Raw genomic sequence first — 55008 nt, forward strand, 5'->3', positions numbered from 1 at the left:
ATCGACGAAAGCACTGGCGTTGATCGAGAAAAAGCGGCGCGAGAAATCCTCACGCTTCGGGAAGCCGAACTGATCAAGGAGTCGATTCACGGCCCCGCCGCCGTGCGCACCTTCGCCGACGCCGTGAGCAGCTATGTGATGGCGAACGGCGAGGTGACGCACCTGTCGCCGCTCGTTCACCATTTCGGTTCGACCAAGCTGGCGCGCATTGGGCAGGAACAGATCGACGCGGCGGCGCGCAAGCTCGGCGACGGCAAGTCACCTGCTACGATCAACCGTCAAATCTACACGCCAATGGCCGCCGTGCTGAACCACGCCGCGCGTATGAACTGGTGCGCCAAACCGATCATCGCTCGCCCCGAACAGCCCGAAGGTCGAGTGCGATGGATTTCCCACGACGAAGCCGACGCGCTGATCGAAGCCGCCGCTCCGCACCTGCGCGCACTCGTCGTCTTTCTCCTGTCCACGGGCGCACGGTTGGCTGAGGCCCTGTATCTGGACTGGCGTGATGTCGATCTCGACGCCCGTCGCGTCGTGTTCGTCAAAACCAAGAACGGCGAGCGTCGCAGCGTGACGCTTCACGAGCGGGTCGTGCGAGAACTGCGAGCGACATCGCACCGGAGCGGCGCGGTGTTCCGCAAGCCCGATGGATGCGGTTATGCCGACCGTGGTGGCGCGGGTGGCGGTCAGGTGAAGACGGCGTGGAAGACCATGTGCCGTCGCGCCGAAATCACGGATTTCAGCCCCCACGATTGCCGCCACACGTGGGCGACGTGGCACTATCGCGCGAACCGCGACCTGACCGCGCTTCAAACGCTCGGGGGGTGGAAATCCGTGGACATGGTGATGCGATACGCCCACGCGAACCGCGACGAACACGCCGCCGGAATCGACCGTTTGTGGGGAAAAGGCGGGGAGCCTTCCACAATGGCCGCTTAAAGCCCGCCATTACTGGGTTTCACAACCCACCCCATATCCTTGGTAAGGCTGAGGTCGTGGGTTCGATTCCCCCCGGCGGCACCATCTGAGAACTGAAAAGGCCCGGCTTTCGCCGGGCCTTTTTGCTTTCCAGGTCTGTTTTCCGACCGTTTCAGTCGAAGGCCGACATTCGCCTCCGAAGCGGATCGCGCGTATCCGAATCGCGATCCTTGCTCCAGCTGAAGCCCATCGACAGCGATTTGCTGGTCGTGTCCTCGCCGTAGCCGCGCTCCAGCACCCCATAGGGCGAATAGAAGCCCGGCCCCGCCAGTCCATAACGCCCCGGATAGCCGTAGCCGTAACCCCAGGGTTCGTTGCGCGCCTCGCGATAGGCCAGGTCCAGACGGCCGTTTTCGCCGATCGGCATCGAAACAGCCGCGCCATAGGTGCGATAGCCGCCGGTGCCGATGCCCGCCTCGACCATGCCGTGCATCTGGCGATCGTCGCGCGGCCCCGGCGACGACGTCTCTTCGAAGCTGGCGCCCGGCGTGCGGTTCGCGATCCAGTTCTGGATCTGCTGTTCCGTGGTCATGCCGTGGGGCTGGGCATCCTGGGCCGTCGGCACGGCGACGGCGGCTTGAGGCGCGGCGTTCATGGCCTGGGCCAGGGTCGGGGCGTTGGTCGGGGCGGTCGCGACCACCCCGTCCGGGTCCGCGCCCGGCGCCATCAGGGCCATGCCGGCCAAGAAACCTGCGATCAGCATTTCGCCTCTCCCTTCGACATCATCCTAGCACGGCGAATAAGGCGATGGTCAGGCGTTTCCGTCGCCCCGTCCCAACGGGTCCGGCAGGGGCTCGCCCTCCGCCACGAACGACAGGGCCACGGAGTTGATGCAGTAGCGATTTCCGGTCGGCGGCGGGCCGTCGGGAAAGACATGGCCCTGGTGACTGCCGCATCGCGCGCACTGGGTTTCGGTGCGGACCATGCCATAGCTGGTGTCGCGGATTTCATGGACGTGGGCCGCATCGACCGGCTCGGTGAAGCTGGGCCAGCCGGTGCCGCTTTCGAACTTGGTGCGGCTGCGGAACAGCGGCAGGCCGCACTCGCGACAGGAGAATACGCCGGCTCGCTTCTCGCCGAGCAACGTCCCGCAGAACGGCGCCTCGGTGCCGTGCGACAGCAGGACGCGCTTTTCCTCGGGGTTCAGGTCCGCCTCCAGCCGGGCGCGTTCCTCCGCGTCGGGCGGCGTCAGGTCGTAGCCGGAAGACGAGCGTAGGGTTTCGGCGTGGGGGGCGAGATCGGTCATGGTCTGCAAATGGGAAGGGGCGGGCCGAGGTTCCACCCCGGCCCGCCCCCTCGGTTCAGATCACGATGCGACGCTTACTGGAACAGGGTTCCGACCCAGGCGCGCACGGCGGCTTCGTCGGTCGCATCGCCGGTGTAGGCCAGGCCCTGAGCCGGCGTGAAGGGCGCGTCGTTGCCGCGCTGGCGCGTCGTCCAGGCCTTATGGCCATAGCTCAGTTCGGCGTAGTTGGACGGCAGGCGCATCACGGTGGGCTCGATGAAGATCGAATCCTCGGCCGTGACCGATCCGGCCAGACGCACGTTCGGCAGGCGCGTCAGCAGATCCAGCGTGTCCAGGCAGCCGCTGGTGCAGCCGCCGTCCACCAGAACGACCACCGGCCCGGCGACCGGATTGGCGGCGCCCGTGTCCGGCACGGACGGACGGCCCGGCAGGGTGAAGGTCGCCTGATTGGCGGCCAGGGCCGAATCGAAGGCGGCGACGATGGCCTGGGTCTGTTCGATCACCGGGCCGGATTCGGCGACGAAGCGCGGATCGGCCTGCATCCGGGCCAGGGTGTCGACGAACCACTGACGATTCGCCTGGGTGGCGCGATAGGTGATGGAGCCGGCCTCGGGCTGGCGGCTGACGGTGAACTCGGGCGTCCAGATGCGATTGGCCAGGCCATAGCCGCGTCCCGTGGCGTTCAGCGACGCCCCGTTGGCGCCGCGCAGGTCGATGACCAGCCCTTGCGCCCCGCGAAGGGCCGGCAACTGCGCCTCGACGGCGGCGAAGAAGGCGTCCCAGCTGGCGTCGTCGGCCAGGGTGTGGACGTTGATCCAGGGCCGGCCGTTCACCGTCTCGATCGACAGCGGATTGGCGCCGGGCACATAGACGGTGGCGCGATAGGCGGCTTCCAGGCTGGCGGCGTCGGCCGGCTGGGGCTGCATCTGGAAGTCGCGGTCGCGGCGGCCGACCTTGAAGGTGCATTGCGACGGCACGCCGCCGGCGAACGGGTTGTTGCGGTTCCACAGCAGATAGGGGGCGGTGCGGACCCGGCCGGCCTCGGTGGTCAGGTCGCCTTCCCAGCGATCCAGCCGCTCGTCGGCCAGCTGCGCGGCGGTCTTGTCGCCGCACTTCACCAGGGTCGCCCCGACCGGCGGCACATTGCGCACGCCGGGCTTCACATAGGAGACGACATATTCGCCGTTGCGCCACGCCGTGGTCACGCCCGGCCAGCTGGTGGCGAAGAACGGCCCCAGACCTTCATAGGTCGGGCGGATGGCGATGTTCGAATCGCGGAAGCCGTTGGCGTAGTAACGCATCAGATAGGCGTGGCTGTCGCCGCTGTTGACCTGGCCGACCTTGCCCTTGGCCTCGGCCAGGCCCGTGTCGATCCAGCTGCGGAAGGCTTCGCTGGACGCGCCGGGGATCACGGCGGCCGGATGGTTGGCGGCCAGCGCGTCGTGGGCGGCCTGCAGATCCTGCTGGGCCAGAGCGCGGAAGTCCTGGGCTGCGGCGGCGCCGGCGGCGAAGGACAGAACGGCGGCCGATGCGGCGGCGATCATGCGATTCATGGAGTTTCCTGCGGTCTTCTCAAGGGTAAACGCTTGGCCAGCGTTAAACCTCATGCGTCCCGCGCTTGCCAAGCCCGCACGACCCGATTTCGCCGCAATGTCACATGCGCCGCGCCTCAGAAACGCGGCGGCGCCGCCGTCGTCACCGGCCCGAACAGGGCGACGAAACTGCGCCTGAGCGCCGCGTCCGCCTCGTCCAGGGTAGCCAGCACGCCCAGATCGACCAGGCTGGTCACGCCATGCTCCTGAATGCCGCACGGCACGATGCCGCCGAAATGCTCCAGGTCCGGTTCGACGTTCAGGCTGACGCCGTGGAAGCTGACCCATTTGCGGACCTTGACCCCGATGGCGGCGATCTTGTCCTCGCGCGACCAGCCGGGGCCTTTGCGCTCGACCCAGACCCCGACCCGGCCCGGTCGCACATCCGCGACGACGCCGAAGTCGGACAGGGCGCCGATCAGCCACAGCTCCAGCCCCCGCACGAAGCAGCGCACGTCCTTGCCCCGCCGGTTCATGTCCAGCATCACATAGCAGACCCTCTGGCCCGGCCCGTGATAGGTGAACTGCCCCCCGCGTCCCGTGCGGTGAACGGGGAACCGCCCGGCGTCCAGCAGATCCTCGTCCCTGGCCGAGACCCCGGCGGTGTAGAGCGGCGGATGTTCCAGCAACCAGACCATCTCGGCCGCCTCGCCCGCCGCGATGGCGGCGACCCGCGCCTCCATGAAGGCTTCGGCGGCGGCGTAATCGACATACCCCTCCGACACCGCCCATTCGACGGGCCGGCCTTCGTCGAGACGCAGTTTCTGAAGGGACGGACTTAACGGCTCAGCAAGCATGACGCTTCAATGTGGGCGGCAAGGCGTTTCCGCAAGGGACGGCCTCGCCGTGACCGAGAGCTTTTCGTGACCCAGATCAACGCCGTCGATGTCGAAATCTCAGTCGTGCTGGGGCGTTCGGTGCTGCCGATGTCGCAACTGCTGCGCATGGGACGCGGCGCGGTGATTCCCCTGGACGTGGCCGAAGGCGACGAGGTGTGGATTCTGGCCAACAACTATCCGGTGGCGCGCGGCGAGATCGAGATTCGCGACGACCGCATCGCCATCACCGTCACTCGCCAGGCCGATGTGTACGACTTCATGGCCGGGGCGGCCTGATTGGCCAGTGACGAGTGGTCAGTGGCGAGTGGCGAGCGAATGCGCCCCGCCTTTCCACGCAGGGCGTCAGATCGCCGTCGCTGAAATGGTCCGCCCCGCTCGCCACTCATTTCGCCCTTCCCTTTTCCAACGGCTTCGTCTATTCGCCGCCGCTCCGATGCGAGCGGTCGTGGCGGAATTGGTAGACGCGCAGCGTTGAGGTCGCTGTGGGGCAACCCGTGGAAGTTCGAGTCTTCTCGACCGCACCATCTGGCTAAACAGGGCGATTCATCGGCTAACTCCGGCTGGACACACTACCAAGGAAGGCGACAACGTGAGCACCACGGACAACGCCTTCGCGCCAGCCGAAGCGCCTGATACCGAAGACCATGCCGCCCTGGACGAGGACTATGTCCTCACCCCGGCCTTCGTCGAAAAAGTCGTGGACGCCGCCGACGACGGCGACGGCATGCGGCTGCGTTCGTTGCTGGAAGACCTGCACCCCGCCGACGTCGCCGATCTGATGGGCTTCCTGACGGCCGAGCATCGCGCGGTCGTGGTGCTGTGGCTGCCGCCGGAGCTGCTGGCCGAGACCCTGCCCGAGCTGGACGACGGCATCCGCGAGGAGGTGCTGGAGCGCGTGCCGCACGGCACCCTGGCCGAGGCGCTGCAGGAACTGGATTCCGACGACGCCGCCGCCGTCGTGGAGGATCTGGAGGACGACCAGCGCGAGCGCGTTCTGGCCGCCATGCCCGAGGTCGACCGGGCCGCCATCGAAAGCAGCCTGGGCTACGCCGAGGAATCGGCCGGCCGCCTGATGCAGCGCGAGGTGATGGCCGCGCCCCAGTTCTGGAGCGTGGGCGACACCATCGACCACATCCGCAAACAGGGCGACGACCTGCCGGAACTGTTCTTCGACATCTATGTGGTCGATCCGGTCAACCGGCCGGTCGGCGGCGTGGCCATCAGCGCCCTGCTGCGCGCGCCCCGCAGCGCCGCCCTGACCGATCTGATGGAGCCGATCAATGAAATCGCCGTCGATCAGGACCAGGAAGAGGTCGCCTACATCTTCGAGAAATATCACCTGATCTCGGCGCCGGTCGTCGATGCGGGCGGGCGTCTGGTCGGCCAGATCACCGTCGATGACATCGTCAATATCATTCAGGAAGAGAACCGCGAGGACATCCTGCGTCTGGCCGGCGTCGCCGACGAGGACCGGGGTTCGTCCGTCCCCGAGATCGTGCGCGGCCGCGTGCCCTGGCTGGCCATCAACCTGGCGACGGCCGCCGCGGGCGCCAGCGTCATCGGCCTGTTCGAAGCCACCATTCAGCAGATCGTGGCCCTCGCCGTCCTGATGCCCATCGTGTCAGCCATAGGCGGCAACGCCGGCACCCAGGCTCTGACCGTGACCGTGCGGGCGCTGGCGACGCGCGAGCTGAACTCGGCCAACGCCATGCGGACCTTCCTGCGCGAGCTGGTCGTCGGCCTGGCCAACGGCCTGATCCTGGCGCCCCTGATCGGCGTCGCGGCCGGTTTCTGGTTCCGCGACGAGGACTGGAAGATCGGCCTGGTCATCGGCGCGGCCATGATCCTGAACCTGCTGGTCGCGGCCTGCATCGGGGTGCTGACGCCCCTGACCCTGTCCAAGCTGAAGTTCGACCCCGCCGTGTCGTCCGCCGTCTTCGTGACCGCGACCACCGACTTCTTCGGCTTCCTGATCTTCCTTGGTCTGGCCACACTGGTCCTGCTTTAGACCCCAGGCGACCCAGCGTCCGGCGCGGCCCTTGCTGGGGACGGCGCGAACGCCACCCGCCTGTCTTTAATTGGGTCATCTGTGTCCGACGTCCTAGCCAAACCGACCAGGGTCTCCCGCGAGGGGGTCCTTCTGATCAAAAGCTTCGAGGGTTTCCGCCCTCGGGCTGCGCTGCGCGGTGACGGCCGCTGGGTCATCGGCTACGGCCACACCCGATCCGCCCGGGACGGCGCCACGGTGTCCGAGGCCGAGGCCGAACTGCTGATGCAGTACGACCTGCTGCCGGTGGTCAGGGCCGTGATCGATCATGTGCGGGTTCCCCTGAACCAGCATCAGTTCGACGCCCTGGCCAGTTTCGCCTTCTCCATCGGGGCCGAGCGTTTCGCGGCCTCCGACGTGGTCGCCCAACTGAACGCAGGCTCGGCCCGACAGGCCGCCGCCACGATGAGCGCCTGGGCCGACGAGGCCGCCGCCGAAAAGCCCACCCGCCGCCGCTCGGCCGAGCACGCCCTGTTCAACGCCGCGCCGGGCGCCCCCGTGACCCTGGCCGACCTGCTGGCCGCGCCCCTGCCGTCTCCTTTCGAGACGACGCAGGAGGCTCTTCCCGCCGTCGACGGCGCCCTGGACGAGGCCGTCGCCCCCTTCCCCGTCGCCAGCGAAGTCGCCGCGCCCTTGGCCGAGGCGACCTATGCCGCCAAGGCGGTCGGCCCCCTCGCCGATGTCGCGCCCCTGGCGAGCGCGGCGGTCGAGACCGGTCCCATCGTCGCCGCCAACGACGTGCATGATCCGCTGGTCGCAGAACCGACCGCGACCGCCCCGTCCGAGTTCGCGCCCGCCGAGGCCTCCAGCGTCGTCCTGACTGCGCCGGGTCTAGCCGCCGAGACCGTGGCGCCGGCCGCCGCCGATCCCGCCCTGACGGCCCTCGACCCCGACTTCACCCCGCCCGACCAGGCGCTGGGCGTTCGCGACACCCTGGCCCGCGCCAAGGCCACGCGACGCGCGGGTCTGGGCGAACTGATCACCTTCTTCGCTATGGGCGCCCTGGGCATGGTGTCGCTGGGCGTGGCCGCCGCCGCCTTTCAGCGCGCCTCGGCGACGCGAAGCGGCGACACGGCGACGGTGGCCTGGGTTCTGGCCCTGATCGCGGTCGCCTGCATCGGCGTCTCGGCCTACAACCTGTATCGCCGCTGGGGCCGTCCCGACCGCGACTGACGGCGCTTGGCGAAGACCCGTGCGCGATGCTACCCCATGGCGCATGAGCATTCCCTTCGCGCCCCAATCCATGGAATTCGGCCTTGGCGAGAACGCCGACGCCATTCGCGACACGACCGCCCGCTGGGCCGCCGATCGCCTGGCCCCTCTGGCGGCCGAGATCGACGAGAAGAACGAGTTCAGGCGTGAGCTGTGGCCCGAGATGGGCGAGCTTGGCCTGCACGGAATCACTGTCGAGGAAGAGTTCGGCGGCCTGGGCCTGGGCTATCTGGAACACGTCGTGGCGATGGAGGAAGTCTCCAGAGCCTCCGCCTCCATCGGCCTCAGCTACGGCGCCCACTCCAACCTGTGCGTCAATCAGATCCGCCGCTGGGGCACGCCCGAGCAGAAGCAGAAATATCTGCCGAAACTGATCAGCGGCGAACACGTCGGTTCGCTGGCCATGTCAGAGGCCGGCTCGGGCTCGGACGTCATGTCGATGCGCACCCGCGCCGACAGGAAGGGCGACCGTTACGTCCTGAACGGAACCAAATTCTGGATCACCAACGCCCCCCACGCCGACACCTTGGTCGTCTATGCCAAGACCGATCCTGACGCCGGATCAAAGGGTTGCACCGCCTTCCTGATCGAAAAGGGCATGAAGGGATTCAGCGTCTCGAAGAAGCTGGACAAGATGGGGATGCGCGGTTCCGACACCGCCGAACTGGTGTTCGAGGACTGCGAAGTGCCGGAAGAAAACATCATGGGTCCGCTGGGCGGCGGGGCCGGCGTGCTGATGAGCGGCCTCGACTATGAGCGCGCGGTCCTGTCCGCCGGTCCCCTGGGCATCATGCAGGCCGCGCTGGACGTGGTTCTGCCCTACGTCCGCGACCGCAAGCAGTTCGGCAAGCCGATCGGCAGCTTCCAGCTGATGCAGGGCAAGGTGGCCGACATGTATGTCGCCCTGAACAGCGCCCGCGCCTATGTCTATTCGGTCGCACGCGCCTGCGACGCGGGCCTGACCACCCGCTACGACGCCGCCGGCGCCATCCTGCTGGCGTCCGAGAATGCGGTGAAGGTCACGCTGGAGGCCGTCCAGGCCCTGGGCGGCGCCGGCTACACCAGGGAATGGCCGGTCGAGCGTCTGGTCCGCGACGCCAAACTCTACGACATCGGCGCCGGCACCAATGAAATCCGCCGCTTCCTGATCGGCCGGGAACTGCTGGGCGGCTGACGGCTTGTCTCCGTCAGAGGAGACATCCGATGCCCGCCAAATCCGCCGCCCAGCAAAAGGCCGCCGGCGCCGCCCTGTCGGCCAAGCGCGGCGACACGCCCAAATCCAAGCTGAAGGGCGCGTCCCGGTCCATGGTCGAGAGCATGACCGAAGACCAGCTGGAAGACCTGGCGCATACCCGACGCAAGGGAAAGCCGGATCACGTTGCGGAAAAATAGTCGCATTTCGTGATTATTCGACCATCGCCCCCTGCTGTAGGTGGCGTGAAAACCGTTGCGCGCCTAGATGGCTCGAACCTTCAGCCGAGCGCCGTTGTTGATGCCCGTCCCACCGCCTGAAAACGACGACCTGCGGCGGTTTTCCGACGTTCTGGAGGAGATCGGCGAAAGCCCCGATCCGAAGCTGAGGCTTGAGGAGCTGGTCTCCGCCTTCGGCGAGCGCGGCTTCGGAGCCATGATTCTGATTCTGTCGATGCTGGCCCTGCTGCCCTGGCCGCCGGGCGGCAAGGCGGTGTTCGCCGTGCCGATCATACTGATGTCGCTGGAGTTGGCCTTTCAGCGCGACGCGATCTGGCTGCCCCGTTGGGCGCTGAACGCCTCGATCAGCCGCCCGGCCTATCGCGCCGGGGTGTCGCGGATCATGAAGGCGGTGCGCTATGTCGAAAACCTGACCCGGCCGCGCCTGCCCTTCCTGACGGGCGAGATCGCCGACACGGTGACGGGTCTGGTCTGCGTGCTTCTGGCCATGATCATGGCCCTGCCCATCCCGTTCGGGGACGCCCTGCCCGGCATCGCCCTGGTCTTCTTCGCCCTGGGCATGATGCAGCGCGACGGCATCGCCATCCTGATCGGCGCGGTCTTCACCGGGGCCTGCGGCTTCTACCTGTTCCTGATCTGGCGCACGGTGATCGAGGTCGCCCACCATGCGGCGAGCTGGATGGCCCAGATCTTCCACTGATCGGCGCGCGGAGTCGCGGACAAGCAAAAGGGCCGCCGGATCGCTCCGACGGCCCTTCATTGCCTGATCGCTGACGATCAGGCCGCAAAACCAGTCTGAAAGGATCAGACCAGGGCCTTACCGAGGCCCAGGCTCGCGGCCGTCGCTCGCGATTGATGACAATGAGACACTGGATCACCTCCTTTCGACTGTTGAACAGGGAGGTCGAAGGTAAGCGGGGTCAATGCCTTGCGCCAATAGGCTTCGCGCTTTCGTGAAGTCGTCGGCGTCAGGCCGCCTGCGCGGCGCCCGACAGGCCCTGCATCATCATCCGGTTGATGTCGATCAGGTCCTGGAACGTCTCTTCGCCCCGCATCACCGCCGAGGAGTGACGATTGACGAACAGGCTCAGCGAGATGATCTGCGCCCGCAACGGATTGGCCAGCGCATTGGCCGGATCGCTGCAGTCGCCGGCCAGCGCCGACCACAGGCGCCGGTTCCAATCCAGCGCGTCGATACGGCCGCCGATGTCGGAAACATCCAGCGTCGAGGCATGAACCAGCGCGCGCGTGACCTGGCCGAACAGGCGGTATTCCAGATCGCGCGGGCTCTCAGCCCTCGCCGTCGCCGCTTTGTAGGCCTGAAGCGACATTCAGCACTCTCTCTTCGTATTCGACAATCTTACGCGCCGACATCAGGGCCTTGTAATATTCGCGCGCCAGCACGTGGCGCGAGGCGGCGACGCATTCCGCCAGTATGTCGGGGTTCTGCGTCGCGCCCATGAATTCGGTGATCCGCAGCGCCAGCTCGTCATAGAATTTGGCCGCCGCGCTCTCGTCCAGATACATCATCATGATGGGGAAATAGATGCGGCGTCCGGGCGTGGTGACGTCCTCGGCCTGCATGATGTCCTTTTCCCGCAGGACGCTGGCGCGGTTCTGCAGGATCAGCACGCCCCGACGATCGCCGTTCTGGACCACGGCGCCGTTCAGGACGAATTTCTCGCCGGGTTTCAGCGACAGCTTCAGGGCCATTGAGGACCGAACTCCAGGCAGCGTCCCCACGGACAGGCTCGATGCGCGCATCATAGCCCGGAACCAGTTAACCATCCCTTGTCCGCCGCCCGTCTGGGAACAGGTTTCGCCGACGCCGCGTTTGCCTGTGACACAGGAGGCGACCATGCCGGACAACGACTATCAGGACGACCAGGAGCAGTCGGAAACCTTCGACGAAACCCATCTGGACGACGAGGGCGACGGCGACTTCCTGCTGGACGAGGCGGATCAGGTTCTGGACGTCACCCAGGCCGAGGGCGACGCCGACGAGGACGATTTCGATCCCCACGCCGAGATCGATCTGGACGATCAGCTCGCCTTGGATGGCATCGAACGCGAGGCCGACGCCCTTCTCGGCCTCGACGGCGAAAACCGCAGCCAGTTGGACGCCGACGGCGAGCCGACCTCCGCTCCCGACGAGATCGAACTGGTCTATTCCGGCCTGATGGAAAACGAGCGCGGCGCCCAGGCCAGCGCCGCCCATTGGGAAGCCAAACGCCTGTCCGACGACGACATTTCCGACCTGGGTTACGGCCCGGACGGCGATCAGGACAGCCCCGCCTAGCTGAAAGAGGATCACGCCATGGATCACGAAAAAGCCCGCAACGACGCCCTGACCGACGCCCCCCACGCCAGGCGCTCGGATGCCGAGGTCGAAAAACCCGACCAGCTGGACAAGATCGACAAGTCCGAGAGCCGTCAGGAAGCCTTGGTGGACGAAGGTCTGGAGGAAACCTTTCCGGCCAGCGATCCCGTCTCGGCCAAACGCATCACCTGATCGCTGTTCACGACCATTGCGATACGCTACCCACTTCGTGGAAACACGGAGTGGGTTTTTCATGAGCCGTTTCGAAGGCACCGACCGCTATATCGCCACCGACGACCTGAAGGTGGCCGTCAACGCCGCCGTGGCGCTGGAGCGGCCCCTGCTGATCAAGGGCGAACCCGGCACCGGCAAGACCGTCCTGGCCTATGAGATCGCCAAGGCCTTCGACGCCCCCCTGATCACGTGGCACGTCAAATCCACGACCAAGGCTCACAACGGCCTGTATGAATACGACGCGGTTAGCCGCCTGCGCGACAGCCAGCTGGGCGAGCAACGGGTCCACGACGTCCGCAACTATCTGAAGAAGGGCAAGCTGTGGGAGGCCTTCACCGCCCCCGCGCGCCCCGTCCTGCTGATCGACGAGATCGACAAGGCCGACATCGAGTTCCCGAACGACCTGCTTCAGGAACTGGACCGGATGGAGTTCTACGTCCAGGAAACCGACGAGACGATCCGCGCCGAGGTGCGCCCCATCGTCATCATCACGTCCAACAACGAAAAGGAGCTGCCCGACGCCTTCCTGCGCCGCTGCTTCTTCCACTTCATCCGCTTCCCCGACGCCGACACCCTGTCGGCCATCGTCGATGTCCATTTCCCCGGCATCAAGCCGCGCCTGGTGTCCGAGGCGCTGAAGACCTTCTACGAAATCCGCGACACGCCGGGCCTGAAGAAGAAGCCTTCCACCTCCGAACTGCTGGACTGGCTGAAACTGCTGCTGGTCGAGGACATCGACGCCGAGACCCTGCGCGAGAAGACGCCCAACCGCCTGATCCCGCCCCTGCACGGCGCCCTTCTGAAGAACGAGCAGGACGTGCATCTGTTCGAGCGGCTGGCCTTCCTGAACCGCCGAGAAGGCGCGCGTCCCGGCGGCTGAGCCCCGCCTTACCGCGATTTCACTGGAACGCCCGACCACGGCGCGCAGAATAGGGGCCAAGAGAGGTTCGACCATGCGTCACGTCCTGATTTGCCTTGCCCTCGCGACCAGCCTGTCCGCCTGCGACGGCGAGAATTCGGTGCGGATCACCACCACCCAGTCCAGCGACGATCAGGGCGCCGGCGTTCTGAAGGTGGTCGACACCCTGCAATGCCCCGACAGTCTGGGCGTACTGACCCGCAAGGGTCTGGCGGCGGCCGGCGGCGCCAACTGCGTCTATGGCGGGCCCAAGGGATCGGACGTCGTCCTGCATCTGGTTCGCCTGGACGGCCGCCCGGTCGACGATGTCCTGCGCGATTTCGAAGACCGCGTCAGCGCCGAACTGCCCACGACCTCCGCCCGACTGGCCCCCTCGCCCGTCGCCCAGGCCGCGCCGACGGCCGCCGCGAACGGCGAAGAGACCGCCTCGGTCCAGGCGCCGGGCGTCAACATCCAGACCCGGGGCGACGACGCCTCGGTGCGCCTGCCCGGCCTGCGGATCGAGACCCAGGGCGACAACGCCAGCGTCCGCATCGGCGGCATCAACATCCAGTCCAAGGACGGCCAGAACACCCGCACCGAAACCTCGACCGTCAGCGTGGATTCCAACGACAAGTCCACCCGCGTCCGCACCCGCGCGCCCGGCGCGGCGACGCGGATGACCTATATCCTGTCCGACGACCTGCCCGCCGACGCCGGCTGGCGGCGCGTCGGCTTCGAGGCGCGCGGCCCCTCCGGCGGCCCCATCGTCATCGCCGTGGTCCGGTCCAAGGACCGGGGGGACGGCGCGGTCTTCGAGGACGCCCGCGAACTGGTGACGGTGAACGTCGGCCGCTGACGCGGTTTCACGCGCCATAGTCGCTCCGATCGACGCGCCACGCTTGATCCCGGCGCATCTTTGCGCCACCTGACCGTCCCGTAAGCGATCAGGACACGTCCCTTGGCCGAGCGCCCCGCAAAGAAGAACGCCCCCCGCGCCTGGCAGCGGATGCTGTCGGGCCGCCGCCTGGACCTGTTGGACCCCTCCCCCTTCGACATCGAGATCGAGGACATCGCCCACGGTCTGGCCCGCGTCGCGCGCTGGAACGGCCAGACCATCGGCGAACACGCCTTTTCGGTCGCCCAGCACAGCGTCGTGGTCGAGGAGATCGCCGCCCATATCCGGCCGGGGCTGGACCCGAAATGGCGCCTCGCCGCCCTGCTGCACGACGCCTCCGAATATGTGATCGGCGACATGATCTCGCCGTTCAAGGCCGCGCTGGGGTCGGGCTACAAGGATTTCGAGGCCAAGCTGGAGGCCGCCATCCACCTGCGCTACGGCCTGCCGCCCAAGACGCCCCAGACGATCAAGACCCTGATCAAGAAGGCCGACAAGGCCTGCGCCTTCTTCGAGGCGACGCAGCTGGCCGGTTTCACCGAAAAGGAATCGCTCGGCTTCTTCGGCAGTCCGCCGGCGGGCTACAGCCTGGTGATCGAACCCCAGCCCGCCCCGGTCGCCCAGGCCCGCTATCTGGAGCGTTACCGCGTTCTGGCCGGCGCGGTCGGCCTGATCCCCGCCGACGACGCCTGGCATACGGAATAGGCCCATGACGCAGGACGCGCAGGACGGGGTTCGCATCGGTCTGTCGGCCGTCGTCATGACGCTGAAGGCGCATCAGGCCGTCGTCCTGACCACCCCGTCCGACGATGGCGCGCGCGCCCTGCCCTTCGGCCCCTTCGATCCTGCGCGCGACCGCACCTTCGAGCGGGCGCTGCGCGACTTCGTGACGGCCCAGACCGGCTTCCGGCTGGGCTTCGTGGAGCAGCTCTACACCTTCGGTGACGCCGGCCGCGCCTCGCCCCGCGCCACGCCGGGGCCGGGCCGCCATCGCGAGGTCTCGGTCGGCTATCTGGCCCTGACCCCCGACGCCGTCGAAGGCCAGGTTCACGACGCCCGCTGGGACGCCGTCTTCGACTATTTCCCGTGGGAGGACCGCCGCCGTCCCGCCGACCCTGTGCTGGGCCAGCGTCTGACCGACTGGGCGAACGGCGACGAGGCGCGTCTGACCCGCGCGGGCAGCCTCTTCGCCCTGACGCCCGGCCATCGCTGGAACGAGGAGCGCGTGCTGGAGCGCTATGAACTGCTCTACGAGGCCCGCCTGGTCTCCGAATCGTGGCGCGACGCCGGCCAGCCGGCGCCCTTCGCCATCCCCGGCCGCCCGATGGCCTCCGACCACCGCCGCATCCTGGCCACTGCCCTGGGGCGGCTGCGCATCAAGCTGAAATACCGCCCGGTCCTGTTCGACCTGACGCCGGGCCTGTTCACCCTGTCGCAGTTGCAGGCCGGCGCCGAGGCCGTGTCCGGCCTTGGCCTGCACAAGCAGAACTTCCGTCGCGGGGTCGAGCGCACGGGCCTGGTCGAACCCACCGGACAGATGTCCTCCACGACCGGCGGCCGTCCCGCCGAACTGTTTCGATTCAAGGGCGTGGACGACCAGACCGGCGCCGCGCCCGGCCTGTCCCTGCCCGCCCAAAGATAGCGTCGGATTTCTTTCACAGACCGCTTGCGAACCGCGACGGCTCCGACTAGAGAAGCCCCTCGCTCGACCAAGCGATATCGGCGCCGCGGAGAGGTGGCAGAGTGGTCGAATGTACCGCACTCGAAATGCGGCGTGCCTGGAAGGGTACCGTGGGTTCGAATCCCACCCTCTCCGCCATCGTCCTGTGAAGTGACGACGTCTCCATCTCGCCGCCTCTCTCTAAGTCGTCGTCCCGGTGGGATTTGTGGGTTGGCGGGCCAGCATCGTCTTGCGTCGCGGCTTCGGGCTAGACATAAGGGCGACACCGCGAACGCGGGCCGGCTTAGCTCAGTTGGTAGAGCGCCAGTTTTGTAAACTGGATGTCGCGGGTTCGATTCCTGCAGCCGGCACCACCCTCTTTCGATCAACGGGGGCGATGCCCGACACCACCAACAAGCTGGGCCACAAGATCGGCGCGCGCGGCGGCAGAACCCGCCAGGCGATCCTCGACGCGACCCAACGCCTGTTGAACACGCGGCATTACGGCGAAATCCGCGTCGCCGACCTGGCCTCGGCTGCCGGGGTGTCACCGTCGAATTTCTACACCTATTTCAAGACGGTCGAGGAACCTGTTCTAGCGCTGTGCGAGGTCGCGGCGACCGATTTCCAGGGGCTGGCGACGCATTTTCAGGCCGATTGGCCGGGCGACAAGGCCTTCGCCATCGCACGCGCCTTCATCCTGGACGTCATGGCGATCTGGCGCAGCCACGGGCAGGTGCTGCGGGTCGAACATATGCTGGCGGACAATGGCGACGCCGCTTTCGTCGAGAGCCGGGTGCGCCGTCTGCGCCGCCTGCACCTGGCCATCGAGCGTCGCGTGGCCCAGGCCCACGCCAGCGGCCTGCACCCCAAGGACTACAATCCGCGTCTGGCCTCCTACCAGATCGCCTCCATCGCCGAATCGACGGCGGCCAGCTTCGACCTGCTGCGTCGCGCCGACACGCCCGAGGCCATTCTGGACACGGCGGCGATCATCGTCGTCAAGCTGACCACCGGCCGTTAGAGGCCGAGCGGCCCGTAAAGCCAGGTCAGCCAGATTCCGATCGCCAGGAAGACGCCGAACGGCAGCCTGTCCGTCGCGCCGACCGACCGGCGCACCACCAGCATTCCGAACACCAGGCCGAGGCCCACGGCGCAGGCCCACAGCAGCACGCTGGGCAGACCCACCCAGCCGACCCAGGCCCCGGCGCCCGCGAACAGGAAGGGGTCGCCCCCGCCCAGCCCCTGACGCTTTCGCACAGCCTGATAGAGCCAGCCGACCAGCCACAGACCTCCAAACCCGGCCCCCGCCCCGATCAGGCGTGACAGGGCGATGTCCCAGCCGGCGGCCATGGCGACGACCAGGCCGGTGGCGATCAGCGGCAGGGTCAGGATGTCGGGCAGCCAGAAATTCTCGCCGTCGACGATGGCGATCAGAAGCAGCTGCCAGCCCAGAACCGCCGTCGCCGCCATCATGAACGCCGACGCCCCCTGGCCGGACGCCCAGAGCGCCGCCCAGACGCCCATCGCCCCCGCCGCCAGTTCGATCAGCGGATAGCGTCTTGAAATCGGCGTGCGGCACCGCGCGCAGCGTCCACGCAGCGCCAGCCAGCTGAACAGCGGAACCAGCTCCCACGGCCTCAGCGGCAGGTCGCAGCCCCGACACCGCGAGCGCGCCATGACGATGTCCTCGTCACGCGGCAGGCGCACGCTGACGGCGGCGATGAAACTGCCGAAAATCAGGCCCAGCCCGCCCATGACGGCGGCGGCGATCACAGGAGGCATCGAGACGTCCAGACGGCGGCGAACCGCCTTGGCTTAGAGCATGATCGTTTCTTGAGGAACCGCTTCGCGGTGCCGACAGAAGCGTGAATCATGCTCTCGCATTAAGCAGGAGCCTGATTCACGGCATCGGCGAAATCGCGAAGCGATTTCACCTCAACCGATCAGGCTCCGCCGCCTCCGAGCGCCACCGCCACATGATAGGTCACGAGCGACGCCAGATAGGCCAGACCGAACATGTAGCCGATCATGATCCAGGTCCATTTCAGCGAGTTCGTCTCGCGTCGCACCACGCCCAGGGTCGCCACGCACTGGGGCGCGAAAATGTACCAGGCCAGGAAGGACAGGGCCGTGGCCAGCGACCAGTGATGCGCCAGGGTCGAGGCCAACAGGCCCGTCGCATTCTCCGCGTCCGCGATGGCGTAGGTGGTGCCCAGCGCCGCCACCGCCACCTCGCGCGCCGCCATGCCGGGGATCAGGGCGATGACCATCTGCCAGTTGAAGCCGATGGGCGCGAAGATCGGCTCCAACGCGCGGCCGATCATGCCCGCGAACGAATAGTCGATGGCCGGCAGGGTCGCGTTCTCGGGCGGATAGGGGAAGGTCGCCAGAACCCACAGGATGACCACGGCCGGCAGGATGATCCGCCCCGCCCGGTTCAGGAAAATCTTGGCCCGGAGCCACAGGTTGAAGCCGACGCTCTTGGGATCGGGCACCTTGTAGGTCGGCAGCTCCATCATGAAGGGCTCGACCGCGCCGCGCCAGAACACCTTGCGGATCACCAGCGACACGATCAGGGCGGACAGGATGCCGGCGGCGTAGAGGCCGAACATGACCACGCCCTGCAGATTGGCGAAGCCCCACACCTTCTCGTTCGGAATGAAGGCGGCGATGATCAGCGTATAGACCGGGATGCGCGCCGAACAGGTCATCAGCGGCGCGACCAGGATGGTGGTCAGGCGGTCGCGTTTCGAATCGATCACCCGCGCCGCCATCACGCCCGGAATGGCGCAGGCGAAGCTGGACAACAGGGGAATGAAGGCGCGGCCGTGCAGCCCCGCCCCGCCCATGATCCGGTCCATCAGGAAGGCGGCGCGGGCCATGTAGCCGAAGTCTTCCAGCGCGATGATGAACAGGAACAGGATCAGGATTTGGGGCAGGAAGACCAGCACGCTGCCGACGCCGGAGATCACCCCGTCCACGATCAGGCTCTGCAACAGGCCGTCGGGCAGGACCGTGGCGACGAAGGCGCCCAGCCAGGCGATGCCCGCCTCGATCCCGTCCATCAGCGGCTTGGCCCAGGTGAAGACGGCCTGGAACATGACGAACAGCAGGGCCAGCAGGATCAGCAGGCCGCCGACCGGATGCAGCAAGACGGAATCGATCTTGCCCGTCAGGGTGTCGGGCCGTTCGGGCGGCCGCACGCACGCCTTCATGATCCGCTCGGCCTCGCGCGCGGCGCTGCGAAGTTCGGCGGCGTCGGGCGTATGCCAGCTGTTTTCGACAAGCGCGGCGGCGTCGGCCTGGGTCTCGACGGCGGCGATCAGGTCGTCGATCCCGCGCTTGCGCGTCGCGACCGTGGTGATGATCGGCACGCCCAGCTCGGCGCGCAGTTTCTCCAGATCGATCCGCAGGCCCTGACGCTGGGCGATGTCGAACATATTGAGCGCCAGAACCATCGGCCGCCCGACGGCCTTCAGCTCCAGGATCAGCCGCAGCACTAGGCGCAGATTGGTGGCGTCGGCGACGCAGACCACCACGTCCGGCGGCGTCTCGCCCGCCAGGCGGCCGAGCACCGCGTCGCGCGTGACCTCCTCGTCCGGGCTGCGCGCGCGCAGCGAATAGGTGCCGGGCAGGTCCAGCACCGACATCGTGCGGCCGGACGTGGCGCGGATCAGCCCCTCTTTCCGCTCCACCGTGACCCCGGCGTAGTTGGCGACCTTTTGGTGCGCGCCGGTCAGGGCGTTGAACAGGGCGGTCTTGCCGCTGTTGGGATTGCCGACCAGGGCGACGCGGGCGGTTTTCAGCGCGACATCCATCAGGCGACGCCCCCCGCGCCGGCGTCCAGCCGGATCGTCAGACTGGCGGCCTCGTGCCGACGCAGGGCCACGCGCATATCGTCCACCTTCATGGCGATGGGATCACGCCCGAACAGGCCTTCATGCAGCAGTTCGACCTGGGCGCCCTCGACGAAGCCCAGTTCCAGCAGGCGACGCTCCAGCTCCACGGCCTCGCCCTGATGGTGACAGTGGGCGCCCACCTGGACGATGACGCCGCGATCGCCGCGTCGGGCCTGGCTCAACTTTATGGTGTCGGTCAAAATCTACGCTCGCACGGGCGAGGCCGCTCCCCGGCGGCTCCGCGTTTCTTTGACAGTGATTATCAGGTGCGCGCACCCCACGTCCAGCGGGACAGCTTGACCAATTGCCGCGCGGGCGCATTGCGCTATCAGACGCCGAACAGGAGCCCGTCATGTCCCGCCTCGCCCTCGCCGCCCCGCTTCTTCTGGCCCCGATCCTGGCCCTCTCGGCCTGCGGTCAGGACGCGCCGTCCACGACGACTCCGGCCAAGCCCGCCCATGTGCTGACGGATGCGGAGAAGGCCAGTCTGCTGGCCGCCCTCCCCGCCCCCTACAACACCGGCGATCTGGAGAACGGCCGCCGCGCCTTCGCCCGCTGCCGGTCGTGTCACACCATCGGCGAGGGCGGCGCGGACATGGCCGGCCCGAACCTGCATGGCGTCTTCGGCCGAAAGGCGGGCGACCGGCCACGCTACAACTATTCCAACACCCTCAGGACCGCCGACTTCGTCTGGGACGCCGAGCGGCTGGATCACTGGCTGCAAAGCCCGCGCACCTTCCTGCCGGGCAACAAGATGACCTTCCCCGGCCTGCCGGACGCCAAGGATCGCCGCGACGTCATCGCCTTCCTGAAGGTGGAGACGGGCTATCAGCCGCCGGTCCCGGCGCCGGCTGCGGCCCAGACGCCGCCCAAACCCGCCGCCTGATCCGTCAGGCTTCGGGGATCGGCTTTTCGCCGCCCTCGCTCATCTCCTGGGCCTCCCATTCCTCGATCTTGCGGGCGGTCCATTCCGGCGACTTGGTAAAGCGCGCCAGGACGCCATAGATCACCGGCACCACGAACAGGGTCAGGACGGTGGCGAAGATGGCGCCGGTGAAGATCACCACGCCGATGGTCTGGCGACTGCCCGCCCCCGCCCCCTGCCACAGCACCAGCGGAAGGGCGCCGAAGGCCGTGGCGATGGAGGTCATGATGATCGGACGCAGCCGCAGCGACGACGATTCGATGATCGCCTCGCGGATCGACCGGCCCTGGTCGCGCAGCTGATTGGCGAACTCCACGATCAGAATGCCGTTCTTGGCCGCCACCCCGATCAGGATGATCAGGCCGATCTGGCTGTAGATGTTCAGGCTGGACCCGGCCATCAACAGGCCGAACAACCCGCCCGCCGCCGCCAGCGGCACCGTCAGCATGATGACCGCCGGCGTGATCCAGCTCTCGAACTGGGCCGCCAGCACCAGGAAGACCAGCAGCAGCGCCAGACCAAAGGCCGCTACGACCGCCCCGCCCGCCTCCTGCTGATCGCGCGCAGCCCCGCCCCATTGCACCACGACCCCGCCCTGAGGCTGTTTCGCCGCCTCGGCGCGCAGGAACTGGACAGCGTCATTGATGGTCGTGCCGGGGTTCAGATCAGCCTGAAGCGTGATCGCGCGCTGGCGATCCAGACGCCGCCGATCCGGCGTGTCGCCGCTGGTCTTGGTCGTGACCACCGCCGACAGGGGCACCAGCTGCCCGCCGCCGGTCGCGACATACAGGGCCTCCAGGTCCGAGACCTCGCGTCGGTTGTCGCGGTCGGTCTGCAGGATGACGTCATACTCCTGACCGCCCTTGATATAGGTGGTGGCGCGGCGCGAGCCGAACATGGTCTCCAGCGTGCGGCCGATGGACTGGGCCGAGACGCCCAGCGCCGCCGCCTTCTGCGGATCGACGTCGACCAGCAGGCGCGGCGAGTTCGGCTCGTAGTTCAGGCGCGGGCGCGAGAAGCCGGGATTGGCCTGGGCCGCCGTCAACAGCGGCTGAAGCCAGTTGTAGATCTGCTGATAATCGCTGCCCGTGGCCACCAGTTCGATGGAGTTGGAGTTGCCCCCGCCCCGCTGAAAGGCGCCGGGCGTCGAGGCGTTGACCTGGGCGTCCGTCTGTCCGCGCAGCTTGCCGTTCAGCTCCTGCGCGATCTCGGCGGCGGAACGGTCGCGTTTGGACCAGTCGGCCAGCGTCAGCACCGCATTGCCCGAGTTGAAGCCGCTCCCGCCGAAGCCCGGCGCGGACACCAGATAACTGTCCGCCTCGCCGCTCGTCTTGTATTCCGCCAGCAGCGGCTCCAGCCCCAGCATGATCTTGCGGGTGTAGTCGAAGCCCGCGCCTTCCGGCCCGGCGACGCGCAGGGTGACGCGGCCGCGATCCTCGTCCGGCACCAGTTCGTTCGGCAGATGCAGGAAGATCGCCCCCGCCCCCGCCGCCACCAGCAGGATCAGGGCGCCCACGCCGATCACCGCGATCCGCCGCCCCAGCAGCATGTCCAGCGACCGGGCGTAGGACGCCTTCAGTCGATCCATGCCCCAGTCCACCCGCCGCGCGACCCAGCCGCCGCCATGCGCGGGCTTCAGGATCTTGGACGCCAGCATCGGCGACAGGCTAAGCGCCAGGAAGGCCGAGAAGGCCACGGCCGCTGCAATGGCCGCCGCCAGCTCAACGAACAGCCGCCCGACGTAGCCCGGCAGAAACAGCAGCGGCGCGAACACCGACAACAGGACGATGGTGGTGGCCACGACCGCGAAGAAGACCTGACGCGCCCCGCGCTCGGCCGCGACCAGCGGCGGCTCGCCGTGATCCAGCCGTCGCTGGATGTTCTCGACCACCACGATGGCGTCGTCCACCACCAGACCGATGGCCAGAACCAGCGCAAGCAGGGTCAGCAGGTTCAGCGAGAACCCCAACGGCGCCAGCACGATGAAGGTCGCCAAAAGGCAGATGGGCGCCACGATGGACGGGATCAGCGCCGCCCGCAGACTGCCCAGGAAGATGAAGTTGACCAGGGCCACCAGCGCCATCGAAATGCCGATGGTGATCCACACCTCGTCGATGGCGTGCGAGGTGAAGACGGAGTTGTCCGACCCGATCTCGATGGTCACGCCGGGCGGCAGGGTCGGCCGGATCTGGTCGATCATCTTGTGAACGCCGTCAGAGATGGCCAGGTCGTTCGACTGGGCCTGACGGGTCACGGCCAGGCCGATCTGATCCATGCCGTTGCCGCGGAACAGCCGACGATCCTCCTCCGGCGCCTCCTCGACCCGGGCGATGTCGCCCAGGCGGGTGACATAGGTGGGCTGGCCCTGGATGATGGCCGACGAACCGCTGCCCGTGCCGGTCGCGACCGAAACCGAGGTCGAGGCCGAGCCCCGCGTGCCGATGGGCAGCTGGCGGAAGTCCTCGGGCCGGGCGTAGGTGCGCGCCACCCGCACGGTGTAGTTCTTGGCCGTGGATTCCAGCGACCCGGCCGGCAGCTCCACATTCTGGTTGGTCAGGGCCGTCTCGACGTCGTTGACCGTCAGGCCGCGCGCCGCCATCGCCGCCGAATCCAGCCAGATCCGCATCGAATAGCGCTGCTCGCCATAGATGTTCACTTGGGCCACGCCGGGCACCGTCGCCATACGGTCGACCAGATAGCGGTCGGCGTAGTCCGTCAGCTGCAGCCGGTTCATGCTGGTCGAGCGCAGGAACACGATGATGATCGGCTGGCTGTCGGAATCGGCCTTGGCCACTTCCGGCGGATCGGCCTGGTCCGGCAGGCGGCCGACCACGCGGCTGACCCGGTCGCGCACGTCGTTGGCGGCGTCGTCGATGTTGCGATCCAGCGAGAATTCGATGTTGACGCTGGACCGGCCGTCGCGGCTGGTCGAGTTGATCCGCTCGACGCCCTGGATGCCGGCGATCTGCTGCTCCACCGGCTCGGTGATCCGGCTCTCGATCACCTCGGCCGAGGCCCCGGCGTAGCTGGTGTTGACCGAGACGATGGGCGGATCGACGTCCGGCAGCTCGCGCACCGGCAGGAAGAAGAAGGCCGCCGCGCCGATCACGCACAGCACGATGGCGGCGACGGCCGCGAAGACAGGCCGCCGGACCGAAACGTCGGACAGCATCATTGGGCGGCGCCCGCTTTACGCCCTGCGCCCGCGACGCTGACGGGCGCGCCGGGCTGGATGCGGTTCAGGCCTGAACCGACGATCCGCTCGCCCGGCTCGACGCCCGACAGGATTTCCACGAAGCCGTTTTCGACCGCCCCGGTCTCGACCTCGACCCGCTGGGCGGTCGAACCGTTCTGGCCCGGCGCGATGCGATAGACGAAGGCGCCCGCGCCCTCGTACTGGACCGCCGATTCCGGGGCCGCCGCCGTCTGGCGCTGGCCCTGCTGCACCGCGACGCGCAGCATCATCCCCGGCCGGATGCGCCCGCCGGGATTGGGAAACTCGGCGCGGGCCGTGGCGGCGCGGGTCGCCTCGTTGACTCGGGTGTCGATCAGGGCGATCCGGCCCTGGAACGGCGCATCGCCATAGGCGTCGGCCGTCGCCGTGATCGCCGCGCCGGCCTTCAGCACGTTCAGATACCGTTCCGGCAGCGGGAAATCGACGCGGATGGTCGAGGTGTCGTCCAGGGTCGCGATCACCGCGCCCGGATTGATCAGGGTGCCCGGCGTCACGCTGGTCAGACCCATCCGCCCCGCGAAGGGCGCGCGGATCACTCGGTCGCCGCGCCGCGCCTGCGCCGCCTGCAGCGAGGCGCGGGCCGTCTCCAGCCCTGTCTCCGCCTGCTCCAGCATGACGTGCGGCGCCACGCCCCGGTCGGCCAGGGCCTTATAGCGATCGTATTCGCGCTGCGCCTGATTGAGGTTGGCGCGGGCCTCGATGATGGCGGCGTCCTCCTCGCGCGCCTGCAGCTCGACCAGCGGCGCGCCGGCCGACACGAACTGGCCGTCGGTGAACAGGACGCGAGTGATCAGCTCGGTCGTGGACGAGGTGACGTTGACCGACCGCTGGCCGCGCGCCACGCCCAGCACCCGAATCTGGTCCGAGAAGGGCCGCTGGGCCACCACGGCCTCCGACACCTGCTGCCCGCCGCGCCGTCCGCCGCCGCCCCCCGGTCCCTGCGCCGACTTGTCGTCGGAGGTGGCCACCTTGACCACGGCGGCGACGACCATCAGCGCCAGCAGGATCGCCGCGGCGACGAGGAAGAAGTGACGTTTGATCACGCAGCGTACTCTCGATCGGGAAACGCCGCATGCATGGCCGTCTAATGCGGCTTGCGCAACGTAATCTGAGACTAACGCGCCGCGCGGCCGTTTCCGTCGCGGAATTCCGCTCTAGAAGCGACGCCAGAGCGCCAGGGTCGGGCCGTGCGCGACGGGCGTCTCGCGCCCTGCGACCGTTTGTCTCCATCCGGCCTGCAGGCTCCATCGGCCCAGGTCGCGCACCACCGACGCCTCGACCGACAGCCAGCGCGCGCCGCCGTCCGCCGCCCCGCCATAGACCTGGCCCAGCGCCATCCAGCCGCCGCCGAACCGCGCGCCCGCCGTGGCGTCGATCCGCGTCTCGTCCGGCAGACCGTCGCGCAGACGCCGCGCGGCCTGAATCTCCACAAAGGTCTGGTTCATCCCCCATCGCGGCCCCATCGACCGCCCTGCCGACAGCCGCGCCTCCCAGTCGTGTTCGCCTACGCCGGGCGGCGCATAGTCCGCGTTTCGTCCCTCGCCCGCCCGGCTGTAACCGCCGTAAAGGCTGACGGCGTTGCGGTCGTCGCGGAACACCTGCCACGTCGCGCCGATCTCGACCGGCCCGCGCCCCTCGTAGTCGATGAAGGCGTCCTCGCCCTCCTGCCAGTCGGTCTTCAGCTGCAGCGTCAGCCGATCGGTCGCCCCGTATTCGGCGAACAGGCCCAGCCGCGCGTCACGCCGGATGGCGGGCAAGGGCGTCTCGTCGCCGGACGGATCGAAACCGCTGTCGGCCTTCAGCCGCTCGTATTTGACGATGGCCTGCCCCTGGCCTTTGGGCTGGACCCAGGCGCCGGCCTGGGCCGTCTGGGCGACGCCGAGGGACAGAACGCCCCCCGCCGCCGCCAGGATCAGGCGTCGTAGCCCGGCGACTTGCGCTCCAGCTGCCGCAGCGCGCCCGGCCAGGCCAGGGCCGAGACGAAGCCGATGCCCCGTCCCTGCTCCTTCGTCTCTTCCTGCGCCGCGTCCGGGGCCAGCAGAACATGCTCGCGTCCGCCCGACAACGCCGCCACCTGCTGCGCGCAGGCCCGTTCCAGGAAGAAGATGCCGATCCATGCCTGCGCCGCCGTCTCCCCGACCGCCAAAGTGCCGTGGTTGCGCAGCAGCATCATCGGCTTGTCCCCCAGGTCGGCGACCAGACGTTCGCGTTCGTCATGGTTCAGGGCCAACCCCTCGTATCCATGATACGCAACCTGATGCTGCAGTAAACACGCATTCTGGCTGATCGGCAGCAGCCCCTCGGCCTGGGCCGCCACCCCGACGCCGTTCACCGTGTGCAGGTGGATGACGAACTTGGCGTCCTCGCGCGCGGCGTGGACGGCCGAGTGGATGGTGAAGCCCGCCGGATTGATGAAGTTGGTCGTGTCTTGGACGATGTTGCCTTCCAGATCGACCTTCACCAGCGAGGAAGCGGTGATCTCGTCGAAATAGAAGCCGTAGGGGTTGATCAGGAAATGATGCTCCGGCCCCGGCACGCGGGCCGAAATATGGGTGAAGATCATGTCGTCCCAGCCGTGCAGCGCGACCAGCCGGTAAAGCGCCGCCAGTTCGACGCGCGCCTGCCATTCGGCCTCGGACACGCGGGACTTGATCGAGGGATTGGCGCCGTCCGCCATGGTTTCCTCCTGCCTCTGAATGGGCGTTGGGCGAACCGTCCCCCTCGACGCGCGCGGCGTCAAGCGCCAAGACCAAGGCTGACGCAACGTCATCCCGGCGCGCCAGGACGTGGTTAACCCTGCCTTAACGGCGTTTACTTACGCTTGCATCGTCCATCGACGGTTCGGGGAGCCGCTGTGTCTGTCGTTCAACTGGAGCCGACCCGCGACAGCTGGGACGACCGCACCGTGGCGCAGATGCTGGGACTGGCCCGCAGCCGGTCGGCCGAGGATCGCCAGCGGCTGCTGCTCCAGGTCACGGGCCTGTGCGAGACCGCCGCGCCGCCGCCCAGCCTTGCGCCCCTGCTCGCCGACATCTTCCTGACCCTGACCGCCCAGGCCGAGCGCGACATCCGCCTGGCCCTGGCTGAACGAATCGCCGGCGTCGACTGGGCCCCGCCCGCCCTGGTCAATATGCTGGCGCTGGACGAGATCGAGATCGCCCGCCCCGTCATCGCCTCCAGCCCGCTGTTGAAGGACGCCGACCTGATCCGTCTGCTGATCGAGGCGACGCTGGAGCATCAGATCGCCGTGGCCCGCCGGCCCGGTCTGTCGGGCGCCGTGTGCGACGCCATCGTGGATCGCGGCGAGGCCGTGACCATGACCGCCCTGGCCTCGAACCGCACCGCCCGGATCGGCGAGACGGCCATGCGCCGGCTGGTCGATCAATCGCGCCGCGTCGCCGGCCTGCGCGCGCCCCTGACCCGCCATCCCCGCCTGAACGAGGATCTGGCCCAGGAACTCTATCAATGGGTCGGTCAGGCCCTGCGCCAGTCCATCGGCGAACGGTTCCGCATCGACGACGCCCGGCTGAACGCCGCCGTCCAGCAGGCCGCGACCGTCGCCGTCGGCACGCCGGAATGGCGCCCCGCCCCCAACAGCCGTCTGGCCGAGAACCGCGAACGCGCCGAGATGGAGCGCCGTCTGGTCGACAAGCTTCAGGCCGCCGGCCAGCTGCGCCCCGGCCTTCTGGTCCGCGCCCTGCGCGAGCAGCGTTTCGAACTGTTCGAACAGGCGCTGGTGGTCCTTGGCGGCTTCAGCGACGCCCAGGTCCATCACGCCGTGCGCGCCCCCACGGCCGAGCCGCTCTATCTGGCCTGCATCTCCGTCGGGGTGGACAAGGCGGTCTTCGCCTCCCTGCTGGTCGAGGTGCGCAAGCTGTCGGGCGGCCTGCCCGGCGGCGGCGGCTGGACCGCCACGCCGATGAACGCCCATTCCGCCGCCCGCGCCTTCCGTCAGATGATGGAAAACCCCGCGATCGTTTGACTTCGCCGTCAAGCTCGGCTCACGTCGCCCCGTGACCCAGCCCGCCTCGACCCTCACCGCCCCCGTCCCATCGCTGGCATTCGTCGCCAGCGACCGCCCCGAGGCGCAGGAGGCGCGCGCGGCCCTGATCGCCCGCTATGGGGCGGTGGCCGAGGAGGAGGCCGACGTCATCGTGGCCCTGGGCGGCGACGGCCAGATGCTGGAGACGCTGCACGCCAATCTGCGCCGCCGCACGCCCGTCTATGGCATGAACCGGGGCTCGGTCGGCTTCCTGATGAACGACTATGACGAGGACGGCCTGCTGGAACGGGTCGCCACGGCCGAACGCACCCTGATCCACCCCCTGCAGATGGACGCCTGGACCGAGGCGGGCGAGGTCCACACCGGCCTGGCCATCAACGAAGTCTCCCTGCTGCGCCAGACGCGCCAGAGCGCCAAGCTCAGGATCACCGTCGACGACCGCGTGCGGCTGGAGGAGCTGTCCTGCGACGGCTGTCTTGTGGCCACGCCCGCCGGATCGACCGCCTACAACCTGTCGGCCCACGGCCCCATCATACCGCTCGACGCCCGCATCCTGGCCCTGACGCCGATCAGCGCGTTTCGCCCCCGGCGCTGGCGCGGCGCCCTCTTGTCTCACGGCGCCAGGGTGCGGTTCGATGTGCTGGAGGCCGACAAACGCCCCGTCTCGGCCACCGCCGACAACTTCGAGGTCCGCCGCGTCGCCCGCGTCGAGGTGCGCGAACGGCGCGACGTGGCCCTGACCATGCTGTTCGACGCGGGCCGTTCGTTCGACGAGCGCGTGATCGCCGAACAGTTCGCCAACTGACTGGTGACGGCTTCTTAAGGCCAGCGCTCTAGGGTTCCGTGAAAGACCTATGGAGTCCGCCATGAGCAACCCGGCGCAGATCACCCCTCCGACCAACGCCCTGCGTATGAAGGTCGGCGGCGGTTTCGGCATCAACGCCGACGCCATCGCCAAGGCCGAAGAGGCCCTGAAGGCCATGTCGGCCCAGTTCGGCCAGTGGCTGAACGACGAGATCGACAAGCTGGACAAGGCCCAGGCCGACATTCGCGAGCAGGGCTACACCCCCGCCACCGCCGAGGCCCTGTATTTCCGCGCCCACGACCTGAAGGGGCTGGGCACCACCTATGAATACCCGCTCGTGACGCGCATCGCCGGATCGCTGTGCAAGATGCTGGACGACGCCCAGCGCCGGATGTCGGCCCCCGTCGCGGTGCTGGACGCCCATATCGACGCCATCCGCGCCGTCGTCCGCGACCAGATCAAGACCGACGAACATCCCACCGGCCGCGCCCTGGCCGAAACCCTGGAACAGCGGGTCGCCCAGCATCTGGCGGGCTGAACCCGGCTACATCACAACAACGAAAAAGGCCCGCCGAACGGCGGGCCTTTTGTCTTCCGGCCCTCGGGCGGCGCTCAGGCGGCGTTGGCGGCGGCGGCGGAATGGGCGCTGGGCGACTGGTCCAACCGCTCCATCAGATAGGCCAGGTCGTCGCGCAGCACGTTCGGCCGCTGGGTCAGGAACCGCTCCAGCATCTGTTCGCGGAACAGGGCGCTGGAGGTGTCGATCCCCTCGGCCGCCAGCGCCCGCCAGGTGTCCACCCCGGCGCGAAAGGCGGGGAACAGGCGCGGCGGCAATCCCGCCCGGTCATAGATGGCCTTCAGCCCCAACGGCCCGGCGTCGTGAACCATCAGCCAGGCGCGGTGATGCGGCGTATTGGCCAGCTCGGCCAGACCATATTCGAACATGGCCATCTGCCCCCGCGCCAGACCGCGCAGCAGCAGCGAGGCGTTCAGCACCCGGCGCGCGTTCAGCTGCGTCATGAAAGCCGCCAGGTCCGCGCTGACGCCCGCCTGATCGACCAGATCGACCGTCGTGCGCTCGCGCGCATATTGGGCCAGGCGAATGGCGGTCTCGGGCGCCACGGCGTGCCGGCTGATCAGATGTTCGCGCACCGTGTCGCTGGCCAATTGGATCAGCCGTTCGGTGACGCCCAGCGGCAGAACCTGGCGATAGGCCACGGCGGTCAGCACGTCCGGCGCCTCAGCGAACCGCTCGACCACCACGCCCAGGGACGGTTCGGACAGATCAGCGTTGTCGTTGGCGGCCAGCACCCGCACGGCCTGCTCGCACCCCTCGCCGGCCAGAACGTCGGCGACGTCGCGCGACACCCGCGCCCGGCCCGCCACCGCCACCTGCCGCACCACCGAACCGGCGCGCACGATCTCGATCAGATCCTCGTCGCTGAACGCGGGCGAGGCGGCGATGATCGGCAGGGCGATGCTGTCCAGGTCGCCCGCCAGTTTTCGCGCCACGTCGTTGGGGATCAGGTCCGACGCCTTCAGCGTCACCGCCATGGCCCGCCGCACCAGTTCGGCGGCGTCGTTGGCCAGCATCCGCAGGATCTTCTGCGCCGCCGCCCGGTCCTCGTCGCCCAGTTCGGCGCGCTCCATATTGCGGCACAGCTTGTGCGCCGCCTCGGCGCGTTCATCGTCGTCCGCCGCCTTGATAAGGCGACGAATGTCCACTTCGGTCAGGCGTGCGCGATAGGCGGTCATGGACGGCTCGTCAGGGAATCGGGCGATGATCCCAAAATGAGACTGCCATGCTTAACGGGCGGTTTACCATCGGCTGAAATTCGCCGATCAGGTCGTTTCCTTGCCCGTCGGCGAAAACGCTCCGCCGAAGCCCCTGCTGGACGATCCGTCCTGCCCCAGCAGCAGGGCCAGAAGCCCCTGATCCTGCTTCAGCCGATCCATGCGCGCGGCCAGCATCTGGTCCTGTTCGCTCAGGCTGGGCGTCGAATAGCGCGTCTCGCCCGAACCGGCCGCCGGCGCGCCCTGCCCCGCCGTGCGCTGCAGATTGGCGTGAACCTCGGCCACCGTCGCGGCCCGCCCGTCGCGATAGAAGATGCTGCGGTTGGCCCGCGCGGCCTGTGGGAACATCGCCGCCGCGCTGCCGCCCGGATTGCGGTCCATCGCCTGCATCAGGTCCGCCGCCCCCGCCGGTCCCAGGAAGTGGGCGGCGTACAGATCGCCCGCCCCCGGCTCCTTGCCCGTGCGGCCGCGCAGATAGGCGGCGTTCGACGCCGTCAGCTCCGCCGCCATGGCCGAGGCCGCATGCGGATCGAACCGCAGGTCCAGCACCACGTTGCGCGCCGAACCCTCCACGCGCCAGCGCCCGTCCGATCCCCGATGGATCAGGTCCGCGTACTGGCCGTAACCGTGCTGGGCGCCGTGCTGCTTGACCGTGCCCAGCCAGGTCTGTTCGATGAACTGGAACAGGCCCGCCGCCGAGGAGGTCGGGGCCTTGGCCGAGGGATTCATCGCGCTTTCGCGGCGCGCGGTCTTGACCATGAAGTCATAGTCCACGCCCACGGCCGCCGAGGCGCGCCTGATCGCCGCCTCCACGCCGCCTGCCGATGGAATCGCTCCGATGCCCATGCGCGCGATGGTCGGCGAACGTGGTTAACCAATCCCTAATCCTTAACAGCGCCGTTAACGGATCGACCTTTGCCGAACGCGGGCGCCTCGCCGCAAAGCCGCCACAACCTGCGCGCTCAACTTCACCTTAAGGGCGCTGCGGGGGCGGTGAACGAGGGAGTTAGGCCATGATGATGCAAACCGCCGGCGGACCCGGCTTGATCAGCCCCATCGACTTCGGGGAGCGCAAGAAACCCATCCCGCGCTGGATGCTGGCCGCCATCGGCGTCTCGGTGATCCTGCACGTCGGGGCCGGGATCGTGCTTTACAATCAGCGGTTCCAGCTGAGCGGCGTGGATGATCCGGTCATTGAAGACCCGATCTTCACGGTCACTATGGAGAAGCCCCCGGAGCCCAAGCCGCTTCCGCCCACCGTCACGGCGGCCCCGCCGACGCCGATCCATAAGCCGACCTTGACCGTGCCGACCATCATGCCGCCCGTTCCCCTGGCCCCGCCCGAGAACCCGGCGAACACGGCGCCGCCCGGACAGCTGATCGTCAGCACCGCTCCAACCGGCGTGGAGGGCGGCACGGCGACGGTCGAGACGCCGCCCCGCGCGCCCTCTGTGATCAACAACCCGACCTGGGCCAGTCGGCCGTCCGCCGCCCAGATGGCGCGCGCCTATCCGACCCGCGCGGCCGAGAACGGCACGCCGGGTTCCGCCAGCCTCAGCTGCGTGGTGCGGGTGGACGGCGGCCTGACCGGCTGTCGCGTCGTCGGTGAAACCCCGAACGGCCAAGGCTTCGGTCGTGCGGCCCAGAGCCTGACGCGCGACTTCCGCATGAACCCGCGCACCGTGGACGGCCGCCCCGTCGACGGCGCCACGGTCAACTTCACCGTCCGCTTCGCGATGGCGGACTAGAACCGGCCGGGATCGAGGGTGCGGGCGTGCGGCGACGCAGGCTCCCCCTCGATCGCATCCGCGACCGCCGCCCCGACCAGCGGCCCCAGCAGCCAGCCGTTGCGACGCGGCGCCAGGGCCATGAACACCCCCTGTCCGCCCGGCGCGGCGCCCGCCAGCGGCAGGCCGTCGGCGCTGGCCCCGCGCACGCCCGCCCGCCAGTCGATCTCCAGCGTCTCGGGCGTCCGGCCCAGCACGCGCCAGGCGGCCTCCAGCAGCCGTTCGCCCGTCGCCGCGTCCGGCGCCGTGTCGCGACGCCCCGGCTCCATCGTCGCCCCCACGACCACGCCCGCCCCCATCGGCGCGACATAGGCGCCGGTGCCGCGCACCACATGGCCGGCCAGCGTCTGTTTCGTCATCCCGATCTGACCGCGAACGGGCTGGATCGCCGCGACCTGTTCTCGCACCGCCTCGGGCAGGCCCGCAATGGCGCCCTCAGCGCCCGTCGCCAGCACGAGCGCGCGCGCCCTCAGCGTCCCGCGATCCGTCTCCACGCGCCAACCGTCGTCCAGGCGCGAAACCGCCTTCACGCGGCCGTTCACCACCGCATCGCCCAGGGCCGCCGTCATCGCCGCCAGCGCCTGCCCCGGATCGACCTGATATTCCTCGTCCGTAACGACCCGCTCGCCGTCCAGCCGCGCCTGAAAGCCCAGCGTCCGCATCCGCGCGGCGATCCCGGCCGCATCCCCGCCGCGCCACTCCGCCGGCCGGCGCGCCAGCGCGATCCCCGCCGCCCGGGCGAAGTCGGGCCACAGGTCGCGGGAGACGCGAAACAGGGCGGCGCGTTCGGGCGAGGCGTCGTCGATCGCCGCCTCCATCGCCGGGGCGATCATGCCCGCCGCCACCGCCGAGGCGTTCGCGCCGCCCGGATCGATCACCACGACGGATCGGCCGCGCCGATGCAGTTCGAACGCGGTGCAGAGGCCCAGCACCCCGGCGCCGACGATCACGATGGGAGGAGAAGACGTCACGGCCCGTCTGATCGGCCCGCGACGCCCTCAATGCAAGCCTCGGCTGACTATTCCGCCGCCATGGCCGCGCCCGCCGCCCGGTCCAGCCGCGCGAGCAGCGCCGCGTGCTGGTCCCACAGCGCGGTCGGCAGCCGCTCGCCGAACCGGCGATAGAAGTCGGGAATTAGCGCCGCCTCCTCGGCCCAGACGCCGGCGTCCACATCCAGCAGGATCGCCATCTGCGCCGGCGTCAGCGTCAGACCCGACAGGTCCAGCGCCTCGGGCGTCGGTACGCGGCCGACCGGCGTGTCCACCGCCTCCGCCTCGCCGTCGATCCGCTCCGAAATCCACTTCAACACGCGCGCATTGTCGCCGAACCCGGGCCAGACGAACCGCCCGTCCTGATCCTTCCTGAACCAGTTGACGAAGAAGATGCGCGGCACTTTCGACGCCTCGCGCCCCTGCCCCATCTTCAGCCAGTGGGCGAAATAGTCCCCCATGTTGTAGCCGCAGAAGGGCAGCATGGCGAACGGGTCGCGGCGCAGCTCCCCGACCTTGTTCTCGGCCGCCGCCGTGCCTTCCGACGCCACGGTCGAGCCCATGAAGACCCCATGCTCCCAGTCGAACGCCTCCGTCACCAGCGGCACCGCGCTGGCCCGGCGTCCGCCGAACAGGATGGCGTCGATGGGCACGCCTTTCGGGTCTTCCCATTCCGGCGCGATGGCCGGGCACTGGCCGGCGGGCGAGGCGAAACGCGCATTCGGATGCGCCGCCGGTTCGCCCGACGCCGGATCGTGCGGCTGACCCTTCCAGTTGGTCAGGCCCTCGGGCGCGGTCTTCGTCATCCCCTCCCACCACACGTCGCCGTCGGCGGTCAGGGCGGTGTTGGTGAAGATGGTGTTGGTGGCCAGCGTCTCCAGCGCATTGTGGTTGGTGTCGCGGCTGGTGCCGGGCGCCACACCGAAGAAGCCCGCCTCCGGGTTCACGGCGTACAGCCGCCCGTCGTCCCCGAACCGCATCCAGGCGATGTCGTCGCCGATGGTTTCCGCCTTCCAGCCCGGCAGGCTGGGTTGCAGCATGGCCAGATTGGTCTTGCCGCAGGCCGAGGGGAAGGCGGCGGCCACATACTTCGCCCGTCCCTTCGGATCGGTCAGCTTCAGGATCAGCATATGTTCGGCCAGCCAGCCCTCGTCGCGGGCCATGACCGAGGCGATCCGCAGCGCATAGCATTTCTTGCCCAACAGGGCGTTGCCGCCATAGCCGGAGCCATAGGACCAGATTTCGCGCGTTTCCGGGAAGTGAACGATCCATTTGTCGTCGTTGCAGGGCCAGGCCACGTCCGCCTGTCCCTCGGCCAGCGGCGCGCCCAGCGTATGGACGGCGGGCACGAACACCCCCTTGTCGCCCAGTTGGTCCAGCGCTGGCCTGCCCATCCGCGTCATCACCCCCATCGACAGGGCGACATAGCCGCTGTCGGTGATCTCGACGCTCAGGGCGCTGATCTCGGACCCCAGCGGCCCCATGCAGAAGGGCGCGACATACATCGTCCGCCCGGCCATGCAGCCGTCGAACAGGCCCGCCAGACGGTCGCGCATCTCGATCGGATCGGCCCAGTTGTTGGTCGGCCCGGCGTCCGCTTCATCTTCGAAACAGATGAAGGTCCGGCTTTCGACCCGCGCCACGTCGCGCGGATCGGACGCGGCGTAATAGCAGCCCGGCCGCCTGTCCTGATCCAGCGTCTTCAGCGTGCCCTTGGCCAACAGGTCGGCGACGATGGCCTGTTTCTCGGCCTCCGATCCGTCGCACCAGTGGACGCGATCAGGCTTTGTCAGGGCGGCGATCTGCTCGACCCAGGCGATCAGCCCGGCATGGGCGGTGGGCGCCGGACGCAATCCGGGCGTGGTGGAAATGGACAAGGACGTCTCCTGAGCAAGGGAGGCCTGGCGATCTGACGCCGCCATGGCCCGAAAACATTACGATCACGCACTGTTACAGCCGAATTGCGCCCCCGGTCCCTCCGCGTCAAATCGTGCAAGAAATCGGCGGATCGCCCTGCTTTGGCGGCAAGAAATCGCAGATGCCCTGAACGCCGTCTGGCGGTATCAGAGCGTATGAACAGTCTGGATTCCATCGCCGCCCTGCCCGACGGCGCCCTGACCTCGCCGGCCGCGCGCCGCAATGCGGAGCCGATCCTGCGCGTCCTGCGCGCCCATCTTCCGGCCGCCGGATCGGTGCTGGAGATCGCCTCCGGCTCGGGCGAACACGCCGTCGCCTTTTCAGCCGCCCTGCCCGGCCTGCGCTGGACGCCGAGCGACCCCAGCGCCGAGGCGCGCGACAGCATCGCCGCCTGGACCCGCGCGACCGCCCTGCCCCATCTCGCGCCGCCGCTGGCGCTGGACGCGCAGGACCCGACGACCTGGCCGACCGGGCCGTTCGACGCCGTCTATTGCGCGAACATGACGCACATCAGCCCCTGGTCGGCGACCGAGGGGCTGATGGATCTGGCGGGCCGGATCTTGCGACGTCCGGGCGGTCTTCTGGTTCTCTACGGTCCCTATCGGGAGACGGAGGTTCCACTGGCGCCGTCCAACGCCGCCTTCGACGCCAGCCTGAAGTCGCGCAATCCCGACTGGGGCCTGCGCGACCGCGACGCCGTCCAGACCCTGGCCCGCGCCCACGGCCTGATCGCCACCCTGCGCGTCCCGATGCCCGCCGAAAACCTGATGCTTCTGTTCAGAACCGTCTGATCAGGCCCATCCAGTCAGGACAGGGCTGCGACCGCCTTCGACAGGTCCGCCCGTTCGTTCAGCACGACCGTCCGACCGCCGCCGAAGATCGCCGCCTCGGCCTCGACGTCCACCCCGAACCGCTCGGCCGTCAGCGCGACCCCGTCGGCGAAGGCGAGGATGGTCAGGTCGTCGGCGCGCGCCAGGTCGATCAGCGAACGCACCGCCGCCAGCGACGCCTCGTCGCTCGATCCGCCGGGCACGACCAGCCCCTTCAGGCGGCCTTCCGCGATGTCCCGGGCCGTGGCGGTGGCCAGCACCGTCACGCCGCCCGCCGACAGGCTGGCCTCGCCGGTCGACATCGGCGCCAGCCCCACGCCCTCGCCCCGCAACGCGCCTTCCACATCGCCCAGCGCCCCGAACGCCATATCGCGCCGCATCACCAGACCCATGCGAAGACGGGTAGGAACGGGGCGGTTGAAGCCGTTGCGGCGCGGTCCAGCGGAAGATTTGTTTTGAGCGTACAAGACGTATCCTTTGTCGGTTTCAATAGTGTTTCGGATTCACCGCCCGAAGCGCGCTGATCCCTCACCCCCGTCGCCAGAAAAACAGACATCGACGGACACGACCAAGGCCGTCCGACACTCTGACTGATGGGAGTATGCCGAACGATATAGTGTCGATGCGCCGCGCATCAACCCGACGACCGGGAACCCCATGGGCGTCTTTGCTGAAGCCCAACCCCCGCCTTGCCCGCGTCCAACCCCGGCTCTAGACAACCGCATCGACTGGACGACGGAATCGCATGGCCTTCACCCGCACCTATGACGGCGACGAACCCGTTCGCGTGAACAAATGGCTGGGCCAGTCCGGCGTCTGTTCCCGGCGCGAGGCCGACAGCCTGATCGCCAACGGCCTGGTCTCCATCGACGGAGAAACCATCACCGACGCGGGGCGCAAGATTCAGCCGGGCGAGACCCTGACCCTGAACGACACCGCCCAGGCGGCTCTAGCGACCGGCATGACCCTGGTGCTGCACAAGCCGGTCGGCTTCGTTTCGGGCCAGCCCGACCCCGGCAAGATCCCCGCCGTGCGCCTGTTGAAGACCCCCAATCGCGTGGGCGAGGGCGAAACGCCCGCCCGCGACGCCTCCCTGCCCCCCATCGGCCGGCTGGACGAGGATTCGCGCGGTCTTCTGCTGCTGTCTTCCGACGGCGTGGTGGCCAAGGCGGTGATCGGCCCGGCGTCGGAACTGGACAAGGAATATCTGGTCGTCGTCGAAGGCCAGATCACCGAGGGCAAGCTCAGCAAGCTGCGCCACGGCCTGTCCCTAAACGACAAGCCGCTGAAACCCGCCCGCGTCACCCAGATCGAACCGCAACGCCTGCGCTTCGTCCTGACCGAGGGCAAGTATCGCCAGATCCGCCGTATGTGCGAACTGGTCGGGCTGGAGGTCGTGGACCTCTACCGCATCCGCATCGGCCCGCTCAAACTCGGCGACCTGCCTGAGGGCCGCTGGCGTCACCTGACCGATCAGGAACGCGCGGCCATCATCGCGGCCTCTACGGCCTCAGCCTGAATCCCTCACCCCAGCGCCCTGAACCACCGATCCAGCAGTTCCGCCTCGGCGCGTCGCGCCTGGGTGCGTTCGGCCGCCTCGGCGTCTACGCCCCACTGATCCTCCTGGAACGCCTCGTCGATCCGCGACAGGTCGAAGGCCTCGCCCCCGCCCAGCGCGCCCCGCTCGACCGCCAGCGCCAGCACCGCCGACCCCAGCAGAGGCACGGCCGTCGCCAGCCCGGTCAGGCGAAAATCGTCCAGCGTCAGGGCATGGGCCTTCACCCGAGCGATGGCCTCGGGCGATTGCGGCTGGTGAACGATGCCGCGGGTCGGCGCCAGCGCCACCCCCATCTCGCGCGCGGCCCAGTCGCGCCACGGCCCCCATTCGCGGGTCTGCCGTTCGACCAGGGCGGTCGGATGCTCGGCCAGGTAACAGACCACGTCCGACCCGGCATAGGCCGCGATCTCGTCCGCCACCGCCTCGCGCGCGCCGCCGATCCGGTCGATGGCGGTCGAGGCCAGCCGCGTCGCCGGCATGGTCGACGGGTCCAGAAACTCCCCCTGCGCCGCCCACTCCTCCGCCGCCATCCGCGCCGCCGCCTCGGTCGGCAGCACCAGCGGCGCCTTGTCCGGCGTCTTGGGCGTGCGCCCATCCAACTGCACCGCCCATCCCCCGCCGGGATGCGTCCCCACGCCCGCCTCGGTCCAGAACCGCGCGATACGATCCGGCGAAAGCTCCACGAAACGCGGACGATGCGAGGCGGACTGGTCGGTCATGAAAACTCCGTCGAAGATCAGGCGGGCGCGACGTCGAACGCCAGCGTCAGGCGCGACGCCTCGCCGCCGAACGGCTGGGTGCCGTGCCACATATAGGAAGGAAACAGCACCAGCGTCCCCGCCTGCGGCCGCACATGGTGTTCCGCCTTCAGGTCGGGCAGGCCCGGCGGGGCGCCGAACCGCAACCAGCCCTCGCGCCCCTCGCCCGTCACCGCAGTCGGCAGTTCGATATGGCAGGCCGAGGACAGCCAGCCGTCCGAATGGATATGGTCGGCGTGAAACCCGTTCGGACGCAGCCGCACCGACCAACTGCCCTTGATGCGATAGCCGCCGGTGTTGCGCGCCCTCAGCGGATCGTCGCCCCGGCCTACCGCCGCCATATAGGCGCGGATCGGCGCGTCGATGGCGGTGAAGAAGGCGCGGATCGCCGGATCGTCGCTCTGCGCCAGGGACTCCGCCGTCTGCGATCCGCCCCGCAACGACTGCCCCACCGGATGGGTCTTCAGCCGATGCAGACCATGCAACGCCGCCGCCAGATCGGCCAGATAATCCTCAAGCGTCGCCCACCCCGCCGGCGTCTCCAGACGATAGGGCCGCACGAAGGCGTCGTAGTCGTAGAGCCGGCCATAGCGCGCGTCGCCCAGCATCCGCCACGCCGTCGCCTGATGCGCCAAGACGTGCTGGTTCAGCGGCTCCCTGGCCCTCAGCGCCGTGATCGGCTCCAGCGCCTCTTCGGGCCGACCCAGCGCCAGCAGGCATTCCGCCTGCGTCACCATCACCGCCGGCGCGCCCGGCCCCGCCAGAGCCGCCGCCCGGTTCGCATGATCCAGCGCCCGGTGCGGGTCCAGCGTCAGACAGGCCTGCGCCGCCGCCAGTTCGCCCGGTCCATCCAGAGGCCCGGCGACCAGGGTGCGATACGCCTCCTCGGCGTCGCCCGCATACTCCAGCAGTCTGGCCTTGATCCGCCGCAACCCGGCATCGCCCGGCGCCGCCGCGATGGCGGCGTCCAACGGCGCGCTGGCGGCTGCGACATCGGCGTCGCGCATCCAGATCAACTGGCTCAGATCTCTCAGAACGTCGTCATAGCCGGGCCGGCGCGCCAGAGCCTGGCGATAGGCGTCCTCGGCCGCATCGAATCGGTTCTGCGATTGCAGCGCCCGGGCCAGCACCAGCCAGGTCTCGGGCGCATCGCCCCCCAATGCCATCGCCTCGCGACACACGGCCTCCGCCTGTGCCGCCCGCCCCAGATCGCCCAGTGTCGAGGCCATGTTATGCCGCGCCGGAACGCTTTGCGGGCGCACCTTCACCAGCCGCCGCGACAGCGCCAGACTGTCCTCCAGCCGCCCCGCCGCCTTGGCCATGTCGGCATGGATGGACAGGGCCTGCCACGGCGTATCCGCCCGGCCCGTCACGGCCGCCAGCAGGCTCAGCGCCGCCTCCATCCGCCCGGCGCGCGCCAGGGCCTGGGCGCGTTCGACCTCAGCCTGGACGTTCGCCGTCACCGGATTCGCTTCACGCCCAGGAAGGGGTCGTCCTCGGCCTCGTCTTCGGTGAAGCCGAAGTGGGCGAAGCCGGCCTTCATTTCGGGGCTTAGGGGCGCCGTGACCTTCAGGACGCCGCCGCGCGGGTGGTCCAGTTCGATGCTGCGGGCGTGCAGTTGCAGCTTCAGCGGTCCCGACAGTTCGCGCGACTTCTCGTCGCCGTATTTCGGATCGCCCAGGATCGGGTGGCCGATCCCGGCCATATGGGCGCGCAGCTGGTGCGTCCGTCCGGTGAAGGGCCGCAACGCCATCCACGCCGCCCGGTGCGAGGCGCGGCTGATGGTCGAGAACGCGGTTTCCGCCGGTTCGGCGCGCGGGTCCTTGCGCTCGGCCGGGCGCATCATCTCGAAGTCGTTGATGCCGGTCTTCTTCAGCGGCATGTCGATCTGGCCCGAATAGGGTTTCGGATTGCCGATCACGATGGCCCAATAGGTCTTCTTGGCCTGACGCCGCGCGAAGGCGCCCGCCAGCCGCTTGGCCGCCTCCGGTCCCTTGCCCAGCAGCAGGACGCCGGACGTGTCGCGGTCCAGCCGGTGGACCAGACGCGGCCGCTCCAGCCCCTCGCCCCAGGCCGACAGCAGACGGTCAACGTGGCGGCTGGTCTTGGTGCCGCCCTGCACCGCCAGCCCATGCGGCTTGTTCAGGGCGATGACCATGTCGTCCTCGTACAGGACCAGCGACTTGGCGAAGGCGATGTCCTTTTCGGTCAGGGTGTGGGCGTCCCCGGCCTGGCGCGAGGTGTCGTCGGGGATCGGCGGCACGCGCACGGCGGCCCCGGCGGTCAGGCGGCCTTCGGGCTTGATGCGGGCGCCATCGACGCGGATCTGGCCGCTGCGGGCCATCTTCTGCACCTGGATGTTGGACAGGTGCGGCCAGCGCCGGCGGAACCAACGATCCAGCCGGATGCCGTCCTCGTCCTCGGCGACATAGAGCGTCAGGACTTCGCGCTTGGGGGCGTCGGTTGCGGGCGGCTGGTCGGTCAAACGGAAACTCCAAGGGCGCGGCGGGCGATCATCAGGCCGACGAACAGGGCGCCGATGGCCAGGACCACCGAGCCGATCACATAGGCGGCCGCCAGGCCGATCTGACGGCGCTCGATCATCTGCACCGCCTCCAGCGAATAGGACGAAAAGGTCGTGAACCCGCCCAGCACCCCCACGGCGGCGAACAGCCTGACCGCCTCCTGCTGCGCCCCGCCGCGAAACGCCAGCCAGCCGACCAGCAGCCCCATCAGCAGCCCGCCGGCGACATTGGCCGCAAAGGTGCCGACCGGCCATCCGGCGTTCGGCGCCCACCGACCGGCCGCGACGCCCAGCCCATAGCGCGCCATCGAACCGATGGCGCCGCCGGCCGCGACGAGAAGAAAACGTGTCATCGTGCGGCCTTCTATACGCGGACCGCGACGAAAGCGATGGTCAGCGCGGGATGGCGCCCTGCACCGAGCGCGCATCATAGGCGTTCGGGCTGTTCGGCTTGGCGCCCCGCCCCATGACGACCTCCAGCGTGGTCGAGGTCGGCTGCGGCCCGCTGAAGTTCAGGCCCACGCCAACGCCCACGCCCGATGCGGAATAGCCGCCGTATCGGCTGCTGCCGCCGCCGATGGACACGCTGGGGCGGACCCCGCCCTCGCCGCCGGGGCGGCCGTCGGTCCAGCTCTGCGTCACCTCGAACCACTCATAGCCCTGTTCGGTGGTCAGGTCCGCCGCCCGGACCAGCGCCCAGTCGGCGACGCGACCGGCGGCGCCCACGCCATTATAGGTCACGCGGTATCGGTTGCTCTCGATCCGCTGCTCGGAATACCCCTGCCCGCCGCTCCCGCGCTGCTGGCCATAGGGCGCCAGGCTGGCGCAGGCGGTCAGGGCTAGAGCGGACAGGCCGGTCAGGGCGATGGCGAGACGCTTCATCGGATGAATCCTTTCGACGACATAGCGTCGCAATCAGACGGCCGTTCCCTCACAGATGCAAGGCCAGGGCGATCAGGGCCAGCCCGGCCGGAACCGCCTGCACCAGCAGAATCTTCCGACTGACCGTCGCCGCGCCGTAAAGCCCCGCCACAACCACGCAGGCCAGGAAGAAGACCTTGACCTGAAACCCGCCCGCGTCCAGCCACAGCCCCCAGGCCAGGCCCGCGACCAGAAAGCCGTTATAGAGGCCCTGATTGGCGGCCATCACCCGGGTCGTCTCGGCCTTTTCGGCGCTCATGCCAAAGGCCTTTCGCCCGCGCGGCGTGGTCCACAGCGCCATCTCCAGCACCACGATATAGGCGTGGATCAGCGCCACGATGACGATCAGCACGGTCGCTACCACAGGCGTCTCCTCGGTGTTCGGACGTCTTTATAGACCCAGCGCGCTCCGCAGCGTCTGGAAATCTTCCGGCGGCGGGGCCTCGACCGTCGTGGTCCCGCCTTCGGGATGCGGAAAACTCAGTTTCGCCGCATGCAGCATCAGGCGCGGCGCGCCCCCGACCGGCGTGGTCAGGGCGCCGCCATAGCGCACGTCCCCGATCAGCGGCCGCCCCAGATGCGCCATATGCACCCGCAGCTGATGCATCCGCCCGGTCAGCGGCTCCAGCTCCACCACCGCCCCGTGATCGCTGGCGGCCAGGGTGCGGTAACGGCTCTGCGACCCCTGCGCCCCCGGCGCGTCGAAGGCGACGACCCGCATATAGGATTCGCGCCCGATCTCCTCGCGACGCAGGGGCGCATCGACCGTGCCGGATCGCGGCTCCGGCGCCGCCGACAGCAGGGCCAGATACTGTTTCCTGAACCGCCGCATCTGCATCGCCTTGCCCAGAAAGCCCGCCGCCGGCTTGGTCTTGGCCGCCAGGATCACGCCCGAGGTGTCCCGGTCCAGACGATGCACCAACTCCGGCCGCTTGCCGTTCGACCGCGCGAACGCCCACAACAGGTCGTCCAGGGTGTGCGCCTTGATCCGCCCGCCCTGGCTGGACAGGCCGCTGGGCTTGGAGAAGGCGATGATATGGACGTCCTCGTGGATCACCCACGACCGGACGGCGGCGATCTCATCTTCGGACAGGGCGACGGGCTGGCGTTCGGACATCGGGCGCTTCTAGAGGTCAGTCGCCCGCCGCGTCCACAGGGCCGTCCACCGCCATCCGCGCCCGCATCGCGGCCCAGCGTTCCAGCCGCGCCTTGACCTTCTCCTCGTGCCCCTCGCCCTTGGGCTGATAGAAGGTGCGGCGCTCCATCTCGTCGGGGAAGAAGTTGGCGCCCGAAAACCCTTCGGGCGTCGAGGGATCGTATTGATAGCCCTTGCCGTAGCCCAGCGACTTCATCAGCTTGGTCGGGGCGTTGCGGATATGGGCGGGCGGCATCAGCGAGCCGGTCTCATAGGCCGCCTTCTTCGCCGCCTTGAACGCCTCATAGACCCCGACCGACTTGGGCGCGGTGGCCAGATGCACCACCGCCTGGGCCAGCGCCAGTTCGCCCTCGGGACTGCCCAGGAAGTCATAGGTGTCCTTGGCCGCATTGGCGACCAGGATCGACAGCGGGTCCGCCTCGCCGATGTCCTCGACCGCCATCCGCACGATCCGCCGCGCCAGATACAGCGGGTCTTCGCCCCCGTTCAGCATCCGCGCCAGCCAGTACAGCGCCGCGTCCGGGTCCGACCCCCGCACCGATTTATGCAGGGCGGATATGAGGTTATAGTGTTCTTCTCTACTCTTGTCGTAGGCAGGCGCCCGGCGCTGCAGCACCCCCGCCAGTCCCTGCACGTCCAGCCGTTCGTCCTCGGGCAGGTCGAACAGCACCTCCGACATGGTCAGCAGATAGCGCCCGTCCCCGTCCGCCAGCGCCAGCATCGCCTGCCGCGCCTCGGGCGTCAGCGGCAGGGTCCGATCCATATGCGCCTCGGCCCGGCCCAGCAGTTGATCCAGCGCCGCGTCGTCCAGACGTTTCAGCACATAGACCTGGCTGCGCGACAGCAGGGCGCCGTTCAGCTCGAAACTGGGGTTCTCGGTCGTGGCCCCGACCAGCGTGACCACCCCCGCCTCCACGAACGGCAAAAAGCCGTCCTGCTGGGCGCGGTTGAAGCGGTGGATTTCGTCCACGAACAGCAGGGTCGACTGCCCCGCCGCGCGCCGCATCCGCGCCGCCTCGAACGCCTTCTTCAGGTCTGCGACGCCGGAGAAGACCGCGCTGATCGCCTGATATTCATAGCCCGCCGCCTGGGCCAGCAGCCGCGCGATGGTGGTCTTGCCCGTCCCCGGCGGCCCCCACAGAATCATCGACCCCAGCCGCCCGGCCTCAATCATGCGCCGGATCGGCCCGCCGGGCCCCAACAGATGGTCCTGCCCCACCACCTCGTCCAGCGTGCGCGGGCGCAGACGGTCGGCCAAAGGGGCGTCGGGGGGCAGAATGCCGGAGGCTTCGAACAGATCGCTCATGGGTGCGACCTATGTAAGCGTTCGCCTTCGGCTTTTCACGCGCTAGTATCGCATCCCGATACGGAGACCGCCTTCATGACCGACGCCCGCCCCGATCAAGGCCCGACTTCGGGCGTGACGCCCCATCTGACGATCCCGTCGCGCGGCGCCTCGGCGGCGGTGGACTTCTACATCATCGCCTTCGGGGCCGAGGTTCTGGATCGCCGTCTGGCCGATGACGGCGAGCGGTTGATGCACGCCCATCTGCGGATCAACGGCTCCAGCGTCATGCTGAACGACGAGTTTCCCGAATATAGCGGCGTTCAGGACGTGCGCCCCGCCGGCGTGACCCTGCTCCTCCAGGTCGCCGACCCCGACGCCTGGTGGACCCGCGCCCTGGTCGTCGGCGGCGCCGAACCCGTCATGGACATGGCCGATCAATTCTGGGGCGACCGCTACGGCGTCCTGCGCGACCCCTTCGGCCACACCTGGTCCATCGGCGGCCCGACGAAGGGCGCCTAGGGTGGACGCCCGACATCCCTGCCCGTCATTCCGGGGCTGGCAGCGGATGCCGTCCTCGTGGACAATTACCGCAACACGCCCCGGATCTGACGGCCGCCGCGGTTGATGACGACCTCCCACGGGCCGCGACCGGAACTGGCGGCCTCGACGTCGCGGGCCGAGGCGATGGCGCGTCCGTTGATGCTGACGATCAGGTCGTTCTGCCGGAAGCCCGCCCGCGCCGCATAGCCGCGCCCCGACAGTCCGGTGACGATCACCCCGCTGGCGAACGGATCGCCGCCCAGCCGGTCGGCCAGCGCCGGGTTCAGGGCCACCACCTCCGCGCCCGCGAACGGGCCGGAGCCGATGGTCACGCCCCCGTTGGGATCGGCGTCGCCCGGCAGGGGCTGGACCCGCGCCGTCAGGGTCTGGGCCCGCCCGTCGCGCAGGATGGCGACCTGCACCTGATCGTTCGGATTGCGCGAGCCGACGCGGTAGTTCAGCCCGCCCTGGTCGTTGATCTCCTGACCGTCGATGGAGGTGATGACGTCGCCCTGGCGCACCCCGGCCCGCGCCGCCGGCCCGTTGGCGTAAACCTCCGTGACCACCAGACCCTGCGGCCGGCTCAGGCCCAGGCTGCCGGCGATGTCGCCGGTCACGGTGTCGCCCTTCACGCCCAGCCACGGCCTGACGACCTGTTTGGCGCCGCCCAGGGCCGAATCCACCACCCGCTTGACCATGGCCGCCGGCACCGCGAACCCGACCCCGGCCGAGGAGCCGGAACGCGAGAAGATGGCGGTGTTGATGCCGATCAGGTCGCCGTCCATGTCCACCAGCGCCCCGCCCGAATTGCCGGGGTTGATGGCCGCATCGGTCTGGATGAAGGAGCCGCTGTCCGAAATCCCCGTCTCTGTCCGGTTCAGGGCCGAGATGATGCCGTTCGTCACCGTCTGGCCCACGCCGAACGGATTGCCGATGGCCAGGACCAGATCGCCGACCTGCTGCTGCTCGCGGTCGTCGATGGCCAGCACCGGCAGACGGTCGCCGACGTTCTCCAGCCTCAGCACGGCGATGTCGCTGCGCTCGTCGGCCAGGATGACCGTGGCCGGAAACTCGCGCCGGTCGTTCAGCACGACCTTGATCTGCTGGGCGCCGTCGATGACGTGGTTGTTCGTCACCACGATCCCGTCCGAGCGGACGATCACGCCCGACCCGACCGATTCAGCCACCCGCGCCTGGGGAATGCCGCCGCCGAACAGCTGGAAGAAGGGATCGGCCTGCACCCGCTGCACGCTGCGCGCCGAGATATTGACCACCGCCGGCGCGGCCGAGCGCACAACGGGGGCGAAGCTGGACTTCATCCCCCCCGCGTCGCTGGGCACGTTGCGCGTCGGCTGGGCGAACTCGCCCTCCTGCGCCTTGGACGGTTGGGGGTTGCCACAGGCCGACAGGGCCAGTGTGGCGGCGAGCACGATCGATCGGGTCTTCATCGTCATCCGAGGCTGCAAGGCTTCACGCCGCGCCATTCCGCACCCGGTTTCGGGCTGGATCAAGGCGCGTCCTGCTCTGAACGGTCAAGCTGTCGCCGCGTTCCCCGCCGGTCGAACGCCGCATGGCGCGAATCCCCCGCGCGCCCTATCTTCGCCTGCTCATGCCTATCCGTCGCCTCTCCCCCGAAACCGTCAACCGCATCGCCGCCGGCGAGGTGGTCGAACGGCCCGCCAGCGCCATCAAGGAGTTGGTCGAGAACGCCCTGGACGCGGGCGGGACGAACATCGAGATCCAGGCGGACGGCGGCGGCCTGTCGCGCATCCTGATCGCCGACGACGGCAAGGGCATCCCGCGCGAGGAACTGCCCCTGGCCATCGAACGCCACGCCACGTCCAAGCTGGAGCCGGACGACGCCGGCGACGTGGACCTGTTGCGCATCCACACCCTGGGCTTCCGGGGCGAGGCCCTGCCCTCCATCGGCTCGGTCGCCCGCCTGTCGATCACCACCCGGTCCCGCGACGAGAGCGACGCCTGGGCCATTCAAGTCGAGGGCGGCGAGACCCGTCCCCTGACCCCCGCCCCCTTCCCCGGCCCGCATGGCGCGCGGGTCGAGGTGCGCGACCTCTTCTACGCCACCCCCGCCCGGCTCAAGTTCATGAAGTCCGAACGGGCCGAGGCCATGGCCATTTCAGAGGAAATCAAGCGTCAGGCCATGGCGCACGAGGCCGTGGCCTTCACCCTGTCGCTGGACGGCAAGGTCACGCTGCGCCTGCCCGCCGAACACCCCGGCGACGAGGGCCGTCTGAAACGCCTGTCCGCCCTCTTGGGCCGCGACTTCGAGGCCAACGCCCTGTTGATCGATCAGGAGCGGGACGGCGTGCGCCTGTCCGGCTATGCGGGCCTGCCCACCTATTCGCGCGGCAATGCGGCGCATCAGTATCTGTTCGTCAACGGCCGTCCGGTGAAGGATCGGCTGCTGCAGGGGGCCCTGCGCGGCGCCTACGCCGACTTCCTGGCGCGGGACCGGCACCCGGCCGCCGTCCTCTTCCTCGACATCGATCCCCTCTATGTCGACGTCAACGTCCACCCTGCCAAGGCCGAGGTCCGGTTCCGCGATCCGGCCCTGGTGCGCGGCCTGATCGTGGGCGCCCTGCGCCACGCGCTCCACGCCGCCGGCCACCGCGCCAGCACCACCGTCGCCGCCGACGCCCTGTCCGGCTTCCAGCCCCACACAGGCGTCACATCCGGCCCCGCCTACAGCCCCGGCGCCCCGTCGGCGCAGGGGTTCAGCGGCTGGACCGGCTGGTCCCAACCCGCCGCCGCCCAAATCCTCCCCGGCCTCAACGAACGCAGCGCCCGCGTCGAACCCAGCTGGGACAGCCCTTCATGGCCGTTGCAACCCGCCCCGGACAGCGACCTCGCCACGCGCCACTCGCCACTCGCCACTCAACCTCAAGACCCCCTCGACTACCCCCTGGGCGCCGCGCGGGGCCAGCTCCACGCCAACTACATCGTCGCCCAGACCCGCGACGGCCTGGTCATCGTGGATCAGCACGCGGCGCACGAGCGGCTGGTCTATGAGCGGATGAAGGCCCAGATGGCCGAGGGGGCCGTGACCCGCCAGGCCCTCTTGACGCCCGAGGTGGTCGATCTGGACCCCGCCGAGGCCGAGCGCGTCGCCGCCCGCGCCGAGGAGTTGGCCGAGATGGGCCTGATCGTCGAGGCCTTCGGCGCCGGCGCCGTCCTGGTGCGCGAGACCCCGGCCATGCTGGGCGATACGGACGTTCAGGGCCTGATCCGCGACATCGCCGACGACCTGTCCGAACATGGCCAGGCCCTGTCGCTCAAGGAACGCCTCGCCGCCATCTGCGGCACCATGGCCTGCCACGGCAGCGTCCGCTCAGGCCGCATCCTCTCCGCCCCCGAAATGAACGCCCTCCTCCGCCAAATGGAAGCCACCCCGCATTCGGGCCAGTGCAACCACGGCCGCCCGACCTATGTGGAGCTGAAGCTGCACGATCTGGAGAAGCTGTTTGGGAGAAGGTGAATCATGGTTAACTGGCCGGTACTCGCCATGCGCCGAAATCGCTCATCAGGCCAAATCCAATATTTTTAGCCGAATCCAAAAACAGCTAAATTTCAACTAACTCGACAGTTGAACAGGCATCCTCTGGCGCAAACCGCAGCAATCCGCCACACTGTCAATTCAATCGTAGGTCGAGCAAATGCTAGAAAAAGAAATTACTGCCGCGCAGCGGCTCGTAAGAACCGATGCGTATCAGATGTCCATCGGAGAGCTCGTCAATATGTATACGGGCGATGAAATTATCATCGACCCAGAGTTTCAACGACTTTTTCGTTGGGAGATCGGTCAAAAATCGAAGCTCATCGAGTCTCTCTTACTTGGCATTCCACTCCCATCAATATTCGTTTTCGAACGCCAAAATGGCCAATGGGAACTTATTGATGGCCTGCAAAGGCTGTCGACTATTCTGGAATTTATGGGACTACTCAAAGGACCAGACAAAAATCTTTTACCTCCGTCTGTTCTAGAGGCCACAAAATACCTACCATCTTTAAGTAACGCTGTATGGGAGTTAACAGACGACGTTCCTGACGCACCAAAAAGCGCTCAGAGTCCTTTAGATAAATCTCTTCAACTAGCCATCCGGCGTGGCCGAATTGGCGTAGAAATTCTCAAACGCCCCAGCGACGAAGAGACAAAATTTGATTTATTTCAACGACTTAACGCTGGCGGCACAACCGCAAATGCACAAGAATTGCGCAACTGCATAATGCTGATGGTTAACCCTGAATACTTCAGATTCATCAAAGAATCGGCCAATTTACCTACATTCCGGTCTATAGTATCTCTTTCTGATGAGCAGATTGAGAAGCAAAGACATATGGAGCTAGCCGTACGCTTCATTGTTCATGCAAATATCAACTATGATGGCAAACTTGATGTAGAAGAATACATAGATGAGGGGATCGTCACTCTTGCGAAAGAGGGCAAAGGGCAAGCGGCATACGATCTAATCCGACGAGTCTTTGACCTTCTTAATAGAGCAGTTGGGCATGACGCATTGCGTAAGCATGATGGGAACCGACACACCGGACGTGTGGGACTTGTTGCCCTTGAAGCAATCGCAGTTGGTGTAGCAAAAAATCTCGACGCGATTGAGCGGACACAGAATCCAGCCTCATTCGTCGCCAGCAAGATAATGCAATTTTGGCAACAACCAGAGGCTGCAACACTCATGTCTCCTGGACTCCGCGGAACATCCAGGATTCAGAAGACGATCCCCCTCGGTGAGGGATGGTTTAAACCTTGAGCAAGGCACGAACAGAAGCCGAACTCACGGCACAACTTACGGACGACCGCAATTGGCGCATACGTGAGATTTCCGACCTCGTAAGCTTAACAGAAAATGCTGATGCGGTCGCTCGTCAGGTTCTGCTCAGAGCACTCGTTGCCATCTGTTATGCACACTGGGAAGGGGGAGTAAAATTTTCAGCAAGCAAATATATGGAATTCATCTCACTTCGGAAGATGAGTTACGACTCTCTCAATCCTCAGTTTAGGCGAAATTATTTCTTACCTCGCCTTTCCACCATCGCACAGTCTGGAATAAGCCTTTCTGAGAGATGTAGATTGATTGATGATATAATATCATCTGGCAATAAGCGATTTTCGCGCATCAACTGCGAACTGATCGACACAAAATCAAATCTAAACTACAAGGTGTTTGGCGAATTATGTGAGGTTTGTGGCGTCGATTTATCACCTTTCTCTGACAAAACCACCTTTATCGATGTCGTGTTGTTAAAACGTAGGAATGCGATCGCGCATGGTGAGGAAACCCTGATTGATATCGCCGACCTGTCAAATATCTCTAATGGAACGATCAACTTAATTCGATCTTTCTCGGATGCACTTGAGAACCAGATATACCTTGGCGGCTTTCGCGCTTAACTGTTGGCAAATCCCATGCCCTCCATCCTCTTCGTCTGCCTCGGCAACATCTGTCGCTCTCCCCTCGCCGAGGCCGCCCTGCGCGCGGAGGCTCAGCGGCTTCACCTCGACCTGATCGTGGATTCCGCCGGGACCGGGGACTGGCATGCGGGCGAGGCGCCGGACCCGAGGGCGCAGGCGACGGCGCGGCGGCATGGGGTGGAGATTTCGGGGTTGAAGGCGCGGCAGGTGACGCAGGCGGACTTTCGCCGCTTCACCCACATCGTCGCCCTGGACCACGACAATCTGAACGCCCTGAGCCGTCTGCGTCCCGCCGACGCGACCGCCGAACTCAGCCTGTTGCTCGATCATGTGCCCGGCCGCGAGGGCCAGGCCGTCGCCGATCCCTATTTCGGCGACGACGACGGCTTCGAGACGACCTGGGCCGAGGTCACGGCGGCGGCGCGGGCCCTGGCCGCCAAATTGTAGGCCCACGTCCGTATCTGACGTAGCGCTGGTTTATGGCTGCGGGCATGACCGACGTTTACCGCATCCGCGCCGCCCGGACCTGGGCCCAGGCCCGCGCCGACTATCTGTCCGGCCTCAGCGCCGAGGCCGTGTGCCGCCGCCACGACCTGGGCCTGTCCGCCTTTCGCCGCCGCGCCCGCAAATACGGCTGGCGGCGCAGCGATCAGGTCGAGCCGCCGCCGGACGAGATCGACCTGAACCTCTATGCCGACATGGACATGGACGACCTGGCCCGCACCGCGCGCCTGCGGTTCGCCGAGGCGATCGAGAGCGGGCGCGCGACCGACGCCCGTCGCTGGCGTCGTCTGGCCGACGAACTGCGCCGCGAGGCCCGCGATTTCGACGCCGACTTCTTCCGGGGCCTGAGCAAGGACGAGATCGCCTCTTGTCAGGCCACCATGCGCCGCGAGATCGAAGAGGAGGACGAGGCCCTGCTGGGTCCGCCGCCCGAGGGCTGATCCAGCTGCGATCCGCTCGCAAAAATCTGCACGAAAGTACACTCAAAAAAATCGGAGTGTACTTTTCCCGCTCAGGCGGCGGGGGTCAGGACCTTCAGGAACAGCACACGCGCCGCGCCATAGTCGCGGGCGTCCAGCCGCTGATAACCGGGGGTGTCGATCTCCGGCTCGTCCGACCCGCGCTCGAACACCACCAGGGCGCCGGGCTTCAGCCAGTCGCCTTCGGCGAGACGCGCCAGCGTTTGCTCCCCCAGCCCCTTGCCATAGGGCGGGTCCAGGAAGGCCAGGTCGAACGCCTCGGCGATGGGGCCGGGCCGGACGCCCAGGTCGGTGGCGCTGCGGCGATGGACCCGCGTGCGGCCCATCAGGCCATAGGCGTCGGCGTTCTCGCGGATGGCGCCGCGCGCCCCGTCGTCCGTCTCTACGAACAGGCAGAAGCCCGCGCCCCGGCTGACCGCCTCGAACCCCAGGGCGCCCGATCCGGCGTACAGGTCGATGACCCGCATCCCCTGCAGGCTCTCGCCCCAGGCGGCGTGTTCCAGCACGTTGAACACCGCCTGGCGCGCCCGGTCGGAGGTCGGGCGCGTGCCCTGCCCCTCCGGCGCGACGATGGCGCGGCCCTTCAGGCTGCCGGCGACGATCCGCATCAGGCCGCCCCGCCATAGCGCCGCCCGACCCAGACGCGCCCGGCGATCACCAGCCCCAGAGCCAGGGCGATCAGCGCCGCGAACAGCCCCGCGCCCCTGGCCATCAGGAAGAAGCTCAGCGCGCAGGCCAGGCCCGGCATCAGGGCGTGGGTCACGACGACCGAGGCGCTGACGGCCCAGTGCGGCCGGGGCCGGATCGCATCGGCGGCGAAGGCGGCCCAGCCATAGGCGGCGGCGTGCATGACGCCCACCGCCGCGACCAGGCTCAGATAGATCCACGCCCCCTCGCCGCTGCGCGGCTGCTCGTACAGCAGGGTGGTGGCGAACGGCATCAGCACCACTCCGGCCAGGGCCAGCATGTTGAAGATCATCACCCCGTGGCTGAAGCCGACCATGTTGGCGAACACCCGCCGGTGCGTGTTCCAGAACACGCCGATGATGGCGAAGCTGAGCGCAAAGGCCGTGAACATCGGCCACCGCTCGGCCCACAGACTGGCCCACCGCCCGTTCCAGCCTTCCGGCACATGCAGTTCGATGGCCAGCAGGGTGATGGCGATGGCGAACACCCCGTCCGAGAACAGCAGCAGCCGGTCCAGCCCATGATCCTTGTGCGGCGCGACCTGCGTCGTCTCGGCGGTCATCCCCTCGTCCCCCATCGTCAGTCCAGCGGCTTCACGCTTCCGGCGGCGCGAACCGGGCGTACAGTTCGTCCGTGGTCAGTCTCGGACGCTCGCCCGCCAGTGCATAGGTCGCCGGCTTGCTCTCGATGCAGACCTCGTCCTCCAGCGCAAAGGCGGCCGGATCGTCGAACGCCTGGGCCGACACCATGGTCGTGGTCCCGTCGTTGGAGCGCCAGAACAGGCCCGTTCCGCAGGTCGGGCAGAACTGACGCACGGCCCAGTCGGACGAGGCGTAGGTCGCCACCTCGCCCGTGACCCGCACGCTGTCGCCGCAGTCCACGCTGAACGGCACGCCGCCCGACAGACGGCGGCACGTATCGCAGTGGCAGGCGTGCATCCCGCCTCTGGGCGTGGCCGTGAAGGTGACGGCGCCGCACAGGCACCGCCCGGTCGAGGTGGTCATCGTTCAGTCCCCTGCGGCGGCCTCAGCGCGGCGTGCGCGGCTTGCCGCCGGGGCTGCGTCCGCTGGTTCCCGACGGTCCCGCCGGCTTGCCGCCGCTGCGAGGCTTGAAGTCCCGTCCGCCCGACCTGGAGCCGCCGCCGTCACGCGGCTTGCCCGCGCCGAACTTGCCGCCGGCGGGCTTGCGCCGATCGTCGATGAACTGGTCGTCGCGCGGCTTGAAGGCGCGCTTGGGCCGATCCCCGTCCTCCCGCACGGGGCGGTCGCCGGCGGGCGCGGTGCGTTCGCGCGGCTTGAAGCTCTTGGTATGCTCGAACTTGGGCGCGGCCTTGGCCCAGCCGGTCTTCTTGGCCGGACGCTCGCGGCGCTCGACCGCATCGGCCTGGGCCGTCTCGGCGGCGCGGACGCGGCTGGGCTTTCTCGACGGGTCCGACATGGCCGAGCCCGAGCGGCCCTTGACGATGGGCGTGGACACCCGGCGTCCGGGGATGGGCGCGGGCGTCTCGACCGTATTGCCGGTCGGCAGGTTCTCGGGCCGGATATAATCGGCCAGCATCTCGCGGATCACGCGAGGCCCGACCTCCTCGACCGCCCCGACCGGCAGGACGTCCAGACGGAACGGGCCATAGGCCAGGCGGATCAGCCGGTTGACCGTCAGGCCGACGGACTCCAGCACCTTCCTGACCTCGCGGTTCTTGCCCTCGGTGATCGAGACCGAGATCCACAGGTTGGCCGGGGCCTTGCCGTCCTCGGACTTGCTCTCCTTGGCCTTGTCCAGCGTCGCCTCGATGGGGCCGTAGGCGACGCCGTCGACGACCACGCCCTCCTTCAGCTTGTCCAGCTGCTCCTGGGTGATCTTGCCCCGCGCGCGGGCGCGGTACTGGCGGACCAGCGAGGTCGAGGGCAGCTCCAGCGCGCGGCTAAGCTCGCCGTCATTGGTCAGCAGCAGCAGGCCTTCGGTCGCCAGGTCCAGCCGTCCGACCGAGATCACGCGCGGCAGACCGGCCGGCAGGGCGTCGAACACCGTCGGCCGCCCGGTCGGATCGCTGTGGCTGGTCAGCAGGCCGGCGGGCTTGTGATAGCGCCAGACGCGCGTCGCCTGGGTCGAACCGATGGGCTTGCCGTCCACCGTGATCACGTCGTCGCGCGTCACCAGGGTCGCGGGCGTGTCCAGGATGCGGCCGTTGACCGCCACCTTGCCCAGGCCGATCAGACGCTCGACCTCGCGTCGCGAGGCGATGCCGGCGCGGGCCATGGTCTTGGCGATTCGCTCGGCGCGCAGCGGCGTCTCCGGCGCCTTGGACCTGGCGTCCTTGCCGCCCTTGTCAGTGCGAGGCTTGTCGCTGCGAAGCCGGTCGGGCTTGTCGCCGAACCGCTTTGCGCCGTCGTCGCGAGGGCCGCGCGGCTTGTCGCCGAATGATCTCGTCCCGTCGCCGCTCTTGCGGGGACCGGAGGATTTAAAGGGCCGGGGCGACCGTTCGTCTTGACGGGCGCGGGGCTTCTTGTCGTTGTCGTCTGTATGGCGGACCATGATGAGCGGTTCATGCGCATGGCGCTGGACCAAGCGCAAGCGGCGGCGGACGCAGGAGAGGTGCCCGTGGGTGCAATTCTTGTCGATCCGGCCTCGGGCGAGGTGATTTCGACCGGCGCCAACGGCCCCATCGCCGCCCACGACCCCACGGCCCACGCCGAGATCGTGGCCATGCGGCGGGCGGCGACGGCCCTGGGCAACTATCGCCTGACCGACCTGACCCTCTATGTGACGCTGGAGCCGTGCGCCATGTGCGCCGGCGCCATCAGCCACGCCCGCATCGGCCGCGTCGTCTGGGCCGCCGACGATCCCAAGGGCGGCGCCGTCATCCACGGCCCGCGCCTGTTCGAACAGCCGACCTGCCACTGGCGTCCGGCGACCGACTCGGGTCCTCTGGCCCAGGAGGCGTCCTCCCTGCTCAAGTCCTTCTTCCGTCAACGGAGGGGAACGGCGGCGGGGCGCGCACGTTAGACCGCCGCGAAAGCGTCGCCGTTGGGCGGCGCCGAGGAGGGAAAGACCTTGTCCAAACCGGATCTGCCGCAATCCATCGTGTTCAGCGGCCTGGCGGCCCCGACCCTTCTTGGGATTCTGGCCCTTTTGACCGCCTGCGGCCCCGACCCCGACAAGGCCCCCCGCACGGGCGACGAGGTCAAGGAACGCGCCATCGAGGCCCAGACCGCCCGCCAGCGCACGGGCGCCGAGATCCAGGACCGCACCCTGAACCGCGTCGTCCACACCGTCTATCTGTGCGACAACGGCGAGCGCCTGTCGGTCGACTTCGACAATCCGCGCCAGATGGCCACCGTCCGCAACTCGTCCGGCGAGGCCGTGGACCTGTATCAGGAACGCGCCGCCGACGGCATCTGGTATCGCGCCTCCAACGTCGAACTGCGCGGCAAGGGCGTCCTGGCCACCTGGTCCGTCGAAGGCCGCCAGCCGACCGACTGCCGGGCGGTGGACTGATCCGGTTGCGGCGCGCGCCTGCGGCGCCCAACTCCAGCCCATGTCGCTGATCGACCGCCTCGGACTGTCCGTTCCCATCATCCAGGCCCCGATGGCGGGCGTCTCCACGC

General features: G+C 68.2%; 61 protein-coding genes and 3 tRNA genes (2 of these 64 running past the window's edge). 33 read left to right on the forward strand and 31 right to left on the reverse strand.

The features are described 5' to 3' along the window. Nucleotides 1-939: the 3' portion of a site-specific integrase gene (locus SH203_RS02220; RefSeq protein WP_087119225.1), read on the forward strand. 72 nt of this gene lie to the left of the window's left edge; only the last 939 of its 1011 coding nucleotides appear in the window; its start codon lies off the left edge, out of view; the stop codon is at nucleotides 937-939. A 151-nt stretch (nucleotides 940-1090) separates the two neighbouring features. On the opposite strand, the gene SH203_RS02225 is transcribed toward SH203_RS02220, so the two are convergent. The 4 genes from SH203_RS02225 to lipB all read right to left on the reverse strand — a co-directional run bounded on the left by SH203_RS02225 (nucleotide 1091) and on the right by lipB (nucleotide 4613). Next, the gene (locus tag SH203_RS02225) at nucleotides 1091-1681 is read right to left on the reverse strand and encodes a hypothetical protein (protein WP_234989347.1); all 591 of its coding nucleotides are present in this window, start codon (nucleotides 1679-1681) and stop codon (nucleotides 1091-1093) included. A 48-nt stretch (nucleotides 1682-1729) separates the two neighbouring features. Next, nucleotides 1730-2224, reverse strand: coding sequence for a peptide-methionine (R)-S-oxide reductase MsrB (gene msrB / locus SH203_RS02230; protein ID WP_087119544.1), 495 nt, complete (start codon nucleotides 2222-2224; stop codon nucleotides 1730-1732). 74 nt (nucleotides 2225-2298) lie between these two features. Then, nucleotides 2299-3777, reverse strand: coding sequence for a hypothetical protein (locus SH203_RS02235; protein WP_087119226.1), 1479 nt, complete (start codon nucleotides 3775-3777; stop codon nucleotides 2299-2301). A gap of 116 nt (nucleotides 3778-3893) precedes the next feature. After that, nucleotides 3894-4613 (reverse strand): lipoyl(octanoyl) transferase LipB, encoded by a 720-nt coding sequence (lipB, locus tag SH203_RS02240; protein WP_087119227.1) that lies wholly within the window; start codon nucleotides 4611-4613, stop codon nucleotides 3894-3896. Nucleotides 4614-4622: 9 nt separating this feature from the next. Between lipB and SH203_RS02245 the strand changes: the two genes are divergently transcribed. The 7 genes from SH203_RS02245 (at nucleotide 4623) to SH203_RS02275 (ending at nucleotide 10045) form a co-directional block, all read left to right on the forward strand. Continuing rightward, a complete protein-coding gene (locus SH203_RS02245) occupies nucleotides 4623-4931 on the forward strand; it encodes a FliM/FliN family flagellar motor switch protein (protein WP_087119228.1) in 309 nt (102 codons plus the stop codon). 163 nt (nucleotides 4932-5094) lie between these two features. Further along, nucleotides 5095-5179 (forward strand) — tRNA-Leu (locus SH203_RS02250). 65 nt (nucleotides 5180-5244) lie between these two features. Then, entirely contained in the window at nucleotides 5245-6663 is a 1419-nt protein-coding gene (mgtE, locus tag SH203_RS02255) for a magnesium transporter (protein WP_087119229.1), read from the forward strand. An 81-nt stretch (nucleotides 6664-6744) separates the two neighbouring features. After that, on the forward strand, nucleotides 6745-7875 hold the full coding sequence (locus SH203_RS02260; protein WP_159457521.1) for a lysozyme: 1131 nt from the start codon (nucleotides 6745-6747) through the stop codon (nucleotides 7873-7875). Nucleotides 7876-7918: 43 nt separating this feature from the next. Next, nucleotides 7919-9088, forward strand: a complete 1170-nt coding sequence (locus SH203_RS02265; protein ID WP_087119231.1) for an isovaleryl-CoA dehydrogenase — start codon at nucleotides 7919-7921, stop codon at nucleotides 9086-9088. A 29-nt stretch (nucleotides 9089-9117) separates the two neighbouring features. After that, nucleotides 9118-9306 (forward strand): DUF3008 family protein, encoded by a 189-nt coding sequence (locus tag SH203_RS02270; protein WP_087119232.1) that lies wholly within the window; start codon nucleotides 9118-9120, stop codon nucleotides 9304-9306. Between the two features lie 100 nt (nucleotides 9307-9406). Further along, nucleotides 9407-10045, forward strand: coding sequence for an exopolysaccharide biosynthesis protein (locus SH203_RS02275; protein WP_087119233.1), 639 nt, complete (start codon nucleotides 9407-9409; stop codon nucleotides 10043-10045). Nucleotides 10046-10313: 268 nt separating this feature from the next. On the opposite strand, the gene flaF is transcribed toward SH203_RS02275, so the two are convergent. Further along, a complete protein-coding gene (flaF, locus tag SH203_RS02280) occupies nucleotides 10314-10676 on the reverse strand; it encodes a flagellar biosynthesis regulator FlaF (protein WP_087119234.1) in 363 nt (120 codons plus the stop codon). Further along, the gene (gene flbT, locus SH203_RS02285) at nucleotides 10636-11058 is read right to left on the reverse strand and encodes a flagellar biosynthesis repressor FlbT (RefSeq protein WP_087119235.1); all 423 of its coding nucleotides are present in this window, start codon (nucleotides 11056-11058) and stop codon (nucleotides 10636-10638) included. Before flbT ends, flaF begins: the two co-directional genes overlap by 41 nt. Before the next feature lie 145 nt (nucleotides 11059-11203). Between flbT and SH203_RS02290 the strand changes: the two genes are divergently transcribed. From SH203_RS02290 to SH203_RS02330, 9 genes are all read left to right on the forward strand, one after another. Then, on the forward strand, nucleotides 11204-11644 hold the full coding sequence (locus SH203_RS02290; protein ID WP_087119236.1) for a hypothetical protein: 441 nt from the start codon (nucleotides 11204-11206) through the stop codon (nucleotides 11642-11644). 18 nt (nucleotides 11645-11662) lie between these two features. Continuing rightward, on the forward strand, nucleotides 11663-11857 hold the full coding sequence (locus SH203_RS02295) for a hypothetical protein (protein WP_087119237.1): 195 nt from the start codon (nucleotides 11663-11665) through the stop codon (nucleotides 11855-11857). 61 nt (nucleotides 11858-11918) lie between these two features. Further along, entirely contained in the window at nucleotides 11919-12779 is an 861-nt protein-coding gene (locus SH203_RS02300) for a MoxR family ATPase (RefSeq protein ID WP_087119238.1), read from the forward strand. Nucleotides 12780-12852: 73 nt separating this feature from the next. Beyond that, entirely contained in the window at nucleotides 12853-13656 is an 804-nt protein-coding gene (locus SH203_RS02305; RefSeq protein ID WP_087119239.1) for a methyltransferase type 11, read from the forward strand. A 102-nt stretch (nucleotides 13657-13758) separates the two neighbouring features. After that, nucleotides 13759-14400 (forward strand): YfbR-like 5'-deoxynucleotidase, encoded by a 642-nt coding sequence (locus SH203_RS02310; protein ID WP_087119240.1) that lies wholly within the window; start codon nucleotides 13759-13761, stop codon nucleotides 14398-14400. A 4-nt stretch (nucleotides 14401-14404) separates the two neighbouring features. After that, the gene (locus tag SH203_RS02315) at nucleotides 14405-15337 is read left to right on the forward strand and encodes an NAD regulator (protein WP_087119241.1); all 933 of its coding nucleotides are present in this window, start codon (nucleotides 14405-14407) and stop codon (nucleotides 15335-15337) included. Nucleotides 15338-15424: 87 nt separating this feature from the next. Beyond that, a tRNA-Ser gene (locus SH203_RS02320) sits at nucleotides 15425-15514 on the forward strand. 139 nt (nucleotides 15515-15653) lie between these two features. Next, nucleotides 15654-15729: transfer RNA gene (locus SH203_RS02325), tRNA-Thr, on the forward strand. A gap of 23 nt (nucleotides 15730-15752) precedes the next feature. Further along, nucleotides 15753-16379, forward strand: a complete 627-nt coding sequence (locus SH203_RS02330; protein ID WP_087119242.1) for a TetR/AcrR family transcriptional regulator — start codon at nucleotides 15753-15755, stop codon at nucleotides 16377-16379. Here the strand turns inward: SH203_RS02330 and SH203_RS02335 are convergent. The 3 genes from SH203_RS02335 to SH203_RS02345 form a co-directional block, all read right to left on the reverse strand. Continuing rightward, on the reverse strand, nucleotides 16376-17140 hold the full coding sequence (locus SH203_RS02335; RefSeq protein WP_087119243.1) for an A24 family peptidase: 765 nt from the start codon (nucleotides 17138-17140) through the stop codon (nucleotides 16376-16378). The genes SH203_RS02330 and SH203_RS02335 overlap by 4 nt on opposite strands. A 161-nt stretch (nucleotides 17141-17301) precedes the next feature. Then, entirely contained in the window at nucleotides 17302-19176 is a 1875-nt protein-coding gene (feoB, locus tag SH203_RS02340; protein ID WP_087119244.1) for a ferrous iron transport protein B, read from the reverse strand. Then, nucleotides 19176-19457 (reverse strand): FeoA domain-containing protein, encoded by a 282-nt coding sequence (locus SH203_RS02345; protein WP_087119245.1) that lies wholly within the window; start codon nucleotides 19455-19457, stop codon nucleotides 19176-19178. Before SH203_RS02345 ends, feoB begins: the two co-directional genes overlap by 1 nt. A 152-nt stretch (nucleotides 19458-19609) precedes the next feature. Between SH203_RS02345 and SH203_RS02350 the strand changes: the two genes are divergently transcribed. Then, entirely contained in the window at nucleotides 19610-20143 is a 534-nt protein-coding gene (locus SH203_RS02350; RefSeq protein WP_087119246.1) for a cytochrome c family protein, read from the forward strand. A gap of 4 nt (nucleotides 20144-20147) precedes the next feature. Here the strand turns inward: SH203_RS02350 and SH203_RS02355 are convergent, their stop codons facing one another. The 4 genes from SH203_RS02355 to SH203_RS02370 all read right to left on the reverse strand — a co-directional run bounded on the left by SH203_RS02355 (nucleotide 20148) and on the right by SH203_RS02370 (nucleotide 26094). Beyond that, entirely contained in the window at nucleotides 20148-23354 is a 3207-nt protein-coding gene (locus SH203_RS02355) for an efflux RND transporter permease subunit (RefSeq protein WP_200808799.1), read from the reverse strand. Continuing rightward, nucleotides 23354-24460, reverse strand: coding sequence for an efflux RND transporter periplasmic adaptor subunit (locus tag SH203_RS02360; RefSeq protein WP_087119248.1), 1107 nt, complete (start codon nucleotides 24458-24460; stop codon nucleotides 23354-23356). Before SH203_RS02360 ends, SH203_RS02355 begins: the two co-directional genes overlap by 1 nt. Before the next feature lie 111 nt (nucleotides 24461-24571). Next, entirely contained in the window at nucleotides 24572-25174 is a 603-nt protein-coding gene (locus SH203_RS02365) for a hypothetical protein (protein WP_234989348.1), read from the reverse strand. 155 nt (nucleotides 25175-25329) lie between these two features. Next, on the reverse strand, nucleotides 25330-26094 hold the full coding sequence (locus tag SH203_RS02370) for a class II aldolase/adducin family protein (protein ID WP_087119249.1): 765 nt from the start codon (nucleotides 26092-26094) through the stop codon (nucleotides 25330-25332). A 177-nt stretch (nucleotides 26095-26271) separates the two neighbouring features. Here SH203_RS02370 and SH203_RS02375 point away from each other — a divergent pair, with 177 nt between their 5' ends. From SH203_RS02375 to SH203_RS02385, 3 genes are all read left to right on the forward strand, one after another. Continuing rightward, nucleotides 26272-27399, forward strand: a complete 1128-nt coding sequence (locus SH203_RS02375; protein WP_087119250.1) for a DUF2336 domain-containing protein — start codon at nucleotides 26272-26274, stop codon at nucleotides 27397-27399. Nucleotides 27400-27430: 31 nt separating this feature from the next. Next, nucleotides 27431-28225 (forward strand): NAD kinase, encoded by a 795-nt coding sequence (locus tag SH203_RS02380; protein WP_200808763.1) that lies wholly within the window; start codon nucleotides 27431-27433, stop codon nucleotides 28223-28225. 61 nt (nucleotides 28226-28286) lie between these two features. After that, nucleotides 28287-28763 carry an Hpt domain-containing protein gene (locus tag SH203_RS02385; RefSeq protein ID WP_087119547.1) on the forward strand — a complete coding sequence of 159 codons (477 nt, stop codon included), beginning with the start codon at nucleotides 28287-28289 and terminating at the stop codon, nucleotides 28761-28763. Nucleotides 28764-28837: 74 nt separating this feature from the next. Here SH203_RS02385 and SH203_RS02390 read toward each other — a convergent pair whose 3' ends face one another. Both SH203_RS02390 and SH203_RS02395 read right to left on the reverse strand, forming a co-directional pair. Beyond that, nucleotides 28838-29980, reverse strand: coding sequence for a DUF2336 domain-containing protein (locus tag SH203_RS02390; protein WP_087119251.1), 1143 nt, complete (start codon nucleotides 29978-29980; stop codon nucleotides 28838-28840). 87 nt (nucleotides 29981-30067) lie between these two features. Further along, nucleotides 30068-30865 carry a transglycosylase SLT domain-containing protein gene (locus SH203_RS02395; protein WP_087119252.1) on the reverse strand — a complete coding sequence of 266 codons (798 nt, stop codon included), beginning with the start codon at nucleotides 30863-30865 and terminating at the stop codon, nucleotides 30068-30070. 167 nt (nucleotides 30866-31032) lie between these two features. On the opposite strand from SH203_RS02395, the gene SH203_RS02400 reads away from it, so the two are divergent. Continuing rightward, on the forward strand, nucleotides 31033-31767 hold the full coding sequence (locus SH203_RS02400) for a TonB family protein (RefSeq protein WP_087119253.1): 735 nt from the start codon (nucleotides 31033-31035) through the stop codon (nucleotides 31765-31767). Here the strand turns inward: SH203_RS02400 and SH203_RS02405 are convergent. Together SH203_RS02405 and SH203_RS02410 are read right to left on the reverse strand one after the other, a co-directional pair. Beyond that, nucleotides 31764-32777 carry an FAD-binding oxidoreductase gene (locus SH203_RS02405; protein ID WP_234989349.1) on the reverse strand — a complete coding sequence of 338 codons (1014 nt, stop codon included), beginning with the start codon at nucleotides 32775-32777 and terminating at the stop codon, nucleotides 31764-31766. The two genes, SH203_RS02400 and SH203_RS02405, sit on opposite strands and share 4 nt — an antisense overlap. 47 nt (nucleotides 32778-32824) lie before the next feature. Continuing rightward, on the reverse strand, nucleotides 32825-34717 hold the full coding sequence (locus SH203_RS02410; RefSeq protein ID WP_200808764.1) for a phosphoenolpyruvate carboxykinase (GTP): 1893 nt from the start codon (nucleotides 34715-34717) through the stop codon (nucleotides 32825-32827). A gap of 150 nt (nucleotides 34718-34867) precedes the next feature. Between SH203_RS02410 and SH203_RS02415 the strand changes: the two genes are divergently transcribed. Then, a complete protein-coding gene (locus tag SH203_RS02415) occupies nucleotides 34868-35503 on the forward strand; it encodes a DUF938 domain-containing protein (RefSeq protein WP_087119256.1) in 636 nt (211 codons plus the stop codon). Nucleotides 35504-35517: 14 nt separating this feature from the next. Here SH203_RS02415 and SH203_RS02420 read toward each other — a convergent pair whose 3' ends face one another. After that, a complete protein-coding gene (locus tag SH203_RS02420; RefSeq protein ID WP_200808765.1) occupies nucleotides 35518-35922 on the reverse strand; it encodes a hypothetical protein in 405 nt (134 codons plus the stop codon). A gap of 365 nt (nucleotides 35923-36287) precedes the next feature. Here SH203_RS02420 and SH203_RS02425 point away from each other — a divergent pair, with 365 nt between their 5' ends. Then, nucleotides 36288-37061: a pseudouridine synthase gene (locus SH203_RS02425; RefSeq protein WP_087119258.1), complete on the forward strand. Its 774-nt coding sequence runs from the start codon at nucleotides 36288-36290 to the stop codon at nucleotides 37059-37061. A 5-nt stretch (nucleotides 37062-37066) separates the two neighbouring features. Here SH203_RS02425 and SH203_RS02430 read toward each other — a convergent pair whose 3' ends face one another. From SH203_RS02430 to SH203_RS02465, 8 genes are read right to left on the reverse strand one after another with little or no spacing between them, the layout of a single operon-like run. Then, entirely contained in the window at nucleotides 37067-37819 is a 753-nt protein-coding gene (locus SH203_RS02430; protein ID WP_087119259.1) for an ATP12 family chaperone protein, read from the reverse strand. 17 nt (nucleotides 37820-37836) lie between these two features. Beyond that, nucleotides 37837-39321 (reverse strand): putative 2OG-Fe(II) oxygenase, encoded by a 1485-nt coding sequence (locus tag SH203_RS02435; protein WP_087119260.1) that lies wholly within the window; start codon nucleotides 39319-39321, stop codon nucleotides 37837-37839. Then, complete coding sequence (locus tag SH203_RS02440) at nucleotides 39318-40343, reverse strand: RluA family pseudouridine synthase (protein ID WP_087119261.1); 1026 nt, start codon at nucleotides 40341-40343, stop codon at nucleotides 39318-39320. The genes SH203_RS02435 and SH203_RS02440 overlap by 4 nt, the downstream gene beginning before the upstream one ends. Then, complete coding sequence (crcB, locus tag SH203_RS02445) at nucleotides 40340-40735, reverse strand: fluoride efflux transporter CrcB (RefSeq protein WP_087119262.1); 396 nt, start codon at nucleotides 40733-40735, stop codon at nucleotides 40340-40342. Before crcB ends, SH203_RS02440 begins: the two co-directional genes overlap by 4 nt. A gap of 40 nt (nucleotides 40736-40775) precedes the next feature. Beyond that, nucleotides 40776-41264 (reverse strand): hypothetical protein, encoded by a 489-nt coding sequence (locus SH203_RS02450; RefSeq protein WP_087119548.1) that lies wholly within the window; start codon nucleotides 41262-41264, stop codon nucleotides 40776-40778. A gap of 49 nt (nucleotides 41265-41313) precedes the next feature. Further along, nucleotides 41314-41667 carry a DUF1304 domain-containing protein gene (locus SH203_RS02455; RefSeq protein ID WP_087119263.1) on the reverse strand — a complete coding sequence of 118 codons (354 nt, stop codon included), beginning with the start codon at nucleotides 41665-41667 and terminating at the stop codon, nucleotides 41314-41316. A gap of 27 nt (nucleotides 41668-41694) precedes the next feature. Then, nucleotides 41695-42420 carry an RluA family pseudouridine synthase gene (locus SH203_RS02460; RefSeq protein ID WP_087119264.1) on the reverse strand — a complete coding sequence of 242 codons (726 nt, stop codon included), beginning with the start codon at nucleotides 42418-42420 and terminating at the stop codon, nucleotides 41695-41697. A 16-nt stretch (nucleotides 42421-42436) separates the two neighbouring features. Continuing rightward, entirely contained in the window at nucleotides 42437-43765 is a 1329-nt protein-coding gene (locus tag SH203_RS02465) for a replication-associated recombination protein A (protein WP_087119265.1), read from the reverse strand. 75 nt (nucleotides 43766-43840) lie between these two features. Between SH203_RS02465 and SH203_RS02470 the strand changes: the two genes are divergently transcribed. After that, nucleotides 43841-44266, forward strand: coding sequence for a VOC family protein (locus tag SH203_RS02470; protein WP_087119266.1), 426 nt, complete (start codon nucleotides 43841-43843; stop codon nucleotides 44264-44266). A gap of 65 nt (nucleotides 44267-44331) precedes the next feature. Here the strand turns inward: SH203_RS02470 and SH203_RS02475 are convergent, their stop codons facing one another. Next, nucleotides 44332-45735: a Do family serine endopeptidase gene (locus SH203_RS02475; protein ID WP_087119549.1), complete on the reverse strand. Its 1404-nt coding sequence runs from the start codon at nucleotides 45733-45735 to the stop codon at nucleotides 44332-44334. A 161-nt stretch (nucleotides 45736-45896) separates the two neighbouring features. Here SH203_RS02475 and mutL point away from each other — a divergent pair, with 161 nt between their 5' ends. From mutL to SH203_RS02500, 5 genes are all read left to right on the forward strand, one after another. Then, the gene (mutL, locus tag SH203_RS02480) at nucleotides 45897-47783 is read left to right on the forward strand and encodes a DNA mismatch repair endonuclease MutL (RefSeq protein WP_087119550.1); all 1887 of its coding nucleotides are present in this window, start codon (nucleotides 45897-45899) and stop codon (nucleotides 47781-47783) included. Between the two features lie 178 nt (nucleotides 47784-47961). Continuing rightward, on the forward strand, nucleotides 47962-49071 hold the full coding sequence (locus SH203_RS02485) for a DUF262 domain-containing protein (RefSeq protein ID WP_087119267.1): 1110 nt from the start codon (nucleotides 47962-47964) through the stop codon (nucleotides 49069-49071). Further along, entirely contained in the window at nucleotides 49068-49712 is a 645-nt protein-coding gene (locus SH203_RS02490; protein ID WP_087119268.1) for an MAE_28990/MAE_18760 family HEPN-like nuclease, read from the forward strand. Before SH203_RS02485 ends, SH203_RS02490 begins: the two co-directional genes overlap by 4 nt. Nucleotides 49713-49727: 15 nt before the next feature. Next, nucleotides 49728-50180, forward strand: a complete 453-nt coding sequence (locus SH203_RS02495; RefSeq protein WP_087119269.1) for a low molecular weight protein-tyrosine-phosphatase — start codon at nucleotides 49728-49730, stop codon at nucleotides 50178-50180. Between the two features lie 44 nt (nucleotides 50181-50224). After that, the gene (locus SH203_RS02500; protein WP_143275663.1) at nucleotides 50225-50677 is read left to right on the forward strand and encodes a hypothetical protein; all 453 of its coding nucleotides are present in this window, start codon (nucleotides 50225-50227) and stop codon (nucleotides 50675-50677) included. A 71-nt stretch (nucleotides 50678-50748) separates the two neighbouring features. Here SH203_RS02500 and rsmD read toward each other — a convergent pair whose 3' ends face one another. Genes rsmD through SH203_RS02520 form a run of 4 tightly spaced genes read right to left on the reverse strand, consistent with a single transcriptional unit; the run spans nucleotide 50749 to nucleotide 53935 of the window. After that, on the reverse strand, nucleotides 50749-51324 hold the full coding sequence (gene rsmD, locus SH203_RS02505; RefSeq protein WP_087119271.1) for a 16S rRNA (guanine(966)-N(2))-methyltransferase RsmD: 576 nt from the start codon (nucleotides 51322-51324) through the stop codon (nucleotides 50749-50751). Beyond that, nucleotides 51324-51965, reverse strand: a complete 642-nt coding sequence (locus SH203_RS02510; RefSeq protein WP_159457522.1) for a TMEM175 family protein — start codon at nucleotides 51963-51965, stop codon at nucleotides 51324-51326. Before SH203_RS02510 ends, rsmD begins: the two co-directional genes overlap by 1 nt. A 31-nt stretch (nucleotides 51966-51996) precedes the next feature. Next, entirely contained in the window at nucleotides 51997-52407 is a 411-nt protein-coding gene (locus SH203_RS02515) for a GFA family protein (protein ID WP_234989350.1), read from the reverse strand. Between the two features lie 22 nt (nucleotides 52408-52429). Next, the gene (locus SH203_RS02520) at nucleotides 52430-53935 is read right to left on the reverse strand and encodes a pseudouridine synthase (RefSeq protein WP_087119273.1); all 1506 of its coding nucleotides are present in this window, start codon (nucleotides 53933-53935) and stop codon (nucleotides 52430-52432) included. A 12-nt stretch (nucleotides 53936-53947) separates the two neighbouring features. Between SH203_RS02520 and tadA the strand changes: the two genes are divergently transcribed. The 3 genes in view from tadA to SH203_RS02535 are tightly spaced (at most 48 nt apart) and all read left to right on the forward strand, a layout consistent with a single transcriptional unit that may run on beyond the window. After that, the gene (tadA, locus tag SH203_RS02525) at nucleotides 53948-54406 is read left to right on the forward strand and encodes a tRNA adenosine(34) deaminase TadA (protein WP_200808766.1); all 459 of its coding nucleotides are present in this window, start codon (nucleotides 53948-53950) and stop codon (nucleotides 54404-54406) included. Between the two features lie 48 nt (nucleotides 54407-54454). Beyond that, nucleotides 54455-54898, forward strand: coding sequence for an MliC family protein (locus tag SH203_RS02530; RefSeq protein ID WP_087119552.1), 444 nt, complete (start codon nucleotides 54455-54457; stop codon nucleotides 54896-54898). A gap of 40 nt (nucleotides 54899-54938) precedes the next feature. Next, nucleotides 54939-55008, forward strand: partial view of a nitronate monooxygenase family protein gene (locus SH203_RS02535; RefSeq protein ID WP_087119275.1) — the start only. The gene runs 968 nt beyond the window's last position; 70 of the gene's 1038 nt are visible here — the first part of the coding sequence; it begins with the start codon at nucleotides 54939-54941; its stop codon lies off the right edge, out of view.

This window comes from Brevundimonas sp. SH203 (assembly GCF_002157625.1).
In the GTDB taxonomy this organism is placed as follows: Bacteria; Pseudomonadota; Alphaproteobacteria; order Caulobacterales; family Caulobacteraceae; genus Brevundimonas.

Bases quoted from the DNA above. Each gene is read 5' to 3' on its own strand.
- SH203_RS02290 (WP_087119236.1), top strand. From the start codon at position 11,204: ATGCCGGACAACGACTATCAGGACGACCAGGAGCAGTCGGAAACCTTC.
- SH203_RS02475 (WP_087119549.1), bottom strand. From the start codon at position 45,735: ATGAAGACCCGATCGATCGTGCTCGCCGCCACACTGGCCCTGTCGGCC.
- SH203_RS02430 (WP_087119259.1), bottom strand. From the start codon at position 37,819: ATGACCGACCAGTCCGCCTCGCATCGTCCGCGTTTCGTGGAGCTTTCG.
- flaF (WP_087119234.1), bottom strand. From the start codon at position 10,676: ATGTCGCTTCAGGCCTACAAAGCGGCGACGGCGAGGGCTGAGAGCCCG.
- SH203_RS02500 (WP_143275663.1), top strand. From the start codon at position 50,225: ATGACCGACGTTTACCGCATCCGCGCCGCCCGGACCTGGGCCCAGGCC.
- lipB (WP_087119227.1), bottom strand. From the start codon at position 4,613: ATGCTTGCTGAGCCGTTAAGTCCGTCCCTTCAGAAACTGCGTCTCGAC.
- SH203_RS02465 (WP_087119265.1), bottom strand. From the start codon at position 43,765: ATGAGCGATCTGTTCGAAGCCTCCGGCATTCTGCCCCCCGACGCCCCT.
- SH203_RS02485 (WP_087119267.1), top strand. From the start codon at position 47,962: ATGCTAGAAAAAGAAATTACTGCCGCGCAGCGGCTCGTAAGAACCGAT.
- crcB (WP_087119262.1), bottom strand. From the start codon at position 40,735: ATGACACGTTTTCTTCTCGTCGCGGCCGGCGGCGCCATCGGTTCGATG.
- SH203_RS02275 (WP_087119233.1), top strand. From the start codon at position 9,407: ATGCCCGTCCCACCGCCTGAAAACGACGACCTGCGGCGGTTTTCCGAC.
- SH203_RS02400 (WP_087119253.1), top strand. From the start codon at position 31,033: ATGATGATGCAAACCGCCGGCGGACCCGGCTTGATCAGCCCCATCGAC.
- SH203_RS02520 (WP_087119273.1), bottom strand. From the start codon at position 53,935: ATGGTCCGCCATACAGACGACAACGACAAGAAGCCCCGCGCCCGTCAA.
- SH203_RS02415 (WP_087119256.1), top strand. From the start codon at position 34,868: ATGAACAGTCTGGATTCCATCGCCGCCCTGCCCGACGGCGCCCTGACC.
- SH203_RS02395 (WP_087119252.1), bottom strand. From the start codon at position 30,865: ATGGGCATCGGAGCGATTCCATCGGCAGGCGGCGTGGAGGCGGCGATC.
- SH203_RS02300 (WP_087119238.1), top strand. From the start codon at position 11,919: ATGAGCCGTTTCGAAGGCACCGACCGCTATATCGCCACCGACGACCTG.
- SH203_RS02510 (WP_159457522.1), bottom strand. From the start codon at position 51,965: ATGACCGCCGAGACGACGCAGGTCGCGCCGCACAAGGATCATGGGCTG.
- mutL (WP_087119550.1), top strand. From the start codon at position 45,897: ATGCCTATCCGTCGCCTCTCCCCCGAAACCGTCAACCGCATCGCCGCC.
- SH203_RS02330 (WP_087119242.1), top strand. From the start codon at position 15,753: ATGCCCGACACCACCAACAAGCTGGGCCACAAGATCGGCGCGCGCGGC.
- SH203_RS02385 (WP_087119547.1), top strand. From the start codon at position 28,287: ATGAGCAACCCGGCGCAGATCACCCCTCCGACCAACGCCCTGCGTATG.
- SH203_RS02295 (WP_087119237.1), top strand. From the start codon at position 11,663: ATGGATCACGAAAAAGCCCGCAACGACGCCCTGACCGACGCCCCCCAC.
- SH203_RS02265 (WP_087119231.1), top strand. From the start codon at position 7,919: ATGAGCATTCCCTTCGCGCCCCAATCCATGGAATTCGGCCTTGGCGAG.
- SH203_RS02305 (WP_087119239.1), top strand. From the start codon at position 12,853: ATGCGTCACGTCCTGATTTGCCTTGCCCTCGCGACCAGCCTGTCCGCC.
- SH203_RS02355 (WP_200808799.1), bottom strand. From the start codon at position 23,354: ATGCTGTCCGACGTTTCGGTCCGGCGGCCTGTCTTCGCGGCCGTCGCC.
- SH203_RS02460 (WP_087119264.1), bottom strand. From the start codon at position 42,420: ATGTCCGAACGCCAGCCCGTCGCCCTGTCCGAAGATGAGATCGCCGCC.
- SH203_RS02450 (WP_087119548.1), bottom strand. From the start codon at position 41,264: ATGAAGCGTCTCGCCATCGCCCTGACCGGCCTGTCCGCTCTAGCCCTG.
- feoB (WP_087119244.1), bottom strand. From the start codon at position 19,176: ATGGATGTCGCGCTGAAAACCGCCCGCGTCGCCCTGGTCGGCAATCCC.
- flbT (WP_087119235.1), bottom strand. From the start codon at position 11,058: ATGGCCCTGAAGCTGTCGCTGAAACCCGGCGAGAAATTCGTCCTGAAC.
- SH203_RS02335 (WP_087119243.1), bottom strand. From the start codon at position 17,140: ATGCCTCCTGTGATCGCCGCCGCCGTCATGGGCGGGCTGGGCCTGATT.
- rsmD (WP_087119271.1), bottom strand. From the start codon at position 51,324: ATGCGGATCGTCGCCGGCAGCCTGAAGGGCCGCGCCATCGTCGCGCCG.
- SH203_RS02370 (WP_087119249.1), bottom strand. From the start codon at position 26,094: ATGGCGGACGGCGCCAATCCCTCGATCAAGTCCCGCGTGTCCGAGGCC.
- SH203_RS02470 (WP_087119266.1), top strand. From the start codon at position 43,841: ATGACCGACGCCCGCCCCGATCAAGGCCCGACTTCGGGCGTGACGCCC.
- tadA (WP_200808766.1), top strand. From the start codon at position 53,948: ATGCGCATGGCGCTGGACCAAGCGCAAGCGGCGGCGGACGCAGGAGAG.
- SH203_RS02235 (WP_087119226.1), bottom strand. From the start codon at position 3,777: ATGAATCGCATGATCGCCGCCGCATCGGCCGCCGTTCTGTCCTTCGCC.
- SH203_RS02515 (WP_234989350.1), bottom strand. From the start codon at position 52,407: ATGACCACCTCGACCGGGCGGTGCCTGTGCGGCGCCGTCACCTTCACG.
- SH203_RS02245 (WP_087119228.1), top strand. From the start codon at position 4,623: ATGTGGGCGGCAAGGCGTTTCCGCAAGGGACGGCCTCGCCGTGACCGA.
- SH203_RS02390 (WP_087119251.1), bottom strand. From the start codon at position 29,980: ATGACCGCCTATCGCGCACGCCTGACCGAAGTGGACATTCGTCGCCTT.
- SH203_RS02425 (WP_087119258.1), top strand. From the start codon at position 36,288: ATGGCCTTCACCCGCACCTATGACGGCGACGAACCCGTTCGCGTGAAC.
- SH203_RS02315 (WP_087119241.1), top strand. From the start codon at position 14,405: ATGACGCAGGACGCGCAGGACGGGGTTCGCATCGGTCTGTCGGCCGTC.
- SH203_RS02270 (WP_087119232.1), top strand. From the start codon at position 9,118: ATGCCCGCCAAATCCGCCGCCCAGCAAAAGGCCGCCGGCGCCGCCCTG.
- msrB (WP_087119544.1), bottom strand. From the start codon at position 2,224: ATGACCGATCTCGCCCCCCACGCCGAAACCCTACGCTCGTCTTCCGGC.
- SH203_RS02495 (WP_087119269.1), top strand. From the start codon at position 49,728: ATGCCCTCCATCCTCTTCGTCTGCCTCGGCAACATCTGTCGCTCTCCC.
- SH203_RS02350 (WP_087119246.1), top strand. From the start codon at position 19,610: ATGTCCCGCCTCGCCCTCGCCGCCCCGCTTCTTCTGGCCCCGATCCTG.
- SH203_RS02410 (WP_200808764.1), bottom strand. From the start codon at position 34,717: ATGGCGGCGTCAGATCGCCAGGCCTCCCTTGCTCAGGAGACGTCCTTG.
- SH203_RS02225 (WP_234989347.1), bottom strand. From the start codon at position 1,681: ATGCTGATCGCAGGTTTCTTGGCCGGCATGGCCCTGATGGCGCCGGGC.
- SH203_RS02420 (WP_200808765.1), bottom strand. From the start codon at position 35,922: ATGCGGCGCGATATGGCGTTCGGGGCGCTGGGCGATGTGGAAGGCGCG.